Annotated in this window: 42 protein-coding genes (1 of these 42 running past the window's edge); 21 read left to right on the forward strand and 21 right to left on the reverse strand. The window is 58.0% G+C overall.

The window, feature by feature from the left end:
• Positions 1–546 carry the 5' portion of a cell division protein ZapE gene (gene zapE / locus AC13DD_RS11710; protein WP_482931215.1) on the reverse strand. It extends 552 nt beyond the left edge of the window, so the window shows 546 of its 1,098 coding nt (coding positions 1–546); its start codon is at positions 544–546; the stop codon falls past the left edge of the window.
• Positions 547–777: 231 nt separating this feature from the next.
• On the opposite strand from zapE, the gene AC13DD_RS11715 reads away from it, so the two are divergent.
• A complete protein-coding gene (locus AC13DD_RS11715) occupies positions 778–1,218 on the forward strand; it encodes a Z-ring associated ZapG family protein (RefSeq protein ID WP_008170195.1) in 441 nt (146 codons plus the stop codon).
• Positions 1,219–1,526: 308 nt separating this feature from the next.
• On the opposite strand, the gene AC13DD_RS11720 is transcribed toward AC13DD_RS11715, so the two are convergent.
• The 11 genes from AC13DD_RS11720 to AC13DD_RS11770 all read right to left on the reverse strand — a co-directional run bounded on the left by AC13DD_RS11720 (position 1,527) and on the right by AC13DD_RS11770 (position 10,501).
• Complete coding sequence (locus AC13DD_RS11720) at positions 1,527–2,270, reverse strand: Nif3-like dinuclear metal center hexameric protein (protein WP_053112668.1); 744 nt, start codon at positions 2,268–2,270, stop codon at positions 1,527–1,529.
• Between the two features lie 166 nt (positions 2,271–2,436).
• Entirely contained in the window at positions 2,437–3,489 is a 1,053-nt protein-coding gene (hisC, locus tag AC13DD_RS11725) for a histidinol-phosphate transaminase (protein WP_482931207.1), read from the reverse strand.
• A gap of 243 nt (positions 3,490–3,732) precedes the next feature.
• Entirely contained in the window at positions 3,733–5,037 is a 1,305-nt protein-coding gene (gene hisD, locus AC13DD_RS11730; protein ID WP_482931208.1) for a histidinol dehydrogenase, read from the reverse strand.
• Between the two features lie 53 nt (positions 5,038–5,090).
• Positions 5,091–5,732 (reverse strand): ATP phosphoribosyltransferase, encoded by a 642-nt coding sequence (gene hisG, locus AC13DD_RS11735; RefSeq protein WP_014577730.1) that lies wholly within the window; start codon positions 5,730–5,732, stop codon positions 5,091–5,093.
• Between the two features lie 40 nt (positions 5,733–5,772).
• The gene (gene murA, locus AC13DD_RS11740; protein ID WP_053112671.1) at positions 5,773–7,035 is read right to left on the reverse strand and encodes a UDP-N-acetylglucosamine 1-carboxyvinyltransferase; all 1,263 of its coding nucleotides are present in this window, start codon (positions 7,033–7,035) and stop codon (positions 5,773–5,775) included.
• 28 nt (positions 7,036–7,063) lie between these two features.
• Positions 7,064–7,306, reverse strand: coding sequence for a BolA family protein (locus AC13DD_RS11745; protein ID WP_008170179.1), 243 nt, complete (start codon positions 7,304–7,306; stop codon positions 7,064–7,066).
• A gap of 104 nt (positions 7,307–7,410) precedes the next feature.
• The gene (locus AC13DD_RS11750; protein ID WP_053112672.1) at positions 7,411–7,743 is read right to left on the reverse strand and encodes an STAS domain-containing protein; all 333 of its coding nucleotides are present in this window, start codon (positions 7,741–7,743) and stop codon (positions 7,411–7,413) included.
• The gene (locus tag AC13DD_RS11755) at positions 7,740–8,393 is read right to left on the reverse strand and encodes an MlaC/ttg2D family ABC transporter substrate-binding protein (protein WP_008170176.1); all 654 of its coding nucleotides are present in this window, start codon (positions 8,391–8,393) and stop codon (positions 7,740–7,742) included. The genes AC13DD_RS11750 and AC13DD_RS11755 overlap by 4 nt, the downstream gene beginning before the upstream one ends.
• Positions 8,394–8,425: 32 nt before the next feature.
• Positions 8,426–8,875 carry an outer membrane lipid asymmetry maintenance protein MlaD gene (gene mlaD / locus AC13DD_RS11760; RefSeq protein ID WP_053112673.1) on the reverse strand — a complete coding sequence of 150 codons (450 nt, stop codon included), beginning with the start codon at positions 8,873–8,875 and terminating at the stop codon, positions 8,426–8,428.
• 34 nt (positions 8,876–8,909) lie between these two features.
• Positions 8,910–9,692: a lipid asymmetry maintenance ABC transporter permease subunit MlaE gene (gene mlaE / locus AC13DD_RS11765; protein WP_053112674.1), complete on the reverse strand. Its 783-nt coding sequence runs from the start codon at positions 9,690–9,692 to the stop codon at positions 8,910–8,912.
• A complete protein-coding gene (locus tag AC13DD_RS11770) occupies positions 9,689–10,501 on the reverse strand; it encodes an ATP-binding cassette domain-containing protein (protein ID WP_053112675.1) in 813 nt (270 codons plus the stop codon). Before AC13DD_RS11770 ends, mlaE begins: the two co-directional genes overlap by 4 nt.
• Positions 10,502–10,689: 188 nt before the next feature.
• Here AC13DD_RS11770 and AC13DD_RS11775 point away from each other — a divergent pair, with 188 nt between their 5' ends.
• The 12 genes from AC13DD_RS11775 to yjgA all read left to right on the forward strand — a co-directional run bounded on the left by AC13DD_RS11775 (position 10,690) and on the right by yjgA (position 19,813).
• Positions 10,690–11,670 carry a KpsF/GutQ family sugar-phosphate isomerase gene (locus tag AC13DD_RS11775; protein ID WP_482931209.1) on the forward strand — a complete coding sequence of 327 codons (981 nt, stop codon included), beginning with the start codon at positions 10,690–10,692 and terminating at the stop codon, positions 11,668–11,670.
• A 22-nt stretch (positions 11,671–11,692) separates the two neighbouring features.
• Positions 11,693–12,241 (forward strand): KdsC family phosphatase, encoded by a 549-nt coding sequence (locus tag AC13DD_RS11780; RefSeq protein WP_008170166.1) that lies wholly within the window; start codon positions 11,693–11,695, stop codon positions 12,239–12,241.
• The gene (gene lptC / locus AC13DD_RS11785; protein WP_008170163.1) at positions 12,238–12,822 is read left to right on the forward strand and encodes an LPS export ABC transporter periplasmic protein LptC; all 585 of its coding nucleotides are present in this window, start codon (positions 12,238–12,240) and stop codon (positions 12,820–12,822) included. The genes AC13DD_RS11780 and lptC overlap by 4 nt, the downstream gene beginning before the upstream one ends.
• The gene (gene lptA, locus AC13DD_RS11790) at positions 12,806–13,360 is read left to right on the forward strand and encodes a lipopolysaccharide transport periplasmic protein LptA (RefSeq protein WP_008170160.1); all 555 of its coding nucleotides are present in this window, start codon (positions 12,806–12,808) and stop codon (positions 13,358–13,360) included. The genes lptC and lptA overlap by 17 nt, the downstream gene beginning before the upstream one ends.
• The gene (gene lptB, locus AC13DD_RS11795; RefSeq protein ID WP_014577739.1) at positions 13,338–14,063 is read left to right on the forward strand and encodes an LPS export ABC transporter ATP-binding protein; all 726 of its coding nucleotides are present in this window, start codon (positions 13,338–13,340) and stop codon (positions 14,061–14,063) included. The genes lptA and lptB overlap by 23 nt, the downstream gene beginning before the upstream one ends.
• A gap of 151 nt (positions 14,064–14,214) precedes the next feature.
• On the forward strand, positions 14,215–15,741 hold the full coding sequence (locus AC13DD_RS11800; RefSeq protein ID WP_176443020.1) for an RNA polymerase factor sigma-54: 1,527 nt from the start codon (positions 14,215–14,217) through the stop codon (positions 15,739–15,741).
• Between the two features lie 101 nt (positions 15,742–15,842).
• A complete protein-coding gene (hpf, locus tag AC13DD_RS11805; protein WP_008170154.1) occupies positions 15,843–16,151 on the forward strand; it encodes a ribosome hibernation promoting factor in 309 nt (102 codons plus the stop codon).
• Positions 16,152–16,238: 87 nt separating this feature from the next.
• Positions 16,239–16,709 (forward strand): PTS IIA-like nitrogen regulatory protein PtsN, encoded by a 471-nt coding sequence (gene ptsN, locus AC13DD_RS11810; RefSeq protein WP_008170153.1) that lies wholly within the window; start codon positions 16,239–16,241, stop codon positions 16,707–16,709.
• A 28-nt stretch (positions 16,710–16,737) separates the two neighbouring features.
• Positions 16,738–17,622, forward strand: a complete 885-nt coding sequence (gene rapZ, locus AC13DD_RS11815; RefSeq protein WP_008170152.1) for an RNase adapter RapZ — start codon at positions 16,738–16,740, stop codon at positions 17,620–17,622.
• 7 nt (positions 17,623–17,629) lie between these two features.
• Positions 17,630–17,899: an HPr family phosphocarrier protein gene (locus tag AC13DD_RS11820; protein WP_008170151.1), complete on the forward strand. Its 270-nt coding sequence runs from the start codon at positions 17,630–17,632 to the stop codon at positions 17,897–17,899.
• Between the two features lie 9 nt (positions 17,900–17,908).
• On the forward strand, positions 17,909–19,270 hold the full coding sequence (mgtE, locus tag AC13DD_RS11825) for a magnesium transporter (RefSeq protein WP_008170150.1): 1,362 nt from the start codon (positions 17,909–17,911) through the stop codon (positions 19,268–19,270).
• A 15-nt stretch (positions 19,271–19,285) separates the two neighbouring features.
• On the forward strand, positions 19,286–19,813 hold the full coding sequence (gene yjgA, locus AC13DD_RS11830) for a ribosome biogenesis factor YjgA (protein ID WP_008170149.1): 528 nt from the start codon (positions 19,286–19,288) through the stop codon (positions 19,811–19,813).
• Positions 19,814–19,822: 9 nt separating this feature from the next.
• Here the strand turns inward: yjgA and AC13DD_RS11835 are convergent, their stop codons facing one another.
• From AC13DD_RS11835 to AC13DD_RS11865, 7 genes are read right to left on the reverse strand one after another with little or no spacing between them, the layout of a single operon-like run.
• The gene (locus tag AC13DD_RS11835; RefSeq protein ID WP_008170148.1) at positions 19,823–20,668 is read right to left on the reverse strand and encodes a carbon-nitrogen hydrolase family protein; all 846 of its coding nucleotides are present in this window, start codon (positions 20,666–20,668) and stop codon (positions 19,823–19,825) included.
• A 30-nt stretch (positions 20,669–20,698) separates the two neighbouring features.
• A complete protein-coding gene (locus AC13DD_RS11840) occupies positions 20,699–24,454 on the reverse strand; it encodes a YhdP family phospholipid transporter (RefSeq protein ID WP_053112676.1) in 3,756 nt (1,251 codons plus the stop codon).
• A gap of 40 nt (positions 24,455–24,494) precedes the next feature.
• Positions 24,495–25,976, reverse strand: coding sequence for a ribonuclease G (gene rng, locus AC13DD_RS11845; protein ID WP_053112677.1), 1,482 nt, complete (start codon positions 25,974–25,976; stop codon positions 24,495–24,497).
• Entirely contained in the window at positions 25,973–26,578 is a 606-nt protein-coding gene (locus AC13DD_RS11850; protein WP_053112678.1) for a Maf family protein, read from the reverse strand. The genes rng and AC13DD_RS11850 overlap by 4 nt, the downstream gene beginning before the upstream one ends.
• Positions 26,579–26,580: 2 nt before the next feature.
• A complete protein-coding gene (mreD, locus tag AC13DD_RS11855) occupies positions 26,581–27,057 on the reverse strand; it encodes a rod shape-determining protein MreD (RefSeq protein WP_053112679.1) in 477 nt (158 codons plus the stop codon).
• Positions 27,057–27,953, reverse strand: a complete 897-nt coding sequence (gene mreC / locus AC13DD_RS11860; protein WP_082220538.1) for a rod shape-determining protein MreC — start codon at positions 27,951–27,953, stop codon at positions 27,057–27,059. The genes mreD and mreC overlap by 1 nt, the downstream gene beginning before the upstream one ends.
• A gap of 29 nt (positions 27,954–27,982) precedes the next feature.
• On the reverse strand, positions 27,983–29,023 hold the full coding sequence (locus tag AC13DD_RS11865; RefSeq protein WP_008170134.1) for a rod shape-determining protein: 1,041 nt from the start codon (positions 29,021–29,023) through the stop codon (positions 27,983–27,985).
• 374 nt (positions 29,024–29,397) lie between these two features.
• On the opposite strand from AC13DD_RS11865, the gene gatC reads away from it, so the two are divergent.
• The 3 genes from gatC to gatB are packed head-to-tail and all read left to right on the forward strand — an operon-like array spanning position 29,398 to position 32,640.
• Positions 29,398–29,685 (forward strand): Asp-tRNA(Asn)/Glu-tRNA(Gln) amidotransferase subunit GatC, encoded by a 288-nt coding sequence (gatC, locus tag AC13DD_RS11870; RefSeq protein ID WP_008170132.1) that lies wholly within the window; start codon positions 29,398–29,400, stop codon positions 29,683–29,685.
• A gap of 11 nt (positions 29,686–29,696) precedes the next feature.
• A complete protein-coding gene (gene gatA / locus AC13DD_RS11875; protein ID WP_053112681.1) occupies positions 29,697–31,154 on the forward strand; it encodes an Asp-tRNA(Asn)/Glu-tRNA(Gln) amidotransferase subunit GatA in 1,458 nt (485 codons plus the stop codon).
• 34 nt (positions 31,155–31,188) lie between these two features.
• Positions 31,189–32,640 carry an Asp-tRNA(Asn)/Glu-tRNA(Gln) amidotransferase subunit GatB gene (gene gatB / locus AC13DD_RS11880; protein WP_008170130.1) on the forward strand — a complete coding sequence of 484 codons (1,452 nt, stop codon included), beginning with the start codon at positions 31,189–31,191 and terminating at the stop codon, positions 32,638–32,640.
• Between the two features lie 455 nt (positions 32,641–33,095).
• On the opposite strand, the gene rimO is transcribed toward gatB, so the two are convergent.
• A complete protein-coding gene (gene rimO / locus AC13DD_RS11885; RefSeq protein WP_053112682.1) occupies positions 33,096–34,442 on the reverse strand; it encodes a 30S ribosomal protein S12 methylthiotransferase RimO in 1,347 nt (448 codons plus the stop codon).
• 315 nt (positions 34,443–34,757) lie between these two features.
• Here rimO and AC13DD_RS11890 point away from each other — a divergent pair, with 315 nt between their 5' ends.
• The 4 genes from AC13DD_RS11890 (at position 34,758) to AC13DD_RS11905 (ending at position 39,328) form a co-directional block, all read left to right on the forward strand.
• Positions 34,758–35,168 carry a PilZ domain-containing protein gene (locus AC13DD_RS11890; RefSeq protein WP_008170127.1) on the forward strand — a complete coding sequence of 137 codons (411 nt, stop codon included), beginning with the start codon at positions 34,758–34,760 and terminating at the stop codon, positions 35,166–35,168.
• 160 nt (positions 35,169–35,328) lie between these two features.
• Positions 35,329–36,237: a sulfate adenylyltransferase subunit CysD gene (cysD, locus tag AC13DD_RS11895; RefSeq protein WP_482931210.1), complete on the forward strand. Its 909-nt coding sequence runs from the start codon at positions 35,329–35,331 to the stop codon at positions 36,235–36,237.
• A gap of 1 nt (position 36,238) precedes the next feature.
• Positions 36,239–37,897 (forward strand): sulfate adenylyltransferase subunit CysN, encoded by a 1,659-nt coding sequence (gene cysN / locus AC13DD_RS11900; RefSeq protein ID WP_482931211.1) that lies wholly within the window; start codon positions 36,239–36,241, stop codon positions 37,895–37,897.
• 414 nt (positions 37,898–38,311) lie between these two features.
• Positions 38,312–39,328: a nucleoid-associated protein gene (locus tag AC13DD_RS11905; RefSeq protein WP_104269920.1), complete on the forward strand. Its 1,017-nt coding sequence runs from the start codon at positions 38,312–38,314 to the stop codon at positions 39,326–39,328.
• Between the two features lie 162 nt (positions 39,329–39,490).
• Here the strand turns inward: AC13DD_RS11905 and trmH are convergent, their stop codons facing one another.
• Positions 39,491–40,228: a tRNA (guanosine(18)-2'-O)-methyltransferase TrmH gene (gene trmH, locus AC13DD_RS11910; RefSeq protein ID WP_104269919.1), complete on the reverse strand. Its 738-nt coding sequence runs from the start codon at positions 40,226–40,228 to the stop codon at positions 39,491–39,493.
• 185 nt (positions 40,229–40,413) lie between these two features.
• On the opposite strand from trmH, the gene miaB reads away from it, so the two are divergent.
• Complete coding sequence (gene miaB, locus AC13DD_RS11915; RefSeq protein WP_482931212.1) at positions 40,414–41,760, forward strand: tRNA (N6-isopentenyl adenosine(37)-C2)-methylthiotransferase MiaB; 1,347 nt, start codon at positions 40,414–40,416, stop codon at positions 41,758–41,760.
• The last annotated feature ends 431 nt before the right edge of the window (positions 41,761–42,191 follow it).

The raw sequence follows: 42,191 nt of genomic DNA on the forward strand, positions 1-42,191 counted from the left end.
GAACCGGGCGCGCTGGAGACCATCCTTGTAGAGACCATCCGGGACGATGTTGGAGGTACACACCAGGGTGACGCCGCGACTGAATAAACCATCCATGAGAGTGGCGAGGATCATGGCGTCGCCAATGTCGGACACGAAAAACTCGTCGAAACAGATAACCCGAGTTTCATCCGCAAACTTCCTGGACACCAGTTCCAAAGGGTTTTTCTCGCCCTTGAGCGATTTGAGTTCGCTGTGGACACGCTGCATGAAACGGTGGAAGTGAACCCGCATCTTGCGATCAAAAGGCAGCGACTCGTAAAAAGTGTCCATGAGGTAGGTTTTGCCGCGGCCTACCCCACCCCAGAAATACAGGCCCTTGACCGGCTCTTCCTTGCCTTTTTTGAGCTTGCGGAAAAGTTTGGCCTTGGGCTTGCTGCGATCCCTTTCGGCTTCCACCAGTTTGTCGTACAGTGACTGAAGGCGCTTGACCGCATCTTCCTGGGCCGAGTCCTTCTGGAAATCCGGGCGTTCAAGATCCTTCTGGTAACGTTGCCAAGGGGTCATGGTCGCACTGGTTTCGGAGGACATCGCAGCTGTCATCAAGGTATTCCCGGAAGTTGATCGTAAATTTGGGCGCCATATTGTCTCGCATTTGGCGATTTTTCGCCACGTTGGCCGCCTCGGCAGCAATACGACGATTGGCGCAGGCCACAATCATGGGATGATGGAGCCTGGGGCGTTATACTCGTCGAACAGGGGCTTGGCTCACTTCTAGGTAAAAGGACGACACAGCATATGACAAACCTGATTCTGGCAGCGATTGCCGCATTGGTTGTTGGCATTGTCATCGGGGTATTTGTTGGCCGTTCCGGGCAGGGAACGTCGCTTCGGCAGCGCCGGGCGGAACAGCAGATTGAGGAACTGAGAAGCGAATATACCCGCTACCAGGCCCAGGTGAACGAGCATTTCATGGAGTCGGCCCATTTGCTGCGCCGCTTCAACGATGCCTACCGCGACGTGAACCAGCATATGGCACGCGGCGCCAACCGTCTTTGCAATGACGAAGACTGGATGGAGGAGTTGGCGCAGGAGACTTCCAAGAAGCGCCTGGAAGAGGTTCGCGAGGACGCTTCCGAGCCGCCGCGGGATTATGCGCCCAAGACAGATCCTAAGGATTCCGGCACGCTTGCTGAGGACTTTGGGCTCAAGAAGGGTGATAAGGCTCAGCAGGCCTGATTCGTTCAAGGCCTGACCTTAATTCGGCGGTCGGGCCATTGTAAGACTTCTAATTTCAGTGAGTGGGCGGGTCGGACACCCCTGTCCGGGAACCGCTACGAGCACCCGCACGCGGGTCCGGCCAGCAATCACAGATTGCTGGCGTTCGGCTGTCGCATGAAGCTTCGCTTCATAAACGCTCGGCCTCACCCATCTGCGCTTGACGTCGGCCATCCTTGGCCGCCGACATTCTCGGAAAGGGGTGACTACCCCGCTCCGTCGACTCTGTGCAATTCGCACTAAGCCTTCATCTAACCATCTATTCCTGATTAGACAGGGTTGTCGCAATCAATAAACTTGTGACTCACCCCAAATTCCTCGGCTAACGCTTTCCCGAGCGCTTGCACACCATAACGCTCAGTCGCGTGATGACCAGCCGCATAGTAGTGGATACCACACTCCCTTGCCGTGTGCGTCGTCGGCTCGGAGATTTCACCGCTGATATAGGCATCGAGCCCCGCATCCAGAGCAATGTTAATAAACCCCTGTGCAGCACCGGTACACCACCCTACCCGCTTGATCGCAGTCGGACCTTCGCCCACCCAGAGCGGTTCACGGTGAAGCTGTCTGGCAATGTGAAGACCGAACTTCTCGGGAGACATTGCTTCTTCCAGCTCGCCTTCCCACACCAAACCACCTAACGGGCGCGGGTTCTTGATGTTGAGAATGTTCGCAAGCTGACGATTGTTGCCGTATTCGGGATGGTCATCCAGCGGGAGGTGGTAGGCGACAAGATTGATATCGTTGTCCAGGAGTTGCTTCAAACGTTCTCGTTTCATCCCCTGAATGCGCTGATCCTCGCCTTTCCAGAAGTAACCGTGGTGGACCAGGATCATATCGGCGTTTGCTTCGATCGCAGCTTCGATCAGAGCCTTTGAGGCCGTTACGCCAGAGATGACGGTTTTAATTTCAGGCGTGCCTTCAACTTGCAGGCCATTGGGACAGTAATCCTGGAAATTATCGGGTTGGAGCCATTCGTTGATTTTCTCAAGGATGTCGCTTCGATTTGCCATAAAAACTCCACTCCGGACTATTTCAGAGAAGCTCGAGGAGTGAGGCAGACGCCCCTTCCCGGGAATGTCGGCGGCCAAGGATGGCCGACGCCAAGCGCACATGGATGTGCTCGTAGCGGTTCCCGGGAAGGGGCGTCTGCCTCACTCTACCCGCCAACTTAGCAGGCTAGAGGGACCGGAGCCCCTCAATCAAAGCATCATTCTGCTCAACAGTGCCAATAGTGATTCGCAGAAATTCGCTAATTCGGGGCTTATTGAAGTGCCGAACGATAATGCCTTGATCTCTCAGGCTCTTGGCCAAAACCTCACCCGGCTGATCCTTATGACGGGCAAAGATAAAGTTTGCTTTTGAGGGTAACACCTCAAAACCCAACTCCTCGAGGGCGGCAGTTACACGCTCGCGCTCGGAGATCACGCCATCGCAGCACTTCCGGAACCAGGCTTCATCCTCGTAGGCCGCCTTCGCACCGGCCAGGGCCAGGCGGTCGAGCGGGTAACTGTTGAAGCTATTCTTGACCCGGTTCAGGGCCTCGATCAGGTCCGGATGACCGACAGCGAAGCCTACGCGCAACCCCGCCAGCGAGCGGGCCTTGGAGAGCGTTTGGGAGACCAGCAGGTTCGGGTATTTGTCGACCAGGGTGATTGCCGACTCGCCGCCGAAATCAATGTAGGCCTCATCCACCACCACGACGCGGTCGGGGTTGGCCGCCAGGATCTCTTCAACATGCTGCAGCTCGAGATACCGACCGGTTGGCGCGTTCGGATTCGGGAAAATCACGCCGCCGTTGGGTTGTTTGAAGTCCTCCGGGTTGATTTCAAAGCTTTCTGTCAGCGGGACTTTTTGGCTCTCGATGTTATAGAGGCCACAGTAAACCGGATAGAAGCTGTAGGTGATGTCCGGAAACAGGATCGGTTCGCCGTGCTGAAACAGACCGAAGAAGATGTGTGCGAGGACTTCATCGGAGCCGTTGCCGAGGAAGATCTGTTCCGGCTTTATCTTGTGGTAAGCCGCAATGGTCTCGCGCAGGCTTTCGCCTTCCGGATCGGGATAGAGGCGCAAGCCGTCGTTCAGTTCGGCCTGGATGGCTTCGATGACTTTTGGTGAGGGGCCGAAGGGGTTTTCGTTGGTGTTCAGCTTCACCAGGTTGGCCATTTTTGGCTGTTCGCCTGGTACGTACGGAACCAGGTCGTTTACCAGGGGGCTCCAGAATTTGCTCATAGCTTTTGCACTCCGTTTGGTGCAGACGGGCGACGGGCAGCTCAATCTCCGAGAACCGCTACGAGCACCCGCAAGCGGGTCCGGCCAGCAATCTCAGATTGCTGTCGTGTGGCTATCGCATGAAGCTCCGCTTCATCATCGCTCTGCCACACCCATGTGCGCTTGGCGTCGGCCATCCATGGCCGCCGACATTCTCGGAGAGTGACCTCCCCGCCGCCCTGCATACATAGGGGGTGAAGTCTTTTAATCTTTAATACGATATTCCGCCGACCGGGCGTGTGCCGTTAAGCCCTCGCCACGGGCCAGAACCGAGGCCACACGTCCCATGCGGTCAGCACCGGCAGCGCTGAAGCCGATGATGGAGGATCGCTTCTGGAAGTCGTAAACGCCCAGCGGTGAAGAGAACCGTGCGGTGCCGCTGGTGGGCAGCACGTGGTTCGGGCCGGCGCAGTAGTCGCCCAGGGCTTCTGCGGTGTAGCGGCCCATGAAGATGGCGCCGGCGTGGCGAATGTCTTCGAGCATGGCCTCTGGGTCTTCAACCGACAGCTCCAGGTGTTCCGGGGCGATGCGGTTGGACACTTCGGCGGCTTGTTTCAGGTCGGTGACATGGATCAACGCGGCGCGGTCAGTCATGGAGGTGCGGATGATGTCGGCACGTTCCATGGTTGGAAGCAGGTTGTTGATACTGGCTTCGACAGCGTCGAGGAATTCAGCATCCGGGCTGATCAGGATGGACTGGGCCTGTTCGTCGTGTTCCGCCTGGGAGAAGAGATCCATGGCGATCCAGTCGGGATCGGTCTTTCCGTCACTGATCACGAGAATTTCCGAGGGCCCGGCAATCATGTCGATGCCGACGACGCCAAACACTTCACGCTTGGCGGTGGCAACAAAGATATTACCGGGGCCGACGATTTTATCGACGGCCGGAATGGTTTCTGTACCGTAGGCCAGCGCGCCAACAGCCTGGGCGCCCCCAACGGTGAATACGCGGTCAACGCCGGCAATCGCTGCCGAGGCCAACACCATGTCATTCACCACACCATCCGGCGTTGGAACGACCATCACCACTTCACTGACGCCGGCGACCTTTGCCGGAATAGCGTTCATGAGCACGGATGAAGGGTAAGCAGCCTTGCCGCCAGGCACATACAAGCCCGCCCGGTCCAGAGGCGTCACCTTCTGGCCAAGCACGGTTCCGTCTTCGTCCTCATACTGCCAGGACTTCTGGTTCTGGCGTTCGTGGTAGTCGCGAATTCGCTCAGCCGCTTTTTCAAGGGCAACCCGCTGGTCCTGGGGAATCGCTTCCAGAGCCTTCTGCAGTCGGCTCTGGTCCATTTCCAGCTCGGCGACGGACCCAACCTTCAGGCGATCGAATTTCTCGGTAAATTCCAGAACCGCCTGGTCACCCCGGGTTTTCACCTCATGCAGGATGTGGCGCACCGACTCGTTCACCTGATGATCAACGCTGTCGTCCCAGGCCAAAAGTTTGGCCAACGCATCATTAAAGTCACTTTGGGAAGCGTTCAATCGGGTGATCTTGGCGGTCATAACTCAAATCCTGTATGGGATTAACGACTAACTGACTCTGGCCGGCCCTGACATCAGGTCCGGCGTTTATCCACAGCTGCGGACATCTTTTCGATTATGGGGTTAATACGCTCGTGTTTCATCTTCATGGAGGCACGATTGACCACCAGCCGGCTGCTGATGTGTTCAATCAGTTCCCGGGCCTCGAGGCCGTTCGCCTTCAGCGTGTTGCCGGTGTCGACAATGTCGACGATCTCGTCGGCCAGCCCGAGAATCGGAGCCAGCTCCATGGCACCGTATAACTTGATGATGTCTGCCTGACGGCCCTGGGCCGAGTAATATCGGCGGGCCAGGTTTACAAATTTTGTTGCCACCTTGATACGACCGGATGGCGGAGTCTGATCTTTTGGGCCGGCGGTCATAAGGCGACACCGGGAAATGTTCAGATCCAGTGGCTCATACAGCCCTTCCCCACCATGCTCCATCAGCACGTCCTTGCCGGTCACACCAAGGTCCGCGCCGCCGTACTGAACATAAGTCGGCACGTCTGTGGCCCGGATAATCAGAACCCGAACATTGGGGTCCGTTGTCGGGAACACCAGTTTGCGCGACTTTTTGACGTCGTCGATCAGTTCGATTCCTGCTTCCGCCAACAGCGGCAGGGTTTCTTCCAGGATTCGTCCCTTCGACAAGGCGATGGTTATGGAATCTGTCATGGATTCTTCCGGTTTCCCGTAGTGTCTGGATAGATGTCTTTCACGCTGGCAGGCGGCGGATGGTGGCACCCAGCAACTGCAGTTTCTCTTCGATACACTCGTACCCGCGGTCTATGTGATAGATGCGATCTACGATGGTATCGCCGTCGGCCATGAGGCCGGCGATGACAAGGCTTGCCGAGGCCCTGAGGTCCGTGGCCATAACCGGCGCACCGGTTAGGTGATCCACGCCCTTGATGATCGCGGCATTGCCCTCAAGCGTGATATCCGCACCCATGCGGATCAGTTCCTGAAGGTGCATGAACCGGTTCTCGAACACGGTTTCCACAATGGTACCGGTGCCTTCGGCCACGGCGTTCATTGCAGCGAACTGGGCCTGCATGTCGGTCGGGAAGGCCGGATATGGCGCTGTACGCAGGCTAACCGCTTTCGGGCGGTTACCCTTCATGTCCAGTTCAATCCAGTCCGGGCCGGTGTTGATGTGGGCGCCGGCCTCTTGGAGCTTGAGGACAACAGCTTCCAGCAGGTCTTCCCGGGTATCCTTCAGTTTTACCCTACCGCCGGTTGCAGCCGCAGCGACGAGATAGGTACCGGTTTCAACACGGTCTGGCAGCACGTTGTAATGGCAACCGTGCAGGCGCTCAACACCGTTGATTTCGATGGTGGCGGTGCCGTGACCTTTGATGTCTGCGCCCATGGCGATCAGACACTCGGCGAGGTCAACAACCTCCGGCTCGCGGGCCGCGTTTTCCAGGATGGTTTTTCCGTCGGCCAGGGCAGCCGCCATCATAAGATTCTCGGTACCGGTTACGGTGACCGTATCCAGGAAAATGTGCGCGCCTTTCAGACGACCGTTGGTCTTGGCCTTGATGTAGCCATTCTCGACCTTGATGTCCGCGCCCATCATTTCCAGGCCATGGATGTGCAGGTTCACCGGGCGACTACCGATCGCACAACCGCCGGGCAGGGATACTTCTGCTTCGCCGAAGTGAGCGACCAGAGGACCCAGCACCAGAATGGAGGCCCGCATGGTTTTCACCAGCTCGTAAGGGGCATGGAAGTGTTTGATGGTGTTGGCGTGGATTTCCACGCTCATCTTCTCATCAATGATCACTTCAACACCCATGCGACCCAGAAGCTCGATCATGGTGGTTACGTCGTGCAGGTGCGGTAGATTGCCTACGGTTACCGGCTCATCCGCCAGCAGAGTTGCTGCGAGGATCGGCAGTGCGGCGTTCTTGGCACCGGAAATCCGGATTTCACCATCCAGAGGCTTGCGCCCTCTGATCAGAAGTTTATCCACAATAAATATCCTGTTTTGTCCGGACCGTTCAGCCCTGGCGCTCAGCCCATTCGGCCGGAGTAAATGCTTTTGGATGAAGGGCGTGAATCGAGCCATCCATGATCTGCTGGAACAGCGCCTTGTTGATCAACTGCTGGCGCTTGATAGTCGGCAGGCCTTCGAATACGTCACCCACCACGACGACCAGGTAATGGGTACCATCAACCTGTACCTGAACTTCACAGCCGGGCAACGCTTCTTTGACCAGCTCGGTGACTTGGGCGGCATCCATAGAAAATCCTCGGGTGTTTTGAAATCAGGGGCGAGATTGTAACCAATTCCGGCGCTCGGGTCAGCTTTAGCGTCCGGTCAACAAAGGGAGCTAAACCGGAATAATCAGTGGGCGGGATGGACGGCTTCCGGGCCAAACCCCTCAAGCTGATCATCAAGATTGCTCAGGGCTGCCAGCGAGGCCAGACGGCCGCTGACGCCACGAAACGAAAGGGCAACGCCCGCCTGATGCGCCAGGCGCTGCCAGCAGAACAGCATTGAGAGAACAGCACTGTGGGCCGTCACCAGTCCATCGAGATCGACGACAAGATCGGCAGAAGCCAAACGGATCAGCTTCTCACCCTGCTTTCTCAAGCCGACCACGGTGTCTGTGTTCACTTCACCGGTAACGACGAGCACGCCGTCCAGGAGCTGAACCACAGGCGAGCCGCTGGTCATGATTGGTTGACTTCCTGATCGAGGTTCAGACTTTCAACAGCGTCGCTCCACCCATCAATCACCGCCTGGATCTGGCCGCGGTTTTCTTCCATCTCCTGGCCGAATCGATCCCGGAAAGCCAGGCCTATGTTGACGCCCTCAACAATGACATTTTCCATCAGCCACTTGCCTTCCGCCGTCTTGTACATTGAATAGGTCACCGGGTAGCGATTACCGGAGGCACTGATCACTTCCATCTGCACAGAGGCTCGATCGTCACTCTGGGGGTTGATGGTCGCCTCCTTGACCTGGATCTCGAAATTCTCGGCATTAACCAGCGCCTGGGCGTAGCTGTCAAACAGACTGCGCTTGAACTTGGCCACGAACTCGTCTCGTTGCTCAGGCGTCGTTTGGCGTGCGTAACGGCCCATCACCCTGGCAGCGATGCGGCGGAAGTCGACAAAATCGGTCAGAGCCTCATCCATGCTTTTATAAAAAGCCTCTGGATCCCGCTCGTAGAGTCCGCGCTCCTCGTTCAGCTTGTCCACGAGCCGCTGGGTGTTGGCATCCACATACTTGCGAAGCTCCTCCGCTTCACTCGCCTGGGTCGGCGCGACCAGAGCCAGGGCCATGAAGAGGCCGATCAGAATGTGGTGTCTCAGTGCAAACATCAGGATCTCCTGTTTGATCTTTCCGGCCCGAATCAACGGCCCGATGCAAAGTTGCTGATCAGCCGTTCCAGGTTCATGGCCGACTGTGTCGAATAGAAGGTATCGCCCTCTTTCAGCGAATCCATCTCGGCGCCAATCGATATATCAATGTACTGCTCGCCGAGCAGGCCGGATGTACGTATAACTGCGGAACTGTCCGACGGGATATTGTCCACATCCGAATGAATCGACATCTCGACCCGAGCCTGGAAGGTTTCCGTGTTCAGGCTGATGGATTCGATGGTGCCAACCGTTACCCCGGCCATCGAGACCCGACCGCGGGGCGTGAGCCCGCCCGTATCGTTGAAATTGGCGTAAATGGTATAGGTGCTCTCGGCCGATTTCGGCGACAGCCCGCTCACCTGAAGCGCCAGGACCAGCAAAGCTGCACAGCCTGCGATCATGAACAGGCCAACGATGATTTCAGTGGTTCTCTGCGCCATTTCAGGCTCCGGTATTATCTCGTTAATCGTTGATTCAGAAATCGCCAAACATGACAGCGGTCAGCACGAAATCCAGCCCCAGCACCGCCAGCGATGAGTACACCACGGTCTTGGTGGTCGCCGAGCTGATCCCTGCCGATGTCGGCACACAGTCATACCCCTGGTAGACCGCAATCCAGGCGCAGACAAAGCCGAAAACAACGCTCTTGATGACACCGTTCAGGACATCATCAACAAAATCCACCGACGACTGCATATTGCCCCAGAAGGAGCCTTCGAACACGCCCAGCCAGTCTACACCCACCAGCATACCGCCCCAGATGCCGACCACCGAGAAAATGACCGCCAGTACCGGCATGGCGATAAACCCGGCCCAGAGGCGGGGCGCAATGACGCGCCGAAGCGGGTCCACACCCATCATTTCCATGCTAGACAGCTGCTCGGTGGCTTTCATCAGGCCTATTTCCGCTGTCAGCGCCGAACCGGCCCGGCCCGCGAAGAGCAACGCGGTTACCACCGGCCCGAGTTCGCGCACCAGGGTCAGGGCAATCATCTGGCCGATAGCGGCCTCGGAACCGTAATCACTCAGAATTGTATACCCCTGCAGCCCCAGCACCATGCCAATAAACAGGCCAGAAACCACGATAATGGCCAGGGACAGAACGCCAACGGCGTACAGCTGCTTCACCAGAAGGGGGAAACCGGTCGCCGGCCTGGGCACACCGCCCAGAACGCCTGCAAGGAAACGGCCTGAACGGCCGAATGACGAGACGATATCAAGACCGAGCCGCCCGAATGCCGCAATTCTGCCAATCAAGACACACCCCCGGACAACCCAAAGTCCTGGGCGGCGCCCTCGGCCGGATAGTGAAACGGCACCGGGCCATCCGGCTGCCCCTGGAGAAACTGCTGGACCTTCCCGGAAGGATGCGCCCGGAGCTCTTCAGGCGTGCCCTCCCCGATCACCTTGCCGTCCGAGATGATGCAGGCGTAATGGCAAATGCTCAGGGATTCGGGCACATCGTGGGAAACCAGAACGCTGGTCAGCCCCATGGAGCTGTTCAGATCGCGGATCAGCTTTACCAGAACGCCCATGGCAATCGGGTCCTGGCCGGCGAACGGCTCGTCGTACATGATCAGCTCGGGATCCAGGGCAATACTTCGGGCAAGAGCAACCCGGCGGGTCATACCTCCGGACAGTTCCGACGGCATCAGTTGGCGTGCGCCTCGCAATCCGACGGCTTCAAGCTTCATTAGCACGACATCACGAATCATGTCTTCCGGCAGCTTTGTGTGCACCCGCAACGGGAAGGCCACGTTCTCGAACACGCTCAGATCGGTGAACAGCGCCCCACTCTGGAACAGCATGCCCATCTTTTCCCGAAGGCTGTAGAGGGCTTTGCGCTTGAGCTTCGGCACTTCATGGCCGTCCACCACAACACTGCCCGAATCCGGCCTGAGCTGGCCGCCAATAAGGCGAAGCAGCGTGGTTTTCCCGGTTCCGCTGGGCCCCATGATGGCGGTGATTTTTCCGCGGGGGATGTCCAGGCTGACACCGTCGAAGATACGGCGCCCTGAGCGGGAGAACACGACGTCCTTGAGCGATATGTAAGCCGGTGAATTCATAGTCCTTACCTTTCAAAGAGGGGCTACATTATGCCAAGGAGCGCGCAAGCTCAATCCAAAGTGCCCAAAATGTACTGATAGCAATGATCAGTTTGACTGAACTTTCGGTAACCGGGCATCGTTGCCGGGTGAAAATGGTATACTCTGCCCAACATTTACAACGTCCCGACAGCCAGGCCCAAAGCCCGATGACCGAACAGACTCCCAGCGATTTCCGATCTTCTGCCATCCGCGCCATCCGCATTGAGCGCGACGCCATTGATGCCCTTGAAGGCCGAATCGACGACCAGTTCACGCGGGCCTGCGAAGTTATCATGAACTGCAAGGGCCGCGTGGTTGTGACCGGCATGGGAAAATCCGGCCACATTGGCAACAAAATTGCCGCCACCCTGGCCAGCACTGGAACGCCATCGTTTTTCGTGCACCCGGGCGAGGCAAGCCACGGTGACATGGGTATGATCACCTCCCAGGATGTGGTCATCGCCATTTCCAACAGCGGCAACACCAGCGAGGTGGTCACCATTATGCCGTTGATCAAACGCATGGGCGCTCCGCTGATCAGCATGACCGGCAATGCCAGCTCCACACTGGCCCGGGAAGCCGTCGCCAATCTGGACGTCAGCGTTATGGTGGAAGCCTGCCCACTGGGTTTGGCGCCCACCTCCTCCACAACGGCCACCCTGGTGATGGGCGATGCCCTCGCCGTTGCACTCCTTGAGGCCCGGGGCTTCAGTGCCGAGGATTTCGCTATCTCTCACCCCGGCGGCAGCCTCGGGCGTCGGCTGCTGCTCAGGGTCTCCGACATCATGCACAGCGGTGATCAGATTCCAGTCGTCAACGAGGATACCCCCTTGAGCGGTGCTCTTCTTGAGATGTCCCGAAAGGGTCTCGGTATGACCACCGTCGTCAATGATAAAGGCACTCTTACCGGAATATTTACGGACGGTGACCTTCGACGGACTCTGGATCGATCGGTGGACATTCACAATACGCCCATCAACGAGGTCATGACCCGGCATGGTAAAACGATCCAGGCCGATCATCTGGCGGCGGAAGCGCTGAACATAATGGAGGAGATGAAGATCAACGCCCTCCCCGTTACCGACGACCAGGGTGGTCTGATTGGCGCCATCAATATGCACGACCTGCTGCGTGCCGGCGTTATCTAGGGGCTATGAGGAGCTGTTTGATATGAAGCACCAATGGCCGGATTCGCTGTTGGCAAAGGCCGTAAAGATCCGCCTGATCGCACTGGATGTCGACGGCATCATGAGCGACGGTAAACTTTATTTCAGCGCCACTGGTGATGAGCTCAAGGCTTTTAACATTCTGGATGGCCTGGGTTTGAAACAACTGATGGCAGCCGGGATTACCGTGGCCGTGATCACCGGACGAAAGTCCCCCCTGACCGAGAAGCGCATGCGGGATCTTGGCATTCCCCACCTGATGCAGGGGCGAGAGGACAAGAAGGTAGCCCTTCAGGAACTGGTCAGCACCATGGATATCAGCCCCGAGGCCATCGCATACATGGGGGACGATCTGCCAGATCTCCCGGCACTGAGGTTCGCCGGACTGGGCATCACCGTGCCCAACGGTTACTGGCTGGTGCAGCAGCATGCCGACTACTGCACCATTGCCCGGGGCGGCGAAGGGGCGGTCCGCGAAGCCTGCGACTTGCTGCTGACGGCCCATGGCAGGCTTGACGCAGCACTTGCCCCCTATCTGGAGCCCGAGGCATGAACTGGCTGCTGGACAGACCCTGGCTGCGAGCACTGGCACTGGCTGCTACCGTGGTGGCAGCCGTATTCCTGCTCTGGCGCAGCGATGAACCCCCTGTGATTGATGACGAGGCAGCGGCCCTACGGGGAGACGCCGAACCAGACGGTTTCGTGGTGAATGGTCAGTACACCTCCTTCGATGAAGCGGGCAATCTCAAGATCCGGTTTTCCAGCCCCCGAATTGAGCAGTTCGAGGAAGGCAACCTGGCCACCATGGAATCTCCCCGGGCCGAGCTGTACGGGGACCAGGAGGCCCTGCCGTGGATTGTCGAGGCCGACAATGGCAGCTTGCTGCAAAACCAGAATCTGGTGTACCTGACGGACAATGTCCGGGTTCAGCGCACGATTGGCGAACGGGACGCCGTCCTGACAACATCAAGCCTGACCCTGGATAACGACCGGGGCATGGTATATACAGACGCGCCCGTAGAAATACGTGATGTTACCGGCATAACCCGGGCCACGGGCATGAAAGCGTGGATAGACGAACGAATTCTGGAACTGAACTCCCAGGTGGAAGGACTCTATGAAACCGGAAACTAACCGATACCGGCGCCTGATGGCTGCCCTGCTAACGGTCGTGATGATCGGCCCGGCGGCTGCATTTGACCTTGATTCTGACACTCCTATCAAGGTCACCGCAGATACCGCCCGCCTGGATGACGGCCAGGGCATTGCCACCTACACCGGCGCTGTGGAACTTGAGCAGGGCAATACCCGCCTGACTGCCGAGCGGGTCGTCCTGTACCGGACCGAGGACGGCCTGAGCCGGATCGAAGCCTCTGGTACGCCCGCTATATACCGTCAACCGGCGCGCGAGGGGGAAGGCGAAACCGATGCCCGTGCCCTGAACATTACCTGGTCTGCCACCGACAGCCAGCTGACCTTTGAACGGGAAGCAGTCATCGAGCAGAATGGCAACCTGTTCCGGGGTGATGTCATTCATTATGATACCGTCGGCCGGGTTGTCACCGCTGAGGGCGGCGCAGACACCGGCGAGGGCAGCGGCCGGGTAGAGATGGTGATTCAGCCACGCAGTACAGACAGACAGGGATCCGATGGCAGTTCTGAGAGCCAGTAACCTGGCAAAGAGTTACAAACAGAAAAAAGTGGTGATCGACGTTTCCCTGGAAATCCGCAGTGGGGAAATTGTCGGGCTGCTTGGTCCCAACGGTGCCGGGAAAACCACCTGCTTCTATATGATCGTTGGGCTGGTTCCTGCCGATCACGGGCGGATAACGATCGACAGCCGGGATATCACCCCCCTGCCCATGCATGGTCGGGCCCGCCAGGGCATCGGCTACCTGCCACAGGAAGCCTCGGTTTTCCGCAAACTGTCTGTGCGCGACAACATCATGGCGATCCTCGAGACGCGGCAGGGCCTGAGCAAGGCAGACCGGCAGAAAAAGCTCGAGGAGCTGCTGGAGGAATTCCACATCACCCATATCCGGGACAGCGTTGGTATGGCCCTGTCCGGTGGTGAGCGGCGACGGGTGGAAATTGCCCGGGCCCTGGCCATGGAGCCGGCTTTCATCCTGCTGGATGAGCCCTTCGCCGGCGTTGACCCTATATCCGTCAGCGACATCAAACACATCATCCGGCACCTTCGGGACAAAGGCATTGGCGTTTTGATCACCGACCACAACGTGCGTGAGACCCTGGACATCTGCGAGAATGCCTACATTGTTTCCGGCGGCCACATCATCGCCTCCGGCAATGCCGACGCCATCCTGGCCAACCAGCAGGTCAAGGAAGTCTATCTCGGCGACGAATTCAGACTCTGACACCCAATGGCTGATTGTTTTGATGATCTGTAGCAAGTAAACTCGGCAAAGAACTTGCTAGGGTAAATTAAAATCACGGCAAGTAACCGGCATATAAAGATTTTTTCACGACTTATGACACAACGCGCTGATGAGTGACGGATCCTGAACCATGGTTATGAAAGCCTCCTTACAGTTAAAGCTGGGTCAAAGCCTGACCATGACGCCCCAGCTGCAACAGGCGATCCGGCTTCTCCAGCTCTCCACTCTCGACCTCCAGCAGGAAATCCAGCAGGCACTGGAATCCAACCCCATGCTGGAGACCTCCGAGGACGATGACCAGACCGACGCAGCCAGCGAAAACGACGAGCGCGAGGCCAACGCCACCGAGTCCGCCGCTGAAGCTGCCCCGGAACCGGCCAGCGACTGGGATGAATCCGAGAACGGCCCGGACTGGTCCTCGGAGAACGAGATTCCTGACAACATTCCGGACGATCTGCCGGTTGATACCGCCTGGGACGACATCTACCAGTCCGCACCAGCGCCGGCAGCCCGCAACGACGACGAAAACGATCACGATTTCGAAACCCGTAATTCCCCGACCGAAACGCTTCAGGATCACCTGGAATGGCAGCTCAATCTGACGCCCCTCAGTGAACGGGACCAGGCCATTGCCCATGCCCTGATGGATGCAGTGGACGAACGGGGCTATATCACCAGCCCGCTGGAGGAAATCCACGCCGGACTGCTGGATGAGAACGATGAAGACCCCCTTGAACTGGATGAAGTGGAAGCCGTGCTTCACCGCCTGCAACACTTTGATCCGCCCGGCGTGTTTGCCCGGGACCTACAGGAATGCCTGCTGATCCAGCTCAACCAGCTGCCGCCGGAAACACCCTGGCTGGCCCAGGCACGCCTTGTAATTACCCATTACATCAACCTGCTGGGCAACCGCGATTACGCCCAGTTGCTGCGCCGCAGCCGCCTGAAAGAAGACCAGTTGCGGGATGTCCTGGCGCTGATCACCGGCCTGAATCCGCGGCCGGGCGATGTCATTGACCGGGCCGAACCCGATTATGTGATTCCGGACGTGATCGTTCGCAAACACAATGGCCGCTGGCGTGTTGAGCTGAATCCTGAAATTGCACCGCGCATCCGGGTCAATGCCAGCTATGCTTCACTTATAAGGCGTGCGGACAGCAGCGCAGACAACACCTACCTGCGCGACCAGTTGCAGGAGGCCAAGTGGTTCATCAAGAGCCTGCAGAGCCGCAATGAGACCTTGCTGAAAGTCGCGACCCGTATTGTCGAGCACCAGCAGGGATTCCTGGATCACGGTGAAGAAGCCATGAAACCGTTGATTCTTTCAGACATCGCCCAGGCGGTAGAGATGCATGAATCGACCATTTCACGGGTAACCACCCAGAAATACATGCATACCCCCCGTGGCATTTTCGAGCTGAAGTACTTCTTCTCCAGCCATGTCAGCACTGACGAGGGTGGAGAATGCTCCTCCACGGCCATACGCGCGATGATCAAGAAGCTGATTGCGGCGGAAACGCCCAAAAAGCCGTTGAGCGACAGCAAAATTGCAGCCATGCTAGGGGAACAGGGTATCAAGGTTGCGCGACGCACCGTTGCCAAGTACCGGGAGGCCATGCACATTCCGCCGTCCAACGAGCGCAAGCGGCTGGTCTGAATACCCGGGGGCCGGGACGCAACACCGTATTCGCCGGCGCATAATGCGCCAGCACCCAGACCGGCTCCCGGGAGCCGGCACGATGACAACAGGAGACGCCTATGCAACTCAATATTTCAGGCCATCACGTAGAACTGACTCCCGCACTGAAGGATTATGTTTCAGAGAAGTTCGAGAAGCTCGAGCGTCACTTTGACCACATCAGTAACTGCCAGGTGACCCTGGAAGTGGAAAAGGTGCGCCAGATTGCGGAAGCCACGTTGCATGTGGTTGGTGGTGAGATTCACGCAAAGGCAGAAAATGAGGATATGTACGCAGCCATCGATGCCCTGATCGACAAGCTTGACCGTCAGATCCTCAAGCACAAGGAAAAGAATGTAGACCGGATGCACGGAAACGGCTCTCGCTAACTGACTGTTTTCATGCAATTCATCTAATCGAGCTGCGACATGAGTAACGTGTCGCAGCCTTTTTTTTAACGGAAACGCAGTCGATCCATGAGCGACACATCCCTGACCATAGAGAACATTCTTGCTCCGGAGCTCACCCTCTGCAGGGTAGCTGCGTCCAGCAAGAAACGGGCCCTGGAGTTTATTGCCGAGCAGATAAACCATCAGGACAACACGCTCAGCGAGACCCAGCTCTTCAACAACCTGATTTCCCGCGAGCGCCTGGGCAGCACCGGCATTGGCCAGGGAATCGCCATTCCCCACTGCCGTCTGGAAGGACTTGATCACGTGGTGGGCGTGCTGATGACGCTGGAAGAAAGCGTCGAATTCGATGCTATCGACAATCAGCCGGTGGATCTGATTTTCGCCCTGATCGTCCCGAAGGAAGCAACGAGCGAACACCTGGAGCTGCTCAGCCAACTGGCTGAAAAGTTCAATGAGCGGTCGTTCTGTGATCGCCTCCGGCAATCCGAGGACGCCAGCACGCTGTACCAGCGCATGACCGCCTCAGGCGGCTGATATTCACTGCAGTGGAGGTAAGGTGGTCATGAAGCTGATTATCGTCAGTGGCAGGTCCGGTTCGGGCAAGAGTACCGCACTTCATGTGCTGGAGGACCTCGGGTTTTATTGCATCGACAATCTTCCTATTGGCCTGCTCTTCCCCCTCACACGGGAAGCCGCCAGCCAGACCAGGCCTGGTCGACTGGGCAAGATGGCCGTCAGTATCGATGCGCGGAACCTTTCCGGCGAGCTGGCCAATTTCGAGGAGATCTACCGGCGCCTCCAGGAAACCGGGGTTACCGTTGAAATCATCTTCCTGGACGCCGACGAGCAGTCGCTTCTGCAGCGTTTTCACGCCACCCGCAGAAAGCATCCGTTGAGTGACGACAGGACCTCTCTCCGGGAAGCCATTACCAGCGAGAAGAAACTGCTGGAGCCCCTCTCCAAGCTTTCCGATCTTTACGTAAATACCACCGGCATGTCCATGTACGAGCTGCGGGACATGGTCAAGCAGCGCGTGGTCGGTCGAAAAGATCAGGAACTGGCTCTCCTGTTTCAGTCATTCGGCTTCAAACACGGCGTGCCGCTGGATTCCGACTACGTTTTCGATGTCCGCTGCCTGCCCAACCCCTACTGGGATACCAGCCTCCGCAAGTATGTCGGGACGGATCAGCCGGTTATCGAGTTTCTGGAAAAAGAACCGGCAAGCCGGAAGATGATCGAGGACCTGAAATCATTTCTGGATACCTGGCTGCCCTCCTTTGCAGACAGTAACCGCAGCTATATGACCATTTCCATTGGCTGTACCGGCGGCCAGCACCGGTCGGTGTATGTGTGCGAGCAGTTGGGTGAGTACTTCCGGCAACGGTACAGCAATGTGCAAGTGCGGCACACCGAGCTGCCACACCTGCAGACCCGGGAAGAGATCTGATCAAGCCATGATTCGCCGCCCCATTACCATCATCAACAAACTGGGCCTGCATGCGCGCGCCACTGCGAAGCTGGTCAACACGGCATCGGAATACGACAGCAGCGTGCGTATCAGCGGCAAAGGCCGGGATGTGGACGCGAAGAACATCATGCAGGTGATGATGCTGGCCGCCAGCAAAGGAACCGATGTGGAGCTCATTGCCGACGGACCGGATGAGGAACAGGCCATCGAAGCATTGGTGGAACTGATTAACGACTATTTCGGTGAGGGTGAGTAAAATAAACACATGACCGATATTCTGGAAAAAAGCCAGGCCCGCCAGCGTCTTCGTTCCCTGAGCGAAGCGCTGGACAGTGGCGCACTGAAGCAGGTTGCCCGCATCCTGAACGGTGGCCTGAGCCCCAGTGATATTGCCCATTTGCTGGAGTCCTCACCGCCCCGGCAGCGGGCCCTGCTGTGGAACCTGGTGGACAAAGACCTCGAAGGCGAGGTTCTCCAGTATCTCAGTGATGATATCCGAGGCTACTTCCTGAGCCAGCTGAACGCTCAGGAACTGGCGGACATCATCGAGGATTTCGAGTCAGACGACCTGGCCGACCTGCTGCAGCAGCTGCCGGATACGGTCATCCAGGAAGTCCTGGAGACCATGGACGAGCAGGACCGGCAACGGGTGGAGGAAGTTCTCTCCTATCCGGAGGACACCGCCGGCGGTCTGATGAACACGGACACCATTACGGTGCGCCCGGACATCAGTATCGATGTTGTGCTCCGCTACCTTCGCAGGCACCGCACCCTGCCACCCATGACCGACAGCCTGATCGTGGTCAGCCGCCGGGACGATTTCATTGGCATGCTGCCCATCACGAAAATGCTGGTCTCCAACCCCGCCTCCACCGTGCGGGAAGTCATGGATACCGACATCGAGCCCATTCCCGTGAGCCTCTCCGACACCAAGGTAGCGACATTGTTTGAACGCTACGACCTGATCTCGGCGCCGGTGGTAAACGAGGAGGGCCGCCTGCTGGGTCGGATCACCATCGATGACGTGGTTGACGTTATCCGGGAGGATGCGGACCACTCACTGATGAGTATGGCGGGTCTGGACGAAGACGAGGACACCTTTGCGCCGGTGTGGAAAACCACCCGTCGCCGTGCCGTCTGGCTGGGCATCAACCTGATTACGGCACTGACCGCCTCCGCCGTCATCGGGCTATTTGAAGACACGATCGCCAAAGTGGTGGCGCTCGCAGTGCTGATGCCAATTGTTGCCAGTATGGGCGGCATTGCTGGTAGTCAGACGCTTACACTGGTGATTCGCGGTATGGCCGTGGGGCAGATCAGCGGCGCCAACGTAGGCTGGCTGCTGAACCGGGAATTTCTGTCAGGGATACTGAACGGCCTGCTCTGGGCCGCCGTGGTGGCGGGTGCAGCCATGCTCTGGTTCCAGGATGTGATGATCGGCGCGATCATTGCTGCCGCGCTGGTGATCAATCTTGTCGCCGCAGCGCTGGTTGGCACGGTTCTGCCACTGTTTCTCAAATCTCGCAATATTGATCCGGCCCTGGCAGGCAGCGTGATTCTCACGACTGTGACCGATGTAGTCGGGTTCATGGCCTTTCTTGGCCTCGCGACGATTTTCTACGCTTAAGCGGATCTCGGATTTATGAAAGACCATCAAGACAACGACGCGCCGGAATACGACGGCCCGAGCAAATCCCAGCTGAAACGGGAAATGCATGCCCTGCAGGATCTGGGCAAGCGGATGCTGGACCTGAGCAACGATCAGCTGGAAACCTTGCCAATCAGCGAGACCCTCCGCGCCGCGATCGAGGAATCCCGCCGTATCCGCCAGAACGAGGCCAAACGACGGCACCTGCAATACATCGGTAAGGTCATCCGACAGGAAGATGATCCTGAAGCCCTGGCGAAAGCCATCGACGCCTTCGATGCCGGTAGCGAAGAACACACCCGCAGACACCACCTGGCGGAACGCTGGCGGGACCGGATGATTGCCGAAGGCGATTCCGTTGTTGGCGAGTTCTTCAGCTACTGCCCCACTGCCGATATGCAGCACCTGCGAAACCTTGCTCGAAACGCCCGAAAAGACGTCGAAAAACAGAAGAACACCGGCCAGGCCCGGAAACTGTTCCGTTATCTCAGGGAGTGCATCGATGACGCCGAGGCCATGTGAGCCGTTGGTTCAACCTTTGAGCCGGCGGTGCTCCCACACCGGCATCCGGGCGCGCAGATTGGCTACCTGATCGGCGTCCAGTTCGGCGGTGACCAGGCCCGGGCCTTCCCCCATTTCCGTCACGATCCGCCCCCAGGGATCACAGATCAGGCTGTGGCCATAGGTGCGACGGCGCTCGCTGTTCTGGCCACCCTGGCCAGGTGCCACTAACCATACCTGGTTCTCGATCGCGCGGGCCCGGATCAGGGGGTACCAGTGGGCATCACCGGTCTGCCAGGTGAAAGCGCTCGGAAGGCAAATCCAGTCGACATCCTGCTCACGCAGCAGCCTGAACAGCTCCGGAAAGCGAAGATCGTAGCAGATCGCCAACCCCAGCTTGCCCGCGGGCGTATCCACGGTCACTATCTGTTCGCCGGGCTCGAAGGTGTCCGATTCACGGTATTGACCATGGGCGTCTTCCACCATGGCATCAAACAGGTGAATCTTGTCGTAACGGGCAACTTCCTCACCCTGGTCATCAAAGACAATGCAGGTTGCCCTGACCCGATCCTCCAGATCTGAGCCGTCCGGTCGTTTGGCCACGGGCATCGATCCGCCAACGATCCAGAGCCCCAGTTTCCGGGCCTGTTCGGCCAGGAAGGTTCTTATGACAGGCTCGGCCCCCGCCTCCTGGCGACCACGATCAATCATCTGACTGGTGGCCAGAACCGCAAAATTCTCAGGCAGTACGGCGACCGAGGCGCCCTGCTCGGCAGCCCGGGCCAGCAGCTGTTCCGCTTCGCGCAGATTGGCGTCAATGTCATGACCGCTGACCATCTGGATGGCTGCGACCCGGTTGGAAACACGCTTGTTCATGACTGCCTCCGATATTGCCAAACAGAAAAGTTATTCGCCGGTGTCAAAAACCCGTTGCAGATTCACTTCCGGCTCGTCCCATGAGCCGGTCACGCTGTAGGTTGCGCTTGTCAGCCTGCTCAAAGGATCGCCCAGAATCTTGTCCAGCACAAACAAGGCGCCGCCGATCGGCGCACCGGCACCCATGAGCAGCGCCGCCAATGGCAGATTCTGAGTCAGGGGCAACACAACCACAAGCCGCATATCCAGCTCCTCGCTGGCCATATTGGTCGTGCCACTGAGTTTGAAGGCGCCGGATGGGCCCACTATTTGCAGTTCGGGATCCATGGTCAGCAAGCCATTGATGATCTGCGCCTTGCCCGAGATCGCGTCGAATGCCACCCCACGCTCATACAGATCGGAAAAGTCGAGCTTCAACCGGCGCCATAGGGTGTCAGAGTTCAGCAGATTGAACACCCGGAACAGTTGCGCCGTGTTGTTTCGCTCCAGGATCACACCCTCATCCAGCCTTAGACTGACCGAGCCACTGAGCTCCGGTATGGAAAGCTCATCCGGACGGCCGGGCCAGTCCAGATCCAGCTCTATGTTGGTCCCCTCGTTAGTGACCGGCATTTCAGTGTCGAGGAGCTCGTTCAGATCCGCGAGCGCACCCCCGCTGATGGAACCTGTAAACCGGCTGGTTTCCCGGTCTCCGACGATGCTCCAGCTCATGTCGCCCAGCAGTGTCAGGGAATTCAGGCGCCCCTCGATGTCATTTACCTGCAACCGAAAAGGTTCGGGGCGGAGCCGGAAGGCCCACTGTCCCAACGATTCGTCGTTCAGTTGCAGTTCCGCAATCGAGACATCGATATCCGGCCAGTTTCCCATATCCAGCGCGCGGAACGCCTCAAGCTGCTCTTCGAGGGTGAGTAATTCCGGCGAATCCTCAGGGGGTGTTTCACTGCGCACGAGCCGTAACACCTGAAAATCGGCCTTCACCGTGTCGCCATTTTGCGGAATTGTCAGTCGGCCTTCGGCGCGTTGCGAGCTGGTGGTCACCACCCACCGGTCACCAAGATCGAGGGCATTGATATCAATATCGTTCAACACCTGCGGGCCAAGGTGCAGGCGGCCAAGACGCAAATCAAACCCGGTCTCTTTCCATAACAGATCGAACGTTGCGCGGTTTTCCCAGTCGCCCGTAATGCCAAGCCCGCCGGCGGCCGAGGGATTGATGGTTGCCCGCAGCGGTGCTGCCTCATCCGCCGTTTTTGACAGTGGCTCCGGCCAGTCAACCGCCAGCCCCTCAAGAGTGGACCGCACGCGGATGCCCGACGTTGAATCCGATCCCACGTCCAGGTCCGCGGTATAGGTAACATTGCCCTGCAAACCAAAACCCGAACTGGTCTCAAGTCCCGCCTGCTCAAACACCCCGGGCACCGGTAGCGTTCCCGACTGCCGGATGGTAAGGGCATTGCCCGCCCGGGACTTGCTGAAGGCAATGGTTACCGGTTCATCGAAAAATTCGGCAGTCAAAGGGCCACCGGAGAAGCCGTTTTCGCTGTGGTAGGTCAGTTCACCCTGAACCGACCGCCAGGCCAACCCTGCCGAGGGGTAGGAGACGGTGCCTTCCTGTGCGGCAATTTTTGCCTCAACCACGGTTGGCTGCTCCGTCCCCAATGGCAAGTCGACACCAAGGTCCAGCTGATACTCACCACCATATTCAAGCTTCTGGGCCTCTGTGCCTGCCATATCACCCAGGGGGCTATTTTCCATCCAGAACCCGACCGATTCGCCGGGCACCCGTGCCGAGGTATCCACCCTTATCCGTGTGCCTTGATCGGAGGGCTCCACGCGAACCGTCCCGGGATCGAGATCCAGGCCACCGGTCTGACCTGCTTCGAGTCGAACCAGCGTGTCGCCATTGTGAACCCTGACACTGCCCCGGGCACCTGTGACCTCCGGCCAGGCGTCATCGTAGCGGACAGATGCCTGATCGAATTCATAGATCATTGAGGTGACGAAGGAGCCCCGGGGTGCACCAAAACCTATCTGACCATGGCCGAAAAACGTCCCTGAGGTAATATCGGCCTCGAGAATGGCGGTCGTGAGCCAATCGTACAAACCGGGGTTTACCGCCTTAACCGGAACGAAATCTGCCAGCATGTCGGCGTTGCCGTTTTTCACCGACACTTTGAGCCCCAGATTGTCTTCACCCTCTCGATCCATCCTGAGGTCAAAAGCACCGTCCAGTTCGGTGGCCTCGCCGTAACGCATCCGTACGCCATCCGAAAACACACGGGTAATAGCGCCATCCAGCAGCCAGGCCACTTCGCCCTCAAGTACGGGGAATGACCAGGCGCCCCCGAAAAGCTGGGGAAAATCCAGAGAAACGGGCGACTCGCCGGCGGCAATCCGGACATAGCCTCGTTGCCGGTCCAGAGCGATGTCTCCGTTTACAGAGGTAACGCCGGGCGCGCCGCCGTGGGCCCGAACACTAACGTCACGCAACCGGCCGGAAAGCTGAAAGTCTTCCGGGGCGCCCTCGGGGAAGAAGATTCTCAACTGGTCCAGAAAGCCACCGGGCCTATAGTCCTGAAGGGCCCGGAGTGCACGCTCCGGCAATAACGGAAGCCGCGCAGCGAGGCGACGTGTGGGCGCTAGCGGAAGGGCGTCGGCAATGACGGACATGCCTCCCTCCGACGGCGCCAACCTCAGACTGAAAGGTGAAACCACATCGCCGTCCCAGGTCCACTGGAGCTGCTTCAGATGCCACTCGCCAAGGGCGAAGGCCCCGGATTCGACCACAGTCTCGTCGGTCATCACCGTATCGTGGCGACGCCAGCCAAATCTCGCGCGGATGTCTTCCAGTGGCGCCAGGGATTGAGAGCCTACACCCAACTGCAGATAGGGGGTCCGCACCGTACCGGTCACCTGTTGCAGCAAACCGTTGCGGAACGTAAGCCAGGCTTCACCACCAAGATCGAAGCCTTCCACCCGGAGGGATCGCCACTGGTACTCGTCAACCAGTCCGTCGAACAGCCGGCCGGAATCGACGCCAAGGTACAACTGGCCGGTAAAGTCACCCCGGAAAAAATGCTGGCCCACGAGGGCAAAACTGGCCAGCTGCTGGGTAGTACCAGACTGCATGGCACGGCCGGATGCGTGGAACAATCCACGGCGGTAGTCGAGATCCAGCTGGGGGATATCCAGGTGGCGCAGGTTGCCCTGGTTATCCCGGATACCAAGATTGACGCGGGTAATCTTGACGTAAGGATCAGAGAGCCAGTCACCGGCAAGCTCCAGCCACTCCTGCAACTGATTGCTGACCGGTTCCGGTATTTCTGCGCCTCTCACCGCGACATCACCGCCGCGCTCCTGATTCACGGTCAGTTCCAGACCGTCTGCCTGGAAGTCCTCAAAGACAATCCTCAGACGCATCAGCGAGGCCAGTGCAGCAAAGCGGATATTCAGATGCTGAAGGTTGGCAACGACAATTCCGGTGTCAGGGTGAGTGACCTGAATGTCGCTGGCCGTAAAGGCGGGGTCGAGCCAGTACCACTGGGATGAAAGGCCACCGATGCTGACATCATGGCCCAGTCGGTCTGACAGCTCACGAGCCAGATCATCGCGAAAGCTGTCCACATTCTGGGTCAGTTGGCGGCCAAGACCGGCGTATAAGGCCAGCAGCACCAGAAGTGTCAGCAGCATCCACCAGATCAGGCTGGCGAGCCGCGCCAAAAGCCGAACCGGAGGGCTCTCGGGCAGGTTCTCCGGAAGCGGCGGTTCGTGGTCAGCGGAGGACATTCAGACCCCTTAACCCGGTAACCGGCGCAGTTTCCCGGCATCAGAGCAGAACAACATCATACTGCTCCTGGCTGTAGAAGGGCTCCACCTGGAAGCGAATGGTCTTGCTGATGAAGGTTTCAAGATCGGCCACGTTATCGGATTCCTCATCCAGCAGGCGATCCACCACGCTCTGGGAGGCCATCACCAGATAGCTCTCGGCATCATAGGCGCGATTAACCCGGAGAATTTCCCGGAAAACCTCATAGCAAACGGTCTCGGTGGTTTTCAGAAAACCCCGTCCATCGCAGATGGGGCAAGGTTCGCAGAGCACCTGACCAAGGCTCTCGGTGGTTCGTTTGCGGGTCATTTCCACCAGGCCCAACTCGGAGACGCCGGTGATCTTGGTCTTGGCGTGATCCCGCTCCAGCATCTTCTCCAGCATCCGGTGGACCTGGCGCTGGTGCTCGGGATCTTCCATGTCGATAAAATCGATGATGATAATGCCGCCCAGGTTTCGCAGGCGCAGCTGACGACTGATGGCCCGAGCCGCTTCCAGGTTGGTCTTGAAGATGGTTTCTTCCAGATTCCGGTGCCCGACGAACGCCCCGGTATTGATATCAATCGTGGTCATGGCTTCGGTCTGGTCGATAATCACATAACCACCGGACTTGAGCTGGACCTTTCGGCTCAGGGCCTTCTGGATTTCGTCCTCGACCGAGTAGAGGTCAAATATAGGGCGCTCGCCCGGGTAGTACTCGACCTTGTCGGCAAATTCCGTAACGAACTCCTCGACAAACTCCATCACCCGCTGATGACTCTCGCGGCTGTCGATACGCACCTTTTCGGTCTGGGGCCGGATCAGGTCACGGATGGTGCGAATGAACAACGGCAGATCCTGATACACAACCGCCGGCGCCTGAACCCGGGCAATTCGCTCGTGTATGGACTGACTTAACCGGTGCAGATAAGCCATGTCGCCAATCAGATCCTCAGGTGACGCCGCTTCCGCGGCCGTCCGGATAATATAGCCGCCCTGAACATCCGGATCCTCGGCGGCGGCCTCCTCAACGAGCGTTTTCAGCCGAGCCCGCTCGGTGTCGTCCTCAATTCGCTGCGAAATACCAACGTGGCTAACGCCTGGCATAAACACCAGATACCGCGACGGAATTGAAAGCTGGGTGGTCAGGCGGGCCCCCTTTGTACCGATCGGATCCTTGGTAACCTGGACGACCAGTGACTGCCCTTCCCGAAGCAGGCTTCGAATATCGGGAACGGTTTTGGGAATATCGGCGGGCTCATCGCCATTGGACTGACTCGGAACCACATCGGACGCATGAATGAATGCGGCCCGTTCCAGACCAATATCGACGAACGCCGCTTCCATGCCCGGTAGAACGCGCACCACCTTGCCCTTGTAGATGTTGCCGACAATGCCTTTCCTGCTGGTGCGCTCTATATAGGCTTCCTGCAGCATGCCGTTTTCAACCAGGGCCACCCTCGTTTCCACCGGGGTGACGTTGATCAGAATCTCTTCGCTCATAATGTTTGGCTCTCCAGACTGCGCGGCCAGTTTTTCCAGACCGGGTAACCGGCACCAGCCAGCAATGCGGCGGTTTCCTGCAGCGGCAGACCAACCACGGCACTGTAGCTACCCCGGAGCTCATTAACAAAAATACCACCAAGGCCCTGAATTCCATAACTCCCGGCCTTGTCCATGGGTTCGCCGCTGGCCACATAGGCGTCGATCTCTGCGCTGGAAAGCTGCCTGAAACAAACTTCGGTGATGACCAGAACAGACTGGCATTGCCCTTCTGAGGCCAACGCCACGGCAGTCATGACTTGATGAGTGGCGCCGGAGAGGCGGGCCAATGTTTCCCGGGCTTCGGTGAAGTCTGACGGCTTACCGAGTATCTCGCCATCGAGCACCACCGATGTATCCGACCCAAGTACCAGGCATTCCGGTGAGGACCCAGCCACAACCAGCGCCTTCTCCCGGGCCAAACGTTCCACATAGCGTTCCGGGGATTCATCGGGCTCCGGTGTTTCGTCGATGTCCGCCGGACGAACCGAAAAATTCAGGCCGATTTGCTGCAACAGCTCCGCCCGGCGCGGCGAAGCCGAGGCGAGAATGATTGATGGCATGGCTAACCCAGTTTGCGGTTAATGTTGTCCAGCAGGATACAGAATACCGGCCATACCAGGGCGCTGGTCAGGGCCGGCCAGAGGTAGCTGAAGCCAGCATCATCAGCCCCCAGCAATTGCTTTACAAAATGCACCAGCATCTGATTGATGCCCAACAACAGGAACACCATCAGGCACTGCTGGGGCATTGGATACATGCGCAAACGCTGGTGGATAGTAAGCACCAGAAAAGCGATCAAGGCCATCGCCATGGCATTCACGCCAAGAGGCGTGGCTTCCAGCACATCCAGAAGCAGGCCCAGACACCAGGCCAGCAGGATGCCGAACTGGGCCGGAGCCCGGAATGTCCAGTAGAAAACAACCAGCCCCAACCACTCCGGGCGGAACTCGAACCAGCCCACAGGAAACAGGGAAATACTGAACACCAGGGCAACGATCACGGAAAGCACAAAGACCGGATAGCTGATTACGGACAACATCAGTCCTGCCCTCCCTGGCTGGCATCTTCGGCGACGTTGGCAGCGGATGCGTCCTCACCCTCGTCGGTTTCGATCGGCGCGGCATTTTCCGCAGGGAATACTACCAGCACCAGACGGCTCTGGTTGAGTTGCGCCTTGGGTGTGGCTTCAATGGAGACAAAAGGTTCGCCCGGCTCTTTGGATATTCGACTGACTTCCGCGACCGGGTAGCCCCTCGGAAAACGGCCACCAAGACCGGAACTGACGAGCAGGTCGCCCTCGCGAATATCCGCCGTATCCGGCACATGAACGAGATCCAGGGTATCCGTATCGCCGGTACCCAGCAGGATGGCGCGCAAACCGTTACGCACAACCTCCACCGGAACGGCGTGGCTGCTGTCGGAGACGAGCAAGACGCGGGAGGTAATCTGGCTGCTCTGCACCACCTGGCCCATCAGACCATGGGCGTCCAGAATGGCCTGGCCCGGCGACAAGCCGTCACTGCGCCCTTTGTTGATAATAATTTCGTGGGAAAAGGGATCCGGGGAGACACCGACCACCTCGCCAACGATGACGCGGTCATCCAATACTTCTGATGAGTTCATCAGGCGGCGCAGCTCGTTGTTCTCGGAAGCAAGCGCGGCGTATTTCAGGGCGCGACGCTCGAGGATCAGCAAACGAGCCCGGAGATCTTCATTCTCTTCCTGAAGATCCTGTTTATTTTCAAACAGCCCGGCGAACCAGTCGGAAAATTCGTAGGGCGCATTCCCCAGCCAGTACACGGGTGCCAGACCGGTTGCAATGGTACTTCGCACCGTTGAGAGCTTGTCGAAACGCGCATCGGCAACCACCAGGGCTGCCGATACGAGAAGAACAATGAGGAGTCTGAAGCCGGGAACAGGCCCCTGGACAAAGATGGTTTTAATGGCGAGCCCTCCCCACAGGATTATCCCTCCTGGGAGAACATTCCGATGCCACCCCGGTCAATCACTTCCAGCGCCTTGCCGCCACCACGGGCCACACAGGTCAGCGGGTCTTCAGCGATAATCACCGGCAGGCCGGTTTCCTCGCTGATCAGTTTGTCCAGCCCGCGCAGCAGTGCGCCGCCGCCGGTCAGAACAATACCGCGCTCGGCAATGTCGGACGCCAGCTCGGGCGGAGACTGTTCCAGAGCACTCTTGACGGTCTGAACGATCTGCGCCAGGGATTCCTGCAGCGCGTCGAGAATCTCTTCGCTGTTGAGGGTAAATGCCCGGGGCACACCTTCGGCGAGGTTGCGACCGCGCACATCGATCTCGCGGATTTCGAGGCCTTCGTATGCGCAACCGATTTCGTGCTTGATACGCTCGGCGGTAGAATCACCGATCAGGCTGCCGTAGTTGCGACGCACGTAGGTTACGATGGCTTCGTCGAATTTGTCACCGCCCACCCGCACAGACTCTGCGTAAACGATGCCATTCAGGGAAATAATGGCGATCTCGGTGGTACCACCGCCGATGTCCACGATCATGGAGCCGCTGGCTTCTTCAACCGGCAGACCGGCACCAATGGCGGCGGCCATGGGCTCTTCGATCAGGAAGACTTCCCGGGCGCCGGCGCCAAGCGCGGACTCTCGAATGGCCTTGCGCTCTACCTGGGTAGACTTGCTGGGCACGCACACCAGTACTCTCGGGCTCGGGGTAATGAAGCTGTTCTCATGCACCTTATGAATAAAGTGCTGGAGCATTTTTTCGGTTACCACAAAATCTGCAATCACGCCGTCCTTCATGGGGCGGATCGCGGTGATGTTGCCCGGGGTACGGCCGAGCATGCGCTTGGCTTCAGCGCCAACAGCGGCAACCATTTTCTGGGAATTGTTGGTGCGAATGGCCACTACCGAGGGCTCGTTCAGCACGATTCCGCGCTCACGCACGTAGATCAGGGTGTTGGCGGTGCCCAGGTCGATGGACAGATCGCTGGAGAAGATGCCTCGGAGTCTTTTTATCAACATTCGTGTAGTTTCAACCTGAGAGTTGCAGTCGCAAAGAAAAGATGCGGCAACTTTAGCAGTGAGCACCCCTGCAGGCAAGGCGCTAACGGGCCTCAAGCCTTACGGTTCACACATTTACCTTATGGGCTGGGGCCTCCCGCCATTGTTCGAATCTGTTACCATGGTCCACCTGATTTTCCGGCTTCGGTGTAGGGCCGCTCGGAGATCCCTTTTCAAAACACGCTACGAGCACGTCCATGTGCGCTTGTTTCGGGCCATCCTTGGCCCTCTACAGTTTTGAAAAGGGATCTCCGAACGTCCCCGCAGTTCAGAGCGGCCCTCTTTTTTCAAAACATTTATTAATGACATTTCATTTATCTGGGAGGCAATGCGTGACCATTTCCCGTGAGGACATTGAGAAAGTCGCTGTGCTCGCCCGCATTCGTGTGGATGACGAGCAGGTTTCGGCTCTGGAGAAGGATCTGGGCAACATCCTGGATCTGGTGGATCAGTTGGGTGCTGCCGACACCGATTCGGTTGAGCCCATGGCCCATCCGCTGAATGCAGTGCAGCGCCTGCGCGCTGACGAGGTAACCGAGACCAATCAGCGTGAGGCGTTCCAGGCGATTGCGCCGGCTACCGAGAACGGGCTTTATCTGGTTCCCAGAGTGATTGAGTGAAAGGACAAGTCATGCATAACAAATCCGTAGCAGAGCTTTCCCGGGAGCTGGAGAGCGGCCAGGTTTCCAGCGTGGAGCTGACCCAGGAGTTCCTCGACCGCATCAAGCGGGAAGATTCGAAGTACAACAGCTTTATTACCGTGACCGAAGAGCAGGCCCTGGCCGATGCCCGGGTCGCGGATGACCAGCGTGCGGCGGGGAATGCGACGCCCTGGACGGGGATCCCGTTTGCGCACAAGGACATTTTCTGTACCAACGGCGTTCGGACCACTTGCGGTTCGAAGATGTTGGAGAACTTTGTTCCGCCTTATGATGCCACCGTTACGGCGAATTTCCGCCAGGCCGGTGCGGTGTGCCTGGGCAAAACCAACATGGACGAGTTCGCCATGGGGTCGTCCAACGAGAACAGTTATTTTGGCGCAGTGACCAACCCCTGGGGCCTGAGTGAAGGCAACAAGCGGGTGCCGGGCGGTTCGTCTGGCGGGTCGGCTGCGGCGGTTGCCGCTCGACTGATTCCGGCGGCTACCGCCACGGATACAGGCGGCTCGATCCGTCAGCCGGCGGCACTGTGTGGTGTTACTGGCCTGAAGCCGACTTATGGCCGGGTGTCCCGGTACGGGATGATTGCCTTTGCGTCCAGTCTCGACCAGGGCGGCACTATTGCCCGGAGCGCAGAGGACAATGCACTGATGCTGAATGTGATGGCAGGTTTTGATCCGAAGGACTCAACGTCGATTGACCGCGAGGTGCCGGATTACACGGCCACACTGAACGAGCCGCTGAAAGGTCTGAAGATCGGCCTGCCGAAGGAGTACTTCAGCGACCAGCTCAGCCCGGCGATGGAGCAGCAGGTTCGCAACGCGGTAACCGAATACGAAAAACTGGGCGCCACGGTTAAAGAGGTGTCGCTGCCGAACGCAAAGCTGGCGATTGCGGCCTATTACGTGATTGCGCCGGCAGAAGCCTCCGCCAACCTGTCTCGTTTTGACGGGGTGCGTTATGGCTACCGCTGTGAAGATCCGAAGGATCTGATGGATCTGTACACCCGCTCCCGGGCGGAGGGTTTTGGTGCCGAGGTGAAACGTCGGATTCTCGTGGGCACCTACGCCCTCTCCGCCGGCTATTTCGATGCCTATTATCTCAAGGCCCAGAAGGTTCGGCGGCTGATTCAGCAGGATTTCATCAATGCCTTCAAGGAAGTGGATGTGCTGATGAGCCCGACCACGCCCTCGCCGGCCTTCATCCAGGGCGAGAAGACCAGTGACCCGGTGACCATGTACCTGGAAGACGTATTCACCATCGCCATCAACCTGGCGGGCGTTCCGGCCATGTCGGTACCGGCTGGTTTCGTCGACGGTCTTCCAGTGGGTTTGCAGATCATCGGGGATTATTTCTCCGAGGCGCGTCTGCTGAACGCCGCCCATCAGTTCCAGCAGGTGACCGACTGGCACCAGCGTGAACCGCAATAAGCCCGGGACAGGCCCCTTACAGGAGAGAGCAACTATGCAGTGGGACATTGTGATCGGGCTGGAAATTCACGTTCAGCTCGCCACCAAGACCAAGATTTTTTCCGGCTCCAGCACCTCTTACGGCGCCGAGCCCAACACCCAGGCCAACGCGGTTGACCTGGCCATGCCCGGCACTCTGCCGGTGCCTAATGAGCAGGCGTTCCGCTATGCGGTGATGTTTGGCCTGGCCGTGAACGCCCAGATCGAGCGCCGTTCGGTATTCGAGCGGAAGAACTACTTTTACCCGGACCTGCCCAAGGGCTACCAGACCACCCAGCTGGAGCGCCCGATTGTCGGCCCCGGTTTCGTGGACATTGATCTGCCGAACGGTGAGACCAAGCGCGTTCGCATTCACCACGCCCACCTGGAAGAGGATGCCGGCAAATCCCTGCATGAGGATTTCCACGGCATGACCGGCGTGGATCTCAACCGGGCCGGCACACCGCTCATTGAGGTGGTCACCGAACCGGATATGAACAACGCGGAAGAAGCCGTCGCCTTCGCGAAGAAGCTGCACAGCATCGTGACATCCCTGGGCATCTGCGACGGCGACATGTCCCAAGGCTCCATGCGTTTCGACGTGAATATTTCGTTGAAACCGAAGGGGTCCGACACTCTGGGCACACGTACCGAAACCAAGAACCTGAACTCGTTCCGGTTCATGGAGCAGGCCATTGCCCACGAAGTTGAGCGGCAAATGGACGTTCTGGAAGACGGCGGCAGCATCGTGCAGGAAACCCGCCTGTATAACGGCGACCGTGACGAATCCCGCTCCATGCGCACCAAGGAAGAAGCCAACGACTACCGCTACTTCCCCTGCCCGGACCTGCTGCCGGTAGAAATCGATGATTCCTTCATTGAAGAAGCCCGCAACAGTCTCCCGGAACTGCCGGACGCCCGCAAAGTCCGCTTTATGGACCATTACGGCCTGAACGACTACGACGCCAGCCTGCTCAGCGGCGACTCAAAACTGGCCACGTTCTTTGAAGAAGCGGCCAGCCAGGGCAAAGACGCAAAGCTGGTCGCCAACTGGATCCAGGGCGAATTCTCTGCGCGCCTGAATGCAGAGGAGAAATCGGTTGCCGATTCGCCCATCAGCGGTGCTCAGCTGGGCGATCTGGTGGTACGGATTGCCGACAATACGATTTCATCCGCCGGCGCAAAGAAGGTGTTCGAGGCGCTGTGGTCCGGTGAGAACGACAGCGTTGACGCCATCATCGATGCCAAGGGGCTGAAGCAGGTGTCTGACACCGGCGCCCTGGAAGCCATGGTAGACGAGGTTCTGGCGGGCATGCCGGATCAGGTGGCGCAGTATCAGAACGAGGAAGACCCGAAGAAGCGCAAGAAGATGCTTGGGGGTTTCATGGGGCCTCTGATGAAGGCCTCCAAAGGTCAGGGGAATCCCAAGCTGTTTAATGAGATTCTTGTTCGCAAGCTTGGGGGGTGACCCTTTTGGCTTGGGTCGTGGTTTCTGACTGCGGCCCTAGCCTGCTAGCTTGGGGGGACTGCCATGGTGGGTAGAGCCTCCCAAAAAACGCCCGTGAATACATCCCTGTAGGGCTTCGTCGCGCCATCCCTGGCGCTCCAGATTTTTGGGAGGCTCTACCCACCACGGCACTCGAGCTGGCGGCGTGCCCTCGCGAAGACAGGCCATCAAAACAAAATGATAGGTCGGATTACGGCTTCACCTGATCCGACCTACTGACCTTGTTTATCCGGCCCGATTGCTCCCTATCCCTGAAGATTCTGAGGCCTTGGCGGGGTGTGACTCCCAAAAATGTCGGCGGCCATGGATGGCCGACGCCAAGCGCACATGGATGTGCTCGTAGCGGTTTTTGGGAGGCACACCCCGCCGAGGCCTACCCCCAAATTCGGCAGGCTAGGTGCCCAAGCCGGAAGCCATCAAAGAAGCCGAGCCCAAAGATCATGCTCATCGGCATGCTCAACAACCGCCTGAACAATCTCACCCGGAACAAGGTCGGTCTCGTCGTTAAGGTAAACCATACCGTCAATCTCCGGCGCGTCTGCCTTGGAGCGACCAATGGCGCCTTCCTCGTCGACCTCGTCAATCAGCACATCAATCGTCTGGCCGATTTTGGCCTGTAGGCGGGCTGCTGAAATCTCTGCCTGTTTTTCCATGAAACGGGCCAGGCGCTCTTCTTTGACTTCCTCGGGAACCGCACCTTCCAGTTCGTTGGCTTTGGCGCCTTCCACCGGGCTGTATTTGAACGCGCCAACACGATCCAGTTGAGCCTCGTCGAGCCAGTCCAGCAGGTACTGGAAGTCCTCCTCGGTTTCACCGGGGAAGCCGACGATGAAGGTGGAGCGGATGGTGAGCTCGGGGCAGATCTCACGCCATTTGCGGATGCGCTCCAGAGTTTTGCTGTCGTGGGCCGGGCGCTTCATGGCCTTGAGTACTCTCGGGCTGGCGTGCTGGAACGGGATGTCCAGGTACGGCAGGATTTTTCCCTCGGCCATCAGCGGAATGATGTCGTCGACATGGGGATAGGGATAAACGTAGTGCAGACGTACCCACACGCCCATTTCGCCGAGCGCTTCACACAGTGACTGCATCTTGGTCTTGAGCGGCCGCCCTTGCCAGAAGCCGGTGCGGTATTTGGTGTCGACGCCGTAGGCGGAGGTATCCTGGGAGATGACCAGCAGCTCTTTAACACCGGCATCCACCAGGCGCTGGGCTTCGTCCATCACATCGCCAATGGGCCGACTGACCAGATCACCGCGCATGGAGGGGATGATGCAGAAGGTGCAGCGATGGTTACAACCTTCGGAGATCTTGAGGTAGGCGTAGTGCCGCGGGGTCAGTTTGATTCCCTGCGGCGGAACCAGATCGGTGAACGGATCGTGCTGCTTTTTCTGCGGAACGAACTGGTGAACCGCGCCGACCACTTCTTCATAGGCGTGGGGGCCGGAAACCGCCAGAACACCCGGGTGAGTATCGCGAATCTTGTCGGCCTCTACACCCATACAACCGGTGACAATCACCTTGCCGTTTTCGCTGATGGCCTCGCCGATCGCGTCCAGCGACTCCTGTTTGGCGGCATCGATAAATCCGCAGGTGTTGACCACAACAATGTCGGCGTCGTCATAGGTCGGGACAACATCGTAGCCGTCCAGCCTGAGCTGCGTGAGAATGCGCTCGGAGTCGACGAGAGCCTTGGGACAACCGAGGCTGATGAAACCGACTTTGCCGTTTCCGGACGAGGCGGGGGTCTGGGTGTTATCTGTCATAGAAGGCTTGGAATTCCCGGAGCTCAGCGCGAGCCCACAAATGAATGAAGGGCGATATTTTACACCAGCTCAGGGACCGCCTGCAGCAAAAGTCCGACGAGTATTGGAACCGATGGAAACTGACGGACGTCAAAATTTGTGACGTCTTGTTCAGAAAGATTTAACAAATCTGCCACTATAGGCGGCAGGCTTCTTGCTGATCACAAAGTAAACAACTACACTTTCATTCGCTTATCATGCGTTTAAGTGTTTTTCTGGAAGGGATTTATGGGAAAGGCAGCATCATTCGCAACCAGACACGCCAGAAGAGTCAACATGAAACCTGTCGCCGCCAAATTGAATTTGCGCAACCAACAGCGAGTGGACGTAGCCACCGACATTACTATTGAGAAATCGGACGGCTGCTGCCTGACCTGTTCGGTATCCAATCTCTCCCGCACGGGCGTCATGATTTCCTGTAATCAGGAAACGGTGAAACAACTCATTCCCGAGCAAAAGGCCCCGGCTCCAGGACACTGGATTGCCGTGAAGACCCGATTCTCCGTGCCGGTGGTTGCAACGCAACCGGTTTCCATTATTGCCGACGGCAACATCGTTCACATGCGACGCATCGCAAGGGACGAATTTCAGCTGGGCATCCAGTTCGCTGAGTTTGAAGGTAACGGCTTCGATTACGTCGATCGATACGTTGCCAAACTGTTGGCTGACTCCCGCAATCCTGCCTGACCTCGACCTGCCGGCTGACGAACAACCAGGGCCCACCACTGCTATATTGTTATAACGCCAATGTCTAGTTGGCCGTCTTCTTATGCCCTTACCCCCTCTGGTATAGTTGCCGTATTCATTCGCACAGCCAAAACGGCCCGCACGGCGGCAACGGATTATCATGACCACATACAACCTCACGCACCTGAAACAGCTGGAAGCGGAAAGCATCCACATCATCCGGGAAGTGGCAGCCGAGTTCGACAATCCGGTAATGCTGTATTCCATCGGCAAGGACTCCGCGGTAATGCTTCACCTGGCCCTGAAGGCCTTTTACCCGGGTAAGCCGCCCTTTCCGTTGATGCACATTGATACCACCTGGAAATTCCGGGACATGATCAAGTTCAGGGACAACGTCGCTGAGAAGTTCGGCCTCGACCTGATTGTGCACACCAACCAGGAAGGCGTGGATCAGGGAATCGGGCCGTTTACTCACGGCAGCGCGAAACATACCGATGTCATGAAGACCCAGGCCCTGAAACAGGCGCTCGACAAGTACAAGTTTGATGCAGCCTTCGGCGGTGCCCGCCGTGACGAGGAAAAATCCCGGGCCAAGGAACGCGTGTATTCGTTTCGGGATGAATACCATCGCTGGGATCCCAAGAACCAGCGTCCCGAGCTGTGGAACATCTACAACGGCAAGATCAACAAGGGCGAGAGTATCCGGGTGTTTCCGCTGTCCAACTGGACGGAACTGGATATCTGGCAATACATCTACCTTGAGAACATCGACATCGTTCCGCTCTACTATGCCGCCGAACGCCCGGTCGTTGAGCGCGATGGCACCCTGATCATGGTGGACGACGACCGCATGCCATTGAAGGACGGCGAGAAACCAATGATGAAATCGGTTCGCTTCCGGACACTGGGCTGCTACCCGCTGACGGGCGCCATCGAATCCGAAGCCAACACGCTTCCTGACATTATCCAGGAAATGTTGCTGGCCAAGAGCTCCGAGCGCCAGGGTCGGGCAATCGACCACGATTCAGCCGGCTCCATGGAACAGAAAAAGCGGGAAGGGTATTTCTAAGATGTCACACCAGTCTGATCTGATTGCAGAAGATATTCAGGCCTACCTGAAGCAGCACGAAAACAAGGAACTCCTGCGCCTGCTCACCTGTGGCAGCGTGGATGACGGCAAGAGCACCCTGATCGGCCGCCTGCTCCATGACACCAAGATGATCTACGAAGATCACATGGCCAGCCTGAAAACCGACAGCGCCAAGATGGGAACGACGGGCGAGAAACTCGACCTTGCCCTCTTGGTCGACGGCCTGCAGGCGGAGCGCGAACAGGGCATCACAATCGATGTGGCCTACCGGTACTTCTCTACCGACAAGCGCAAGTTCATCATCGCTGACACCCCGGGCCATGAACAGTACACCCGTAACATGGCCACCGGCGCGTCTACCGCCCAGGTCGCGATCCTGATGATCGACGCCCGCCACGGTGTTCTCACCCAAACCCGGCGCCATTCCTACATCGCGTCTCTGCTGGGTATTCGGCACATCGTAGTGGCCGTGAACAAGATGGATCTGGTGGATTTCAGCGAAGAGCGCTTCAACGAAATCAAAGACGATTACCTGGCGTTTGCCGCCAAGCTGGGCCTGAAAGATATCCGTTTTGTGCCGCTGTCCGCCCTGGAAGGCGACAACGTGGTAAACAAAAGCGAGAACACACCCTGGTTCACCGGCCAGCCCCTGATGGAGATTCTGGAAACCGTGGAAGTGGGCCGGGACAAGAACCTGGAGCATTTCCGCTTCCCGGTTCAGTACGTTACCCGACCGAACCTCAATTTCCGGGGCTTCTGCGGCACCATCGCCTCCGGCGTGATCCGCCCCGGCGAACAAGTGATGGCCCTGCCCTCGCGGCGCACCAGCACGGTCAAGGAAGTTGTCACCTTCGATGGCAATCTTGAAGAGGCCTATATCGACCAGGCGGTTACCCTCACCCTGACCGATGAAATCGACATCAGTCGCGGCGATATGCTGGTAAAGGTCGAAGACGAGCCGGAAGTGGGCAACCGCTTCAACGCCAACATCGTGTGGATGACCGACGCACCCCTGGAAACCGGCCGCCTTTACGACATCAAGCTGGGACCGACCTTTACCTCCGGCACGGTGAAAAAGATCCACCACCAGACCGACGTAAACACCCTGGAACAGCAGGCCAACCCAAGCCAGCTCCAGCTGAACGAAATCGGCCTGTGCGAGCTGACCCTGAACCAGCCGATCGCCTTCGATGCGTACCAGCGCAACCACGCCACCGGCAGCTTCATCGTGATCGACCGGCTCTCCAACGTCACCATCGGTGCAGGCGTGGTGGCCGGCCTGGCAGATTCCGGCGAATCGCTCGATCCAGTTTCGGTAGAAGAACGCGAGCGCCGACTGGCCCAGAAACCGGCCATCATTGCCTGTAATGGTCGCCAGGCGCCGGCACTGGCCCTCGCCGTTGAGCGCGCGCTGTTCGACCAGGGCAAAACCGCCGTGGTGGTCACCGAAGAAAACGCCGGCGATGCTGACGAACGCCGCCGCGTGGCCCAGCTTCTGACCTCCCATGGATTGGTTGCCATTGCCGTTAACCTGGGCACTGACATCGCCAACGCCGCAACAACCGCCGACAACGAGCAGGAGATTCCTGAGGCGGTGAGCAGACTTGTTCAGGATCTGATTCGCAGCAAGCGGGTTTGATTTCTGACTTTTGAGTAGACGAGAGATATCCCTGCTTCGGTGGCTGGCGCCGGGGTGGGGGTATCTTTTTCTTTGTGAAAAGCAACTCGCTTCGCTCAGACATCTTTTCCCGGCAGAAAAAGATACCCCCACCCCATCGCCGGCATACTCTGAAGTTAATTCCCAAAGCAAAATTTCGACAAAACATTCCTTATTTTTTGACGGACCACTGAAAGGCCCGTGGACGTGGGGCAGGTAGGTCTTTTTCTGGAGAAAAAAATGTCTGAGCGAAGCGAGTTGTTTTTTCGCAAGAAAAAGACCTACCTGCCCTGCGTCCCACCCCCAGAACCAGCAGACTACGAATGAATCCAACACCAGAACGTGGCAGAATCCCGCCTCTCTGAGTTAACCGAAACAACGAACAGGAGCTGCAAAATGGCCATCAAACATCTCCGCACTGCCTTCGCCAGCCAGTACCAGCCGGGCCAGCCTGCCCGCCTTGTGACCGGTGAGGCCCTGCAGGAGCCCGGTGGCGATTACGAGGGCCTGCACAAGCAGATGAAGCGCCTGTTCAACAGCAAGCCCGGCAAGAAGTACGGCCGGTTCTCCGAAGACCTGGGCGAGTGCCCGTTCAGCGCCTGGCTGAACGACTACCTGGAAGACAAGCAAACCTTCAGCGCCATGACCGACCGCCTGTTCGGACAATGGCAGGAGCTCCTGACCGGCAGTCAGGAGGAGTTCGATGGCCATCTGATGATCGTCCACGATGCCCTAGCGGACGCCGAAGTGGTTTACCTGTTTATCCTGGAAACCGACAGCGCCATGCGCTTCGACGGCAACCAGTCACTGGATGCGACCGACGTCCTGAGCCTCTCCCGTCTGAACCTGGCCGTTCGCATCGAGCTGGACGACTGGCGCGGCAACAACCCGGCGGAAAACTACCTGACACTGGTCCACGGCCGCGGCACCGGCGAGCCAGGAGAGCTGTTTATCCGTTTGTGCGGGTTTACCAATCAGGTGGATGTGGAAAAGGAAACCATGACCTTCCTGGATGCGGTGGAAGCTTTTGCCAAGTCCTCCGAGCCCGAGAAAGCCGGGGAGGTTCGCAACAAGGCCTATGAGTTCTGTAAGGAGCAGCATGCCCTGGGCGAGCCGGTCGAAATCGAGGCATTGTCCGGCTACCTGGACGAGAGTGAGCCGCAACGCTTCAAGGAGTTTGCCTCAAAAACCGCCGAACTGCCGGAAAGCGGCGTGCTGCACCCGGACCACCGGAAAGTGAAAAAACTGGTACGGATTGCAGGCTCCGGAGGCGGAATGAGCGTGTCCTTCTCCTCCGACCTGGTGAATCAGGCGGTTTACTATGACCGTGACAAAGATGCCCTGACGATTACCCGGCTTCCCAAGGCTTTGCGGGAGCAGCTTCAGCGGTATCTTGAGGCTCGCGAGGAGTGATGGGCTCTAGCTTTTGCTAAGTAGCCTGCTCGATTTGGGGGCTGGTCCAGAGGTGGGAGGCCTTTTCTTCTGGGAAAAGCAACTCGCTTCGCTCAGACATCTTTTCCCGACAGAAAAGACCTCCCACCCCCGGACCGATCTCACAGAAGAGTAATTTTCTTTTTATTGCTCATCTGCGGTGACTTTGGGTTCGTCATCCCACCGTGGGCGATTCGCCCTTAACTTTCTTACTTCCTGCATCCAGCCCACACCGTCGACCAACTCACCCGTTTCCGGGTCTATCGGCGGGTATGGCAAATTACGGTCGTCGCAGTAGCGTTTGACGGTGGGCTGACACCAACAGAATAAAAGGCGGTTGTACTCGTCATCCGGCATCCGGCGCTGATCGAACATGCCGGCCAGCTTCCGCTGCCTCTGGGCTTCGGACAGGACAATCGCACAGGCAGACGATACGTTCAGCGACTCCACCATCCCCATCATTGGGATAACGATGTGCTCGTCAGCCTGAGCTGCGGCATCAACGCTGACGCCATCCACTTCGTTACCCAGGATTATCGTGCACGGCAGGGTGTAATCCACATCCCGGAAATCAATGGCCCGGTCGGATAGCTGTGCGGCGTATAGCTTGTGGCCCTGCCCTTTCAGACTCTGGATCGCTTCGTCCATGCTCCGGTGGGTGTGGGTTGTTACCCAGTTGTAGCTGCCACCGGCGGTTTTGCGAAATGCCCGGAAGCCTTCTTTTGGCCAGACCACGTGCATGTTCGCCAAGCCAAACGCATCGCAGGAGCGGATGATGGCGGACAGATTCCGGGGCTTGTGGACCTGGTCGGTTAGGACGCTCAGGTCCGGCTGCCGGGTGTTCAGGGTTTGTTTGATTCGGGCGAGGCGTTCGGGGGTCATGATCGTGTTCGGGCTTGATTGTCGATTTAAAGAACCAAAAATAATACCACAAGCGGACTAGCAACTAGCCGAGACAAAGGTGGTTGAAGTTTAAGCACCCCGTTATAATACGCAGTTCCTTTTTGCTGGCGCCCCGTTTCAAAAACCAGTTCCCGGCGCAACATCCATCAGATTACGTGAGACCCATGGCCAAGAAGCTGTACATCAAAACCCACGGCTGTCAGATGAACGAGTATGACTCTGCCCGCATGGCAGACCTGCTCAAAACCGGTGAAACCGTCGAAATGACCGATTCACCCGATGACGCCGACATCCTGCTGCTGAACACCTGCTCCATTCGGGAAAAAGCCCAGGAGAAGGTGTTCCACCAGCTTGGCCGCTGGAAAAAGCTGAAAAGCAAAAAGCCGGAAATGATCATCGGCGTGGGTGGCTGTGTGGCTTCCCAGGAAGGCCAGGCGATCATTGACCGCGCACCCTACGTGGACATGGTCTTCGGCCCCCAGACTCTGCATCGCCTGCCGGACATGATTACCGAAGTGCGCGCCAAGGGTAACGGTGTTGGCGTGGTGGACGTCAGCTTCCCGGAAATCGAAAAATTCGACAACCTGCCCGAGCCCGGCGCAGACGGCCCTTCCGCGTTTGTTTCAATCATGGAAGGCTGCAGCAAGTATTGCACCTTCTGTGTGGTGCCCTATACCCGCGGGGAAGAAGTCAGCCGCCCGGCTGATGACGTCATCGCTGAAGTGGCCCACCTCGCCAGCCAGGGTGTTCGCGAGGTTAACCTGCTGGGCCAGAACGTGAATGCCTACCGTGGCGAAACCCACGACGGCGACAACATGGACCTGGCGGAGCTGATCGAGCTGATCGCAACCATTGATGGCATCGACCGGATCCGGTACACCACATCGCACCCGGTGGAGTTCTCTGATGCTCTCATTGAGGTCTATGAGCGCGTTCCGGAGCTGGTCAGCCATCTGCACCTGCCAGTTCAGAGCGGTTCCGACCGTATTCTGGCGGCCATGAAGCGCGGCCATACAGCCCTGGAGTACAAATCCAAACTCCGCCGCCTTCGCAGGATCCGCCCGGACATCAGCTTTTCGTCCGACTTCATCATCGGCTTCCCGGGCGAAACCGAGAAGGACTTTGAAGACACCATGAAGCTGATCAACGACATCGGATTCGACATGTCCTTCAGCTTCGTCTACAGCGCACGGCCCGGCACGCCGGCATCAGATCTGCCGGACGATACTCCGATGGACATCAAGAAACAGCGGCTTAGCATCCTGCAGGATCGCCTGAACCAGAACGTAATGGATATCAGCCGCAAGATGGTTGGCAGCACCCAGCGGATTCTGGTGACTGGCCTATCCAAGAAAGACCCTGGCGAATACGCAGGGCGCACCGAGAACAACCGGATTGTGAATTTCCGGCATGAGAATCCGGAGGTTGTCGGGCATTTTATTGATGTCGATATTGTGGAGGCCTATCCCAACTCACTTCGCGGTGTGCCCGTGAATTCGGAGTTTTACTAAAGCTCGGATCCTATTCGTCTTGGGTTTGGAGTTTGGCGAGTGGTGGGGCTCCCCTCCCAAAAACCGCTACGAGCACCCGCAAGCGGGTCCAGCCAGCAATCGTAGATTGCTGTCGCTCCGCGGCACGCGAAGCTTCGCTTCTAAAGCGTTTGCTCCGCCCATGTGCGCTTGGCGCCGGCCATCCTTGGCCGCCGACATTTTTGGGAGGGGAGCCCCACCACTCTCCGTCGGCCGCACAGCCGTCTGCTTGGTAGAAACTGCGCATTCATAGGTTGGATTAGACGAAGTCGTAATCCGTATATGGTCTCCTCCCCGTTTGCAAGGTCTCAGCACTCAATGTCAGGGACAGGTTTGCGCCCGTATATCCGGCCTGTTTGATGAGGCGGCTTTGTCGCCTCTGGCCTTGATGGAAGATCCGCGCCTGCCGTCCT

The organism is Marinobacter sp. L-13 (genome assembly GCF_056857715.1).

Bases quoted from the DNA above. Each gene is read 5' to 3' on its own strand.
- mlaD (WP_053112673.1), bottom strand. From the start codon at position 8,875: ATGGCGCAGAGAACCACTGAAATCATCGTTGGCCTGTTCATGATCGCA.
- miaB (WP_482931212.1), top strand. From the start codon at position 40,414: ATGGCCAAGAAGCTGTACATCAAAACCCACGGCTGTCAGATGAACGAG.
- trmH (WP_104269919.1), bottom strand. From the start codon at position 40,228: ATGACCCCCGAACGCCTCGCCCGAATCAAACAAACCCTGAACACCCGG.
- AC13DD_RS11780 (WP_008170166.1), top strand. From the start codon at position 11,693: ATGAAGCACCAATGGCCGGATTCGCTGTTGGCAAAGGCCGTAAAGATC.
- gatA (WP_053112681.1), top strand. From the start codon at position 29,697: ATGCATAACAAATCCGTAGCAGAGCTTTCCCGGGAGCTGGAGAGCGGC.
- AC13DD_RS11890 (WP_008170127.1), top strand. From the start codon at position 34,758: ATGAAACCTGTCGCCGCCAAATTGAATTTGCGCAACCAACAGCGAGTG.
- AC13DD_RS11770 (WP_053112675.1), bottom strand. From the start codon at position 10,501: ATGAATTCACCGGCTTACATATCGCTCAAGGACGTCGTGTTCTCCCGC.
- AC13DD_RS11840 (WP_053112676.1), bottom strand. From the start codon at position 24,454: ATGTCCTCCGCTGACCACGAACCGCCGCTTCCGGAGAACCTGCCCGAG.
- AC13DD_RS11745 (WP_008170179.1), bottom strand. From the start codon at position 7,306: ATGGATGCCGCCCAAGTCACCGAGCTGGTCAAAGAAGCGTTGCCCGGC.
- lptC (WP_008170163.1), top strand. From the start codon at position 12,238: ATGAACTGGCTGCTGGACAGACCCTGGCTGCGAGCACTGGCACTGGCT.
- cysN (WP_482931211.1), top strand. From the start codon at position 36,239: ATGTCACACCAGTCTGATCTGATTGCAGAAGATATTCAGGCCTACCTG.
- gatB (WP_008170130.1), top strand. From the start codon at position 31,189: ATGCAGTGGGACATTGTGATCGGGCTGGAAATTCACGTTCAGCTCGCC.
- cysD (WP_482931210.1), top strand. From the start codon at position 35,329: ATGACCACATACAACCTCACGCACCTGAAACAGCTGGAAGCGGAAAGC.
- ptsN (WP_008170153.1), top strand. From the start codon at position 16,239: ATGAGCGACACATCCCTGACCATAGAGAACATTCTTGCTCCGGAGCTC.
- AC13DD_RS11715 (WP_008170195.1), top strand. From the start codon at position 778: ATGACAAACCTGATTCTGGCAGCGATTGCCGCATTGGTTGTTGGCATT.
- AC13DD_RS11775 (WP_482931209.1), top strand. From the start codon at position 10,690: ATGACCGAACAGACTCCCAGCGATTTCCGATCTTCTGCCATCCGCGCC.
- lptA (WP_008170160.1), top strand. From the start codon at position 12,806: ATGAAACCGGAAACTAACCGATACCGGCGCCTGATGGCTGCCCTGCTA.
- hisC (WP_482931207.1), bottom strand. From the start codon at position 3,489: ATGAGCAAATTCTGGAGCCCCCTGGTAAACGACCTGGTTCCGTACGTA.
- yjgA (WP_008170149.1), top strand. From the start codon at position 19,286: ATGAAAGACCATCAAGACAACGACGCGCCGGAATACGACGGCCCGAGC.
- hpf (WP_008170154.1), top strand. From the start codon at position 15,843: ATGCAACTCAATATTTCAGGCCATCACGTAGAACTGACTCCCGCACTG.
- mreD (WP_053112679.1), bottom strand. From the start codon at position 27,057: ATGTTGTCCGTAATCAGCTATCCGGTCTTTGTGCTTTCCGTGATCGTT.
- AC13DD_RS11905 (WP_104269920.1), top strand. From the start codon at position 38,312: ATGGCCATCAAACATCTCCGCACTGCCTTCGCCAGCCAGTACCAGCCG.
- AC13DD_RS11720 (WP_053112668.1), bottom strand. From the start codon at position 2,270: ATGGCAAATCGAAGCGACATCCTTGAGAAAATCAACGAATGGCTCCAA.
- AC13DD_RS11835 (WP_008170148.1), bottom strand. From the start codon at position 20,668: ATGAACAAGCGTGTTTCCAACCGGGTCGCAGCCATCCAGATGGTCAGC.
- AC13DD_RS11820 (WP_008170151.1), top strand. From the start codon at position 17,630: ATGATTCGCCGCCCCATTACCATCATCAACAAACTGGGCCTGCATGCG.
- AC13DD_RS11850 (WP_053112678.1), bottom strand. From the start codon at position 26,578: ATGCCATCAATCATTCTCGCCTCGGCTTCGCCGCGCCGGGCGGAGCTG.
- AC13DD_RS11800 (WP_176443020.1), top strand. From the start codon at position 14,215: ATGGTTATGAAAGCCTCCTTACAGTTAAAGCTGGGTCAAAGCCTGACC.
- mgtE (WP_008170150.1), top strand. From the start codon at position 17,909: ATGACCGATATTCTGGAAAAAAGCCAGGCCCGCCAGCGTCTTCGTTCC.
- rimO (WP_053112682.1), bottom strand. From the start codon at position 34,442: ATGACAGATAACACCCAGACCCCCGCCTCGTCCGGAAACGGCAAAGTC.
- AC13DD_RS11750 (WP_053112672.1), bottom strand. From the start codon at position 7,743: ATGACCAGCGGCTCGCCTGTGGTTCAGCTCCTGGACGGCGTGCTCGTC.
- AC13DD_RS11755 (WP_008170176.1), bottom strand. From the start codon at position 8,393: ATGTTTGCACTGAGACACCACATTCTGATCGGCCTCTTCATGGCCCTG.
- hisD (WP_482931208.1), bottom strand. From the start codon at position 5,037: ATGACCGCCAAGATCACCCGATTGAACGCTTCCCAAAGTGACTTTAAT.
- rng (WP_053112677.1), bottom strand. From the start codon at position 25,976: ATGAGCGAAGAGATTCTGATCAACGTCACCCCGGTGGAAACGAGGGTG.
- lptB (WP_014577739.1), top strand. From the start codon at position 13,338: ATGGCAGTTCTGAGAGCCAGTAACCTGGCAAAGAGTTACAAACAGAAA.
- hisG (WP_014577730.1), bottom strand. From the start codon at position 5,732: ATGACAGATTCCATAACCATCGCCTTGTCGAAGGGACGAATCCTGGAA.
- rapZ (WP_008170152.1), top strand. From the start codon at position 16,738: ATGAAGCTGATTATCGTCAGTGGCAGGTCCGGTTCGGGCAAGAGTACC.